A 57,671-nucleotide genomic window follows, 5' to 3' on the forward strand; every position below is an offset into this window, starting at 1 on the left:
GTCTCACCTGCCCACAGCCCATTACTTATTACCTCCCTTTCTTCAAGGGTTAAACGATGATATTTGTTTTTCATAGCAAAACCTTAAATGATTTTAAAGTTTTGCGCTAGTCCTTTGAACCCAGTAGATTATGTTTTGACTTTTGCTCTGATTTTAGATAAAATATAGATAAGTTCAAAGTTTAAAGTTTAAAGTTTAAAGTTACAGTTTAAAATCAAAAATTTTGGATTTTATATTGTAATTTTGTATTTTGCATTTTAAATTTTAAATTTCATTACATATGACCTTAGATGAACGCAAAATCCGTCTAGAAAAATTAGAAAAAATCAGAGAACAGGGAATAGATCCCTATCCTTCTAAATTTGATAAAAAAAATACTTTAAAACAAGCCTTTGAATCAAAAATAGGCACTAAGGTTAAAACAGCCGGCCGTTTGATGACAATTCGTGACATGGGCAAGCTTTGCTTTTGCCACTTAATGGATGAATCTCAGAAAATGCAAATTGCTTTGCAGGCAGATAAAATTGGCAAAGAAGAATATGACTGGTTTGTTAAAAATCTGGATATAGGTGATTTTATAGGCATAGAAGGCGAAGTTTTTAAAACCCATAAAGGTGAGATTTCAATTTTAGTTTCAAAATATACATTGTTAGCAAAGGCCTTAAGGCCTTTGCCGGAAAAATGGCATGGCCTAGTTGATGAGGAATTAAGGTTAAGAAAAAGATATCTGGATTTTATAACCCATCCGGAATTAAAAGAATTATTTTACCGCAAAGCAAAATTCTGGCAGACGATGCGTAATTTTATGCTAGGCGAAGGATTTTTGGAAGTTGAAACTCCTGTTCTGGAAACTACAGCAGGCGGTGCAGATGCCGAGCCATTTGTTACTCATCATAACGCTTTAGATATGGATGTTTATTTAAGAATTTCCATGGGTGAGCTTTGGCAAAAAAGACTGATGGTGGCTGGTTTTGAAAAAACTTTTGAAATCGGCCGACAATTTCGTAATGAAGGCATGAGCCGCGAGCATTTGCAGGATTATACCCAAATGGAATGTTATATGGCCTATGCTGATTACAAAGATATGATGGTTTTGATGGAAAAAATGTATAAAAAAATTGTTAAAGAAGTTTATAATACCATGGAATTTGAAATTAATGGTTTTATGGTTGATTTTAGTAAAAAATGGGATTCTATTGATTATGTGGAAAAAATAAAAGCAGATTTTGATTTGGATGTAACTAAAGCAACTAGAGAGGCATTGGTTAAAAAATTAAAAGATTTAAAAGTTGATTTTGATGCAAATTTATCAAAGGCACGTTTAATTGATGTTCTATGGAAACAAGTCAGAAAAACTATTGCCGGCCCGGCTTTTTTGATTAATCATCCGGTTGAAGTTGCGCCATTGGCTAAACGCGATCTCAAAAATTCTGGCAGAGTCCAAGAATTTCAGATAATTTTAGGTGGTTCAGAAATGGGCAAGGGATATTCAGAGCTTAATGATCCAATTGACCAGGCTGAGCGCTTTAATGAACAGGCCAAAATGCGGGCAGCAGGGGATAAGGAAGCACAAATGCCTGATCAGGATTTTGTTGAGGCTCTAGAGTATTGTATGCCTCCGACAGCGGGCTTTGGCGTGTCAGAGCGTTTCTTTTCATTTTTAGAAAATAAAACAGCACGAGAATGCCAGATTTTTCCGTTGATGAGGCCGGAGAAATGATTTAGTGAGAAGACGGAGCTAAGCTCCGACGCTTCGGAGCTTAGCTTCGTAGCGAAGTTATTAGGATTAGATATAATTTTATGAAAGAAAAATTATCTAACGAAAAACCAAGTTTAAAAAAATTTGAATCAAAAGAAGAAGCTTATGTTTTTGAGCAGTTTCATGATGTTGGTTTTCAAATTGAAAAAATCCCTGCTTTGTATGAACGTTTAGTTGAACTAAATAGCATGCCAGATTCTCATTTTGAAGACGCTGTCAGTATGGCGAAAATTGTTGATTATTTATGGGCTGAAATAAAAGGTGAAAAAGATATTACATTTAGCAAGGATAAATTAAAATTAGCTTGTCTTTTCCATGATATTGGCAAATCCGGACCGGCCAAGGCAAGCCATAGGCAGCGTTATTTAATTGAGACATTGTTTAACCCAAAATTATTCAATCCCAAATCAGAAAAATTTAAAGGCAAGAGACCCAGGAATTTATCAATTGATGAAGCCTTAGATTCGGAAGATTTACCAGAGAAAGAAGAAATTAAGAAATATTTAGAAACATTGACTCTTCATATCTATGACCATAAATTGAAAAAGGCACAAGCAGAAAAGCTTGATTTAAAAAAACACGCCATGATTGATTTGTGGCGCGAACATGATTATTGGACAAGGGAGCTTTTGCAAGAATATATTGATGATCAGATTGATGAATCACTGGCCAAAGTTGCCAGCACCCATCATGCTTTAGACGGGCATGACCCCTGGGATATTGATGGACTGATAGCTGACGAATCCGTGGCCATTGAGGTCATTGATAGATATTTAATTTTAACATTAGTTGATAAATATCAAGCCTGGGTGGACAGATCCGGCTTGTCACATGATGAAGCAATTAAGAAAATTCATGATGAAATTAAGGACAGCAAGGATAAAGAAATAATAAATCATAACGGCGAAGTCTTTAACAAATTCAAAAAGTATCTGCAGATAATAAAAAAACATCCGGAAATTGCAGAACTAAGCCAAAAGAAACAATAAACAAAAGGCACAAAGCGCAAAAGGAGGAACTAATGTGCTTGGGAGCAGAAAAAACTGATTCATTATTTTTCGCTGGTACGGAACATCAAGTAGTTGATCTTTTGCTGGAGGACAAACAATCGATACGTGAGGTTAATGCTCTTGTTGAAACACGAGGCATTGCCTTTACTGCAAGAGTTTTAAGAATGGCCTTAAAGAAGGCGGGAAAAAGTGATGCTGAAAGAGCGATTGAAAAATTGAGATTGGCAATTAATCTTCAATTCACTCAAAAAATTGACAATCTGACAGCAGAACAATTGGGTGAATTTTCAAATTGCGCCCCAAACCTTTTTGGCATTTTAGACGCCAAAAAAGAAGAAGCTTCCCCATAAAGGAAGTTTCTTTTAAAAAGCAGAAGTTTTACGCAATCTTGGCAAAAAAGTCAATTTTTGCTAGAATTATATTATAATCCAAACCAAAAATTTATAATCTAAAATCAATAATCTATAATCTAAATTTTATGCTAGACATAAATTTTATCATAGAAAATTTAAAAATTCTTGAAAAAGTCACTAAAGACAAAGGACTTAGAATTGATTATAAGGAACTTCTAAAATTGGATGATAAACGAAGAAGTTTAATTCAGGAAATAGATGATTTGCGTCAAAAAAGAAATGCCAATGCTGATTTGCTTAAAGATCAGTCCAAGCGTTCTGCTGAATTAATAAATGAAGGCAAAGCTTTGAAAGATAAGATTGCAGCTTTAGAATCTGAATATATTAAGGTTTTAGACGAATATGACGAGATTATGCTTTTAGTGCCAAATGTAATCTCTAAAGACACGCCAATTGGCAAAGATGATAGAGATAATAAAGAAATTTCCAAGTGGGGTAAAATTCCCAAATTTAAATTTAAAATTAAAGATCATTTGCAATTAGGCAATAACTTAGACCTTTTAGATCTTGATAGGGGAGTGAAGGTTTCTGGCTTTCGCGGTTATTATTTAAAAAATGAGGGCGCGCAAATGCAGATGGCACTGTTGCTGTATACGTTTAATAAATTAATGGCAAAGGGCTTTACACCTTTTATTACCCCAACCTTAGTCAGGGAAATGGCTTTAATCGGCAGTGGACATTTCCCCTTTGGGAAAGAAGAAGTTTATCAAATTGGCAATCCAGGCAAATTAGATAGTGGCGAAGATATTAAGGAACCTTTATTTTTGGCTGGCACATCAGAGCCATCTTTAATGGCTTATCATGCCAATGAGACCCTTAAAGAAGGAGATTTGCCCAAAAAATATTGCGGTTTTTCAACCTGTTATCGTTCAGAAGTCGGCAGTTATGGCAAAGATACAAAAGGTATTTATCGCTTGCATGAATTTATGAAAATTGAACAAGTAATAATCTGCCAGGCTGACATTGATGAAGGCTTGAAATATTTCGAAGAGTTAAGAAGTATTGCCGAAGAAATTTTACAGGATTTAAAATTGCCATACCATGTAATTGCGGTTTGTACCGGCGATATGGGCGCTGGAAAATATAAAATGTATGATATTGAAACCTGGATGCCTTCAAGAAATGCCTATTCTGAAACCCATTCTGATTCATTTTTAACAGATTGGCAGGCGCGCAGGATGAATATAAAATATAAAGCGAAAGATGGAGAAACTAAATACGTTTTTTCATTAAATAATACTGCTATTGCTTCGCCAAGAATATTAATCGCACTCTGGGAAAATTATCAAAATGAAGATGGCTCAGTGACAATTCCTGCAGCCATTAGGCCGTATATGGGTAATAAAGAAATAATTTTACCCAAAGATAACTAAAGAGAGAAGGGTATCTTTTGTTCAAATGTTTAGTTTTAAAAAAAGAAAAAATTTTTTGGTCCATAAAAAATATAAGATTGAACGCCAGTCTGTTAAATATCGCAATCCCTGGAGTTTAAGAAAAGGATTATTGGGATCAAAATTATTCAAAGTCATTAATTTATTTTTAATTATAGGCATTTTGGGTTGCTTATATTTTTTTATTTTTTCCAATTTTTATAATATTACCAATATAGAAATTTCCGGCAACCAGATAATTTCCACTGATGACATGCTTGATTTGACTGGTAGTTACTTGTCAGTTAATAAATTATTTATTTTTAAGAATCGCAACATCTTTTTGTTTAACAAAAATGAATTTAAAAATAAAGTTGAAGAAGTTATTCTCTTGTCAGACTTGAAAATAGAAAAAGTTTTGCCAAATACTATTAGGCTGACTTTAAAAGAAAAAAATGCGGCAATTAAATGGATTACTAATAATCAGGAATATCTGGCTGATAATAATGGCCAGATTATAAAACGATATTATAAATTAACCATGCCGAAAATTTTTTCTATTATAGAACAAGCGCCAATAGAAAGTCAGGCAACTAATGATAATTTTATTAAAGTGACCAATTCAGCCAATGACGAGGTGAATTTGGGTGACAAAGTCTTAAGGCCAGAGGATGTCCTGTTTATCTTAGATTTACAAAAGGCTTTAAGCGCTAAAGATTATTTGCAGCCGCAAAGCTTAACCGTACCCAATAATTGGCCGAAATATATAAGCGTGGGATTAAATAACGGAACTAAAATATATTTTAATTTAACTGATTCATTGGAAACGCAAATAAACCGTTTGAATTTGATTATAGACCAGAAAATTAAAAAAAGTAATTTAAGCGGAGTGGATTACATAGATTTAAGATTGGGTGAAAGCGTTTATTATAAGATGAAATAATGGTTGGGGATAAGCCTTTTGCAGGATTTATGCCTAAATGATATAGTTAAGTCATCTTCGCATAATATACCTTAATCAAAGAGCTAGAAGAGTTAAAACTGTGTTTTATGCAAAAAACAAACAAATCGCTGATTAGCTTTATAACCAGTTTTTTGGAATATTTGGAAGTAGAAAAAGGATTGGCTGTTTTGAGTGTGGTTAATTACGCTCGCTTTATAAATAAATTTAAAAATTGGCTGAATAAGAATTATCCTGATTTAAAGCCTCATAATTTAACTGCGGATATTATCTATCAATTCCGCCTTTATTTATCCCGCCAAGGCGTTAATGCCACTACCAAACAAAATCTAAAAAAATCAACGCAAAATTACTACTTGATTGCATTGCGCAATTTTTTGGCATATTTAATTGAAAAAGACATTGACACGTTACCGCCTGGTAAAATTAAACTAGCCAAAGATAATATGAGAGAAAGAGTCGTGAAATTTTTAAATCTTGAGCAATTAGAACGATTGTTATTATCTCCCAAAACTGAAGAAATTTCTGGATTAAGAGACAAGGCAATAATGGAAACTTTGTTTTCAACGGGTTTGCGCGTGGCGGAATTGGTAAATTTGAACCGAGATCAATTTAATCTGAAAATAATCAAGAATGCTAATTATGATTCTTTGGAATTGTCAATAGTCGGCAAAGGCAGCCATCCCCGACCCATTTATTTTTCCAGGCGCAGTTTGGACTGGATAATTAGATATTTAGAGGCCAGGAAGGATATGGAACGTCCGCTTTTTATAAACCATCAGAATTTTAAAAACGATAAATCAGAACATCGCTTGACTACACGTTCAATTGAAAATATTTTAACTAAATACAGTAAGATCGCAGGCTTGCCTTTTATAGCCACACCTCATACATTGAGGCATACTTATGCCACTGATTTATTAAATAAGGGCGCTGATTTAAGGATAGTCCAAGAGTTTTTAGGCCATAAAAATATTATGACCACTCAAATATATACGCATGTAACTAATAAAAGGCTTAAGGATTTACATCAAAAATTTCATAGCGGTAAAAATTTAAAGAATGAATAATACTTCCTCAAACAAGTTAATTGATATTTTTTACTCAAATTCAAGATTAAATGTTGATTATCAGGCTCTTGAAGAGCTCAATTTTTTAATAGATGAAGAAATTATTAAATTTAAGGAAAAAGAATTTAATTCCATTGAGGAGTTTCATGAAATAATTGAGCAATTAATAAAAAAAGAAATTAAAATTTTTGATTATCAAGGCGGTGAAACTCGCCATATGGCTTTAAAATATCTAGGTGAAAAATTTTTACTGGGTGAGAATAAAAAGGTTAAAATTGAAAGTCTTTTCCATGGGCGCTATCCCGACCTTATTTCTGAAGACCAAGAATTTATTATTGAATGTGGCGATACTGACCCAAATAAAATAATTGAATATTTTTTGCTAGGTGTCGTAAAATTATATTTAATACCTTACCCCGATGATGATTCTGATCATTTAAAGCTCTATGAATTTAGTTGTGAATTAGATGAACTAATGGAATATAAAAAGTTTAGAGACAATATTAATCATAATAAAATAAAAGAAATTATAAAAAAGAGGCCTTAAAACCTCTTTTATTGTCAGGTAATAAATTTAAATCATTTTAAGTAAAATAAAGGCCTAATACAGGGTCTTTCTTAAATTTAGCTACATTCTTATTAACCTGCTTATAAAACCCCGGATAATGGCTCCTGGTGATAAAATGGCCCCTATAAAGCTGCCTAAAGGGTTTTTTCTGATGATGGCCTATCTCATGTGCAATAACCCTTAAAATAGAATTAATACTTTTAGGTTCTCTTTTTTTAGGTGTAAAAATATCAATCGCCACCAGCTTTGTTTTTAAATTAGTATAAGCAACTTTAAAACTTCTGGCCGTGTTAACAGGCGCCTGCCGATTCATAACTCTAAAAGTAAAGCCTGTAACTTTTAGGCATTTACAGGCTTTTTGAAATATCTCCTCTACCCTATTTTGATGATAATATATCATGTGTCGTAAAATAAAAACCTAATTTTTATTTGCATTTAGGTAAAGAGCTAAGTGTTTTTGTAGGGTCTATCAGGCCAGCGGGTTGAGGAGCATCTGCTGGCTTCCATTGAATATTTGTGCTTCTCCTTCCTTGATAAAGTTCAAAGTGCAACATTCTGCATGGTCCAAATATACCGATAACTTGTCCTGCTTTTACTTGCTGTCCTACTTTGACCAATTGTCTAGATACATCATTCTCCCCATAATTTACAGTTACATTTAAACTTGGAAAATAAATGTAAATTGAACCAGCATCGCCGGAGCCGCCATTCTGGCTTATCCACCAATTAGGAGTTGCAGTACATTTATTCGCGCCAGCTTTAAAGGTTGTGCTAATTCTTAAAACAACGCCATCTGCTATGGCTATTCCTTCTCCTGGAGGGTTAGTATAAATATCCACCCCAGCATGTTTTCTTGCACCCTGGGCCCTACTTGCCGCAAAATTATTGTGAGTACTTTTTAAACTCGCTGAAGGCACGGGAAAACATTGTCCGCCAACACTTTGATATGTTCCCCCCGGAGTTACGCCTTCATTGGTTGGAAACATTAAAGCATCATCTGGTATGTCAATAGTTTCAATATATTCCGCACTGGGGGGAATTAATTGTGTTATACCCACAAAAGACAATAAGACATAACTGAATAAGGCAATACCCAAACCAATTAAGGCCAATTGTATCCTGTGTTTAGCCTTGCCAATCAATTGCTTATCCCCTCCTGCGATTATCCAAAGAATTCCAGATGCAATAATCATTATTATTATGAAAGGGATAATTATATAGAGCAAAGCCTGATAAATATTTTTAATATATTCAGCCATATCAGTTGCCTTTGCATATCCTAAAAGAGGCACTTGTAATGTTATATCGGGTTGAGTAGCAGTTTGAGCAAATGAAAGAATTGGATAAAAAAAACTTAGTGCAAAAATTATTATAAGGAATATTTGTATTATTTTTGTTTTTTGCTTTTCCATTTTAACAAGAAAGTTTATAATTAAATTTTTAAAAATTTATTCCCATCTTCTGACACAGGCTTTCTTCCCCACCCAGTCATGTTCAATCAAATTAGTCACTCTTATTCCTCTCCCTGATATTCTTCCACTTTCAGGATTTTCTGCACCATTACTACCATGACTTTCCAAAACTTTTCCATTACTAATGTAAATATAAACATGACCGAATTGACCTTTACTGCATTTTGGATAACCTACAAGATCACCTGGCTTTAATTCCTTGCCGTTAAGCGCAGTTGCAGTAGCTGGTTTGGTAATTTTTTCACTAGTTGAGCAATTGGGAGAACAACCAAACTGACCTTTTGTCCCGCTATCTATATATTTATGACCCGAGCAAGCTAAAATTAAATTGGCCATGCCTGAGCAATCAAGACAGAGTTGGCCTTTCGGACAGAATGTTTTGCAGGGAACATTGTTTTCACATTTATACGTATCATCTTTGTACTGCGGTGGACCTCCTTTTCCGCCCATGCGGTAAGTTACTTTACCATTAAAATATTGAGCTAATTGTTGAATGGTGGGATTTTTTAATTCTTTAGGGCAGTTTATATTATAATTAGCCGGAGTTGCAGCCTCTGCAGCAGCTATAAATGCCTTTCTGATTAAATCAACTGAAGAGTCATTATTTTCAGTTAAAGTTTGTTCAAAATTACTAGTAGTTGGGTTCGGACCATTCCATAAAGGATCTTCAGTATCATCAGCTTCTTCCTCGGGAATATATTCTATACTTGGCGTGTTTAATGATGTTATACCTACAAAAGACAGTAAAACATAGCTAAATAAAACAATTCCCAGGCCGATTAGGCCATGAAAAATTCTGGTTTTAGCTTTATTCATGCCTTCTGGATCTCTCCCGGCAGCTGTTAACCATTCAATGCCTCCCAAAATAATTATGATAATAACAAATGGCACCACAATGTAGGAGGCTGCCTGGTAAAGGGCTTTGATGTATACGGCAATATTTTGAGCTTGAGTAAAGCCTAAAATTGGAATTTGCAGTTCAATATTTGGTTCAGCTGCTGTTGAAGCCAAAATAACAGTGGGTAAGATTATAAAAAATAGAATAAAGAAAAGTAAAACTGCTGGTAAAATCCTTGAAATTTTTCTAAATATTAGGTTATTCATATTAATAATAAAATATTAGGTACCGTATCTTCTGATACAGCTTCCAATAAATTTATGGCTCATAACTTGAGATTTTTTTGATGCCTTACCACCTGGGTCATCCCAACCACTGCCTCCTGCGCTTTCAAAGAGAATTCCATTGCCTACATAAATACGTACATGTTGACTTGGTTTGCCCAATGCATCCCCTGGTTTTAAAGGTATGCCATTCACTGAAGTATTATCAATAGATGTTATTCTTTCACCTCTGCTGCATCCGCTGCCAAAAATACTTGCTGTTCCTCCACCAAAAGGTTTAAGGCCAGCGCAATTCAAAAGATAATTTGTATAGCCAGAGCAATCTAAACATATTGTTCCAGGAGGACAATATGTAATTTTTTGTTTACGCTCTTCATAACGTGAGCCTGCAATATTCGGAGATTGAACTGTATAGGGAGGTTTTCCTCCTTTTGCTCCCCAGCGATAGGTAACTTTGCCCAGAGAAGATTGTCCAATTTGGGCTAAAATCGCTTGTCCTCCGCTTTTAGGACAATAAATAAGACCTTTGAAATTAACATCAACACCATTTATGCCGCTTGTATTTAATGGGACATCAGTATCTCCTTCTTCACCCGCTGATAAGCATTCATCCATATCTTTTATGGTTCCTTCCTTACTGGCACAGTCTGCTTTAGTCAAAAGGAAATAATTATCTCCGGGATATGAACAACACTCAAGACTTGCTATATATTCAAGATCTAGATTTTTGAATTCAGTAATGCCGACAAGAGATAACATTACATAGCTTAACAAGCCAATAATTAAGCCAGTTAAAGCGCCGGTAATATATTTTTTTGCCTGTTTTATATTAGCAAGATTTCCACCAGATAAAATCCACATAATACCAGCAGTTATAATAATAACAATAGCTATTGGTACTAAAATATATAAGCCATATTTATAAAGATTTTTTATGTAATCAGCAAAAGTAGTTGCTTGCGTAAAACCAAAAATTGGGACTTCTAGCGGATAATTAGGTGGAGCTACATTATTGGTTTGTGCCAATATTTTGGTTGGATTAAATAAAAAAGATAGGAGTGTAAGATTTAAGAAAATAAAAATTTTAAGTTTTAGACTTTTTAACATTTGGGGATTTTTTTATAAAAAATTTGTTTCAGCCAGTTGGCAAAAACAAAAAATAACAGGGCATGTATTAAATCAATTGTGTCCACTCCATTTTCTTTGGCAAAAAAAGACACAACAAGCATAGCCAGGGCGCCAAAATAAATTAATAAATCAACCAGATAAAAATCAGTTTTAGTAAGCGTTATGTCATATTGGGTTATCCCGGTAGTTTCATCACTTTTTGTTCTCCAATGGATGCCAGCCAAGGCAATAATTAACCCAAAGATTAAAACAATTGATGGGGTGGAAAATAATATTGTCTGGCCAAGATTTTGGGTAAAATCAGGATAAAAATACCAGATAAAAACAACAAATGCCACAATTAGCCAGACTATATAATGGGAAAAAAGTTCTAAAATCATGGCCCAAATTTTTCCTCTGCTTGTGCGTTCCATAATTAATTAGGTTAATTTAGATCAAGGCAAATATTCAAGTGGATTTACAGGAATGCCATTTAACCTGACTTCAAAATGCAAATGAGGACCTGTAGTAAAAGGACCGGCGCCTCTGGTGCCTGGCATTGCGCCTGACAGTCCGATAACATCGCCTGCTTTGACAAAATCATCATTTTTAACGTAAATGGCGCTGACATGGCCGTAAACAGTAGATAAGCCGTTGTCATGAATTAAAATAATATAACTATAGCCATAGCCAGAATCTTGAGCGCGTGCCACATAACCATCAGCCGGCGCAATGACTGGCGAGCCTTGCTTAGCTCTGATATCAATGGCAGGATGTTCAAATATATAGCGGAAAGGATAGTCTGGATCGTGAAAATAGGCAGTGATTACATGCGTACCCCCTACCGGCCAATAAATAAAAGTATTTTGCGCAGTAGTCCCCTCTTTTTTAATGCGATTTATCTTATCTTTGATTTTTTCCTGCAAATTATAAATATCCGAATTAATCGCATCTTGTTGCTGTTTGGCCTGGGTTAAAAGGTTTTGGAATTGTAATTCTGATGATCTGGTTTCATAAACCAGATTTTCTTTAGCTTGTTGGTCGTTTTGGAGCTTGTCTTCTTGCTCTTGCAGCTGGCTCTGAAAATTTTCCAGTTCTTGCTTTTGCCGCTCTAGATCTGCTTTTTGAGTATCTAATGAGGATTTGAGGAATTTTAATCTATCAATAGTATTTTTTATATCAGCTTGTACACCTTCCAAATAGCTTATCTGGTTGAAAAATTCAGAGAACGAATTATTTAAAATCAATATTTCCAGATATGATTTTTGATCAGCTTTGTCAATCTGCTTGATATATTCCATTAAATTTTCTTTTTGCAGATCAATTTCAGTCTGTTCTTTTTCAGTCTGATAATTTAAGGCGTCAATTTCCAGCTTAGTTTTATCTATTTGCAATTGCGATGTTTTGATGTCTAATTGGATTTTAAGTATTTGATTGTCCAAAAGCCCCAGCTGGTTTTTTAAAGTAGCTGCCTTGCCTTTGTATTCTTCAATCTTTTGTGCATATTCAGCCGTGGCTTTTTTGAGATTATCAATTTTATCTTTATTTGCTTCAATTCGTTTATTAAGTTCAATAATGTCAGAATTACTGCCATAAATGCTATTGTAATCAGGCGAATCAAAATTTGCAGCCAAGACAAAAGCAAAGCCAGTGCTTAAAACCATTAAGCACGAAAAAATTAAGAAAATAATGATATTTCTCTTTTTCATCTTGGTTGTATTATAGCACATTTTGGGTAAGAATTGGATAAAGTAGGTTACACAAAACACCGAAGGAGCCCCGCGACGCGGGGCTCCTTCGGTTATCTTTTTTTGGAATAAAAAACCGCTAAGCTTTATGCTTAACGGTTTGGTGTTCGCAGGGAGTTGTGTTTTTCGCAAGGAGGGTTTTGTTGCATTAGCAAAATAGGAAGATAAATAGCCATTATTACCCAAATCATATGAGAGATGAGTCCGAATTTATCCAGGCAAATGAATCCTATTATGCAATGCAGAATGATTATTAGGTACACTATTATAAACAAAAATTTTCTCCTTTCCTTAATTTTTTGGGATGTGTTTTCTGACCAAATAGACTATGTAAACTGCAAAATTACCTGCAAAGTACAGCGAAGCGAACAGGGCGAAAAGATCTCTATTGTTTTGGGATGGGATGCCGTACACTAAAAAATTTAGAATCCCAAGTAAAATGATAGCAAGCCCAATTGCTTGAATTACATACAATCCGAAGTATAAAATAGCCGAAACTATTTCTCTTGTTTGTTTCGTCATTTTCTTCTCCTTTTTTTCAATGTACATTTTTATTCTCAATCAAAGATTGAGAATTCCCTAAAACCCACCATTGTCCGCCGTAGCTCCGCAGAGCGAAGGCAGACCATGTTTGATGAGCTTTAGAAATAAGGGGATGTGTCATCCCCTGGACTAGATTAAAGTTTTGTTTAGGATACTTATGCAATGTCAGGAACGCCAGCAAAAGTTTTTTATGTTTATTGCCGATGCTGCAGAAGTTTTTTTATTTCATTTCCCAATCCATTCTTCATCTCATCTAAGGCTTTTTGGCTAGGTTTTGTACCTTCAGCCTTTCTGATTTTTTCATCTATGACCCAAATGGGTTTTGACGGATTTGGATCATTTGCGTATCTTGGGAAAACATGCCAATGCAAATGATTAGCAGTATTTCCTAGCATTTCAATATTCAGTTTTTCTGGGTTAAAGGTTTTCCAGACAGCTTCTGCCACCAAGCTCATCTCCTGATTCGAATTTCAGTACGTTCATTGGTTTCAAGTTCGAGGTAACTTTTAATAATTAGAGAAATCCACTCACTATGTCCAACAGTAACATATAAATTTATATCTGTTTTTTTAGAAATAAATTCAATATCTGTTGGTTCCAACCATGGATGGGAATCAATAACCGATTCAGTAATTGATTTTACTGTTATAAATTCCCCAAAATCTGTTTTGACAATATCATCTTTATTCATGATTTCCCTTTCTTGTTTTGTTTTTCAAAGTTCGTTTTTATTCTCAATCAAAGATTGAGAATTCCCTAAAGCCCACTAACTCATAATGAGCTTTAGAAATAAGGGGATGAGAGACATCCCCTGAATTGAAAAATTATCCACCAAAGAAATTTATCCAAGTTATTCGCATTTTGGGTTAAGTTTTTTGTGAGCTTGGATCCAATGATAAGAAGCCAGAAATAGCGGGATAAGTATTCGCTAGATCATTTTTTGTAAAGCATCCCAGGTCTAAACGATCGTGTATACTGTTCCGGTAAAAGATGAGGTAGTCATCAAAATTAGCATTAGCAGAAGCTCCTTTGTACTCACAACCTAAGCAGCCAATTTGGATTTGAATGGACTTAATGATACGATTCGGATGTGTAAGAAGTAGAATTGCTATTTCGTAAGGTCCCAGTCCGAATTCATTGTTTTCAAAACATACCATATGGTAACTGTGTTTAGACCATCGTTTGCCGAACTGGAATGGGAATACCCATAAATCTCCTGGTTGCGCATTTAGTTTGGAATGGCATTGCTTAGTTTTATCGAACAGAGAAATATTTTGTTCTAACAGCTCATCCTCTAGCCAAATTTTGAAAACCCGATTTTCAGCAATCAGCTGGAGGGCTTTTGTAAATGCCTCGTAATAAGTTCCGATCCTGTCAGGTTTAGGTATTACTGCCCAGCCCTCTGCTCCTTTTGGTAAATTTCCTTTGGCCAGTTCGTTAACATGGCTGGCATTTAAATTTGGGAAATACTTAAGTAAACTATGTACCTGTTCATCAACTGGAAGGATTCGAAATCCTAAAGGGTAGCGATATAATTCATCCCTTAGTTCTTCCTCGTAGGACAGAAGCTCTGTTTGATCATCGGTTAATAGATTAATAATTCTCTTCATACTTTCCGTCGTCTCGATGGCAAATTGAAGCAATTCAGTATTGCCTTTTGCCTGAATAAAAGCACGCATGAAGTCATGGGCCTGGACGAGCGGAATATCATATAACTTCGATCCCCGATCTGACATCTTACACCTCCTCCTTCTCTTTTTTCAATGTACATTTTTTGCCTTGAAAAATATTTTCAAGACTCTCTAAAACCCACTAACATGTAATGAGTTTTAGAAATAAGGGGATATGCCCCTTAAACTGAATGCTTTAATTTCTTAGTTTCTATCTCCTTTTCCAAATATGCTGAGAGTGTAATAAGAAGTACAGCTAATGAAAAATGTAGAAAAAAACATTTATCAAGATGCTCACAGAATATTTGAAGTAAGAAAGCAGAGTGATCTATTCGTAGCTCCACTTGTGCTAGCCAGAGTAAAAAAAGAATTAGTGGCAAAGCCATAAGAGCAAAAAAATAAAAAATGCTGAATATTTTTAGCGCTCTTATTGATGTTGTAAGAATCTTTACACATTTTTTCGTCATTTTCTTCTCCTTTTTTTCAAAGTTCGTTTTTATCCTCAATCAAAGATTGAGGATTCCCTAAAACCCGCCAACCATTGATGGGCTTTAGAAATAAGGGGATGTGAATCCCCTTAAATGGCGTTATACGGCTTTGATTGCGGCCTTAACAAAAGGCATCCATGTTAAATCAACTTTTATCTCAGCAACTGGTTGGTATTCGGGTTCACCTTTTTTAAGAGTCAAGGGTAACCATATCTCTATGTTTTCCCCAGCCATAGTCCGAAATCTAGCAATGTCTATAATGGGATATTTTCCATTGCAGTATTTAAAATCAACGGGATCTATGCCGAGACATACAGCGCATAGAAGCTTGATGTTGTTTGGTAATTCAGAGTAATCTATTGATTGACTACTTTCATTCCTGTGGGTTAGGGGGCGGGTTGAAAATTTCACTCTCATCTCCTTCATTCTTTAGACGAACAGCTAAAAAGTAGTTATTACCTATGTACGTATTGGCATGTACTTCTGACCAGTGTAGGTCTTCATCTTTTACGGTATAGAGATAACTACCATCAATGCATGCTTTTTCAAAAGTACATACTGGGTAATGTATTCCTTTTGAGTTAACTACTTTTGAACCAAGGGCATAGATTGGTTCACATCCTATATCACATTTAAGTTGTCCATGGATGTGCCCCAAAAAAGTATGCTCTAAATGTTCAAAACATGCAGCATGAAGACCTTTGCTTTTTAGCAAATTTAATATATCTTCTATTGTTCTTTTGAATACTTCTATGTAGACCTTCACCAATTCAGCTTTGCAGGGAGTTTTTAAAATTGGGAACTGATTTTCCATAATAAACTTTTCACTAGAAGATTCTTGTTCATAATATTTTCTGATTCTAGTTTCTTCCTCCTTTGGCAAATTTTTATCAATTAGTATCTGGCACACAACTTCAATTCCTCCATGCAAATCAATTATATCTTTAGCTACCTTGCTAGTTAAATAAGGATCGTTTAATAGATGGTGAAGATCTCTTTCGTTCCCACCTTGTTCCTTTATTGATTTTAAGATTGCATCTATAATTTTTGGATCATTCATTTCTTTCTCCTCCTTGTTTTCTTTTCGTTTCAAAGTACGAGTTAATGACTAATCATAGTAAATACCAGGATATAGTCAAGATAAATGACTATAAAATGGTATTTATTTGACTAAAATTAGCCAAATATAAATAGTAAAATAGTATCTGTTGACTAAAATGTTGACTAAAATTTGAGTATATGTTATATTTGGATATAATATTTCATAATTTCCGCCAAAGGCGGATCAGCCTATGGCTGACGTAATTCAAAACATATGAACTTAGAACAAATTTTACATTCAGTTGGCTTAAATAAAAAACAGGCCAGTGTTTATTTGGCCAGTTTAAAATTGGGTTCAGATACTGCTTATAATATTGCCAAGCAAAGCGGGCTTAAACGCACTACTGTTTATTTTATTTTAGAACAGCTTAAAGAAATGGCTTTTGTCAGCATTCGCAAAACACAAAAGGCCACTTTTTACAAAGCCATTAGCCCAAAAGTATTATTAAAACGTCTGCAAAATCAAACAGTTAATTTGGCTGACGCATTGCCAGATTTAGAAAAATTATATCAAACCCAGCCACAAAAGCCGCAAATAGAAGTTTTTGAGGGCAAACAAGGCGTGAGGCAGGTTTATTTAGAATCTGAAAGATCTTTAGCCAAGGGAGAGGAAGTTTTATATTGGGGCTCATTAGCGCATTTTATGCAAGAAGAATATAAAGATACTTTGGTTTGGTGGATTAAGCTTATGAAAAATAAACGATTTAAAGCCAGGGAAATTTTGGTGGCTAAAGAAGCTGAATCTTCTGACTATTTAGATAAAATAAAAGCCAATCAAAATCCCAATCATCAAATTGCTTTAGCGCCACGAGGCGTTAAATTTGAACATAATGATAATATGATATTTGGCAACAAATTAGCCATTTTCTCTTTGCGCAAAGAAGTTTTCGTGGTTGTGATTGAAAGCGAGGATGTGGCCAATTCTTATCGTAATTTTTTTGAATTGGCTTGGAAGCAGACCATGAAAGTTAAGAAATAAAAAATTATTATACAAAACACCGAAGCAGCGATTTGCAAATCGCTGCTTCGGTTGAGTATGAGAAAATAATTTTTATCTGAGTATATTTTGCGCTGAATTTATTCTTTTTAATGTTTCCTTTTTCCCCAAAACCCAGGCAATTTCAAAGGGACTGGGAGAATTTTGCAGGCCTGATAGAGCCACTCTCATTGGCCAAAGCATATCCCCTACCCCGTAATTTTCTTTTTTAATCCAGGTTATAACTTTATCTTCCAGATTTTTAATTGTTTTAAAGTCAGGGTCATTTAAAGTTAAAATAAAATCCTCAAGTTTAACCAAATTTTCCAAAGTTGCATCTTTATTTGATTTTTTCCAGATTAAAAGTTCGGCCTTGTATTCAGGTTCTTTTTGGAAGAATTCAATGTTTTGATTGATATCAGAAAGTTTTTTTAGCCGTTCCTGTTCAACTGCCACTATTTTTTCAGCTAATTTAGGATTAATGCCTTTAAGATATGGTAGGCATAATTTAGTTAATTCTTTGACTTTCATTTTGCGAATATATAAACCATTTATCCAATCAAGTTTTTCTGTGTCAAAAACTGCGCCTGATTTATTCACGTTTTTAAAGTCAAAAATTTTAATCAATTCTTGTAAATTGAATATTTCTTTGGTATTGCCTTCGCCAGGATTCCAGCCAAGCATTGCCACAAAGTTTATAAGCGCCTCAGGCAAATAACCTTTTTGCAAATAATCTTCAGCAGCAACGTCGCCTTGCCTTTTACTAAGTTTTGATTTGTCAGAGTTTAAAAGCAAAGGTAAATGTGCAAAATAAGGAGGAATCCAGCCAAATGCTTCATAAAGCAGCAAATGTTTAGGTGTTGAAGAAAGCCACTCTTCACCGCGAATAACATGGGTAATTTCCATTTCGTGATCGTCAATCACACTAGCTAAATGATAAGTTGGAAAGCCATCTGATTTGATTAAGACTTGATCATCAATTGTAGTTGTCATAAATCCAACATGTCCTCTTATTAAATCATTAAAAGTAATAGCTGGTTTTTCTGTAAGTCTTGGGACTTTAAGTCTCACAACATGGGGTATTTTGGCTAATATTTTTTGTTCTATATCTTTTTCCGTTAATTGCCTACAAAGACCATCATACATTGGCGGTTTACCATTTTTAAGTTGCTCCTGCCTCATTTTCTCCAAACGTTCCGGCGTGCAGAAACAATAATAGGCCTTCCCTTCCTTAACCAGTTGAGCGGCAAATTTTTGATAAATTTCTAGTCGTTGGGACTGATAAACTGGTTTATTGTCATATTTTAAACCAAATTCATCTAAGATTTTAAAGATTTCCTTATCTGCACCTTTAACTAATCTGGCCTGGTCAGTGTCTTCAATTCTTAACAAAAATTTACCATGATTATGTTTGGCAAATAAAAAATTATATAAAGCAGTCCTTAAACCGCCTACATGCAAATAGCCCGTGGGACTCGGAGCAAATCGTGTAATAACCTTTTGCATATTATTAATATTAGTAGATTCGTAGCTGATTCGTAAATTAGTATCGTTATAAATATTCTTTAAATTTATCAAGGCCGATTTGAACTAATTTTTTTCTTCTGGGCGAGACTTTTTCCAGAATTTTATTTTTATCAATCCATTGCCATTCTGTGTGTTCATGTAAATCCAATTTTATATCTGTGTCTTGGCCAGTGAATTTAAGTAAGAATAAAGTTTGCTTTTGTCCTTTAAACTTATCAATATCAATATAATTTTTATCTTTTTGCCATTTGTACTTATAGCAGTTTTTAAGCATTTTTACAATCTGGAATTTATCCGTGCCAAGTTCTTCTTTCATTTCGCGTCTTACTGCTTCCTCTAGTTTGTCTTTTGTCTTAGCATTTTTTGCGCCCCCTTGAGGCAGTACCCACCCGCCATATTTAGAATGCTGGGTGATCAGTATTTGTTTGTTGTTATTTATAATGAAAGCAGCAACATTTTTACGGTAAATAAAAGTACTGCCGAATCTCCACCCCAAGCAAGCTAATGGAAATATTATAACAGCCTTGATGATTCTTTTCCAGCGCCAGGGTTCCTGGATTAAGCGCCAGAGCCATTCAATGCCCAGTTTGCGCCAAGATTCTGGCGCTCTATTGAGTCTGCCAGAAATAAAATCCAGACTGCCGCCTATACCAAGCATTAATTTTGTGTCTATTTTTTCAATATTTTTACTGATAAAATATTCCTGTTTGGGCGGTCCAAAATTAACAAGAATAATATCTGGGTGGAATTCATTAATTTGCTTGATTAAATTTGGATTTTCAAAATTACCTTGTTTATCAACCTTGCCCGGATCAAGGAATTTAATTTTTAAATTCGGATATTTTTGGCTGATCACATTTAGTGCTCTATCTCCAATTTGGGGCCTGCCTTCAAAAAATAGGATTGAATAATTTTTGTGTTCAGCCAGTTTTAATACTTCCCAGCATAGATCTGCTCCCGTTGTAATATTGAATAATTTTTGTCCAAAAATTCTGGCGCCAAGCTTTAAGCCAAAGCCGTCGGGAATGGAAATAAAAGAGTTTTGGATTATCCTTCGAAATTGTTTATCTTTATAACCGACCAGACAAATTTCAGGATTAGGTGTGACAAGATAACTTTTTTTTCCAGTTAATAAAAAATTAGCAATCTCCCCGATTGCTTCATTTAAAGAAATATCATTAATTTTTGAACCTAGGATGTAAACCTCTTCCATTATTTTGAAGCATAAATATTAACAGGCGTACCTATTGGAGTCCAGTCATAAAGCCATTTGGCGTCAGGTAATTTTAAATTTACGCAGCCATGACTTACTCTGGTGCCAAAATTCCAGTGCCAATAAGCTCCATGTATGGCATAATCACGGTAAAAATACATAACATTCGGCACATTTGGCAGGTTATAATTATCAGGGTTATTTGGTCCGTAATTCCGAGCCATGGTAGTTTTTGGAACTTTGGTGTTAATTTTAAAATCTCCCAGCGGAGTTGGATATTTCCATTTACCGCTGGAAATTATAAATTCTTTTAGTAAAACCCCATTGCTATAGGCATAAAGTTTTTGTTTGCTTAAATCAATTTCAATAATTTTTTGTGAGGGAACGGTTTGAGTGGCGGCTAATATTTCTTTTTGTCCAATACTATTAAAATTGCTATCCGCAATCAAGATGCCTCCGCGAAAATTTTCATAAACAAAAACCCTGGGGCCAATTTTTAGTTTTCCCTCAGCTGAAAATGCCCTTAAATGCGCGCCGCCGCCATAGCCAGGACCTGTTAGAATTTCATTTTTACCATCACTATCAATGTCGCTGGAAGCCAAATTTACGCCACCCAAAAAATTTTTATCATAAGCCAGAAATTCATTAAGCAATTTTGCCTGATCAGTAAAAATTTTTACCCTTGGTTCTTTATTTACTGCTGGCGCTGTTATGATTTCAGCTTTTTTATCATTATTTATATCAACAGCTAAAACATTTACTCCGCCTTTAAAACTTTTTTCATAGGCAGAAAAATAACTCAAATAATTGCTGTAATTGCTAAAAATTTTAACAACCGGTTCTTGCCCATAGCCGGCGCCGACAATTATTTCCTTTTGGCCATCTAGGTTTACATCACCGGCTGAAATGCTGACACCACCTGTTAATTTTTTGTCAAAAGCAAAGAATCCGAAAAGTCGGTTGCCAAAGCGGTCAAAGACTCTGATTTCAGAATTGCCTCCTTCATTTTGAGCCGTGATTATTTCTGAGGTGCTATCATTGAATAAATCAGTGGCAATAGCCTTAATCCCGCCAGTATAATTTTCTTCATATGCTAAAAATTCAAATTTAAAGCTGCCTTGGCTGTCAAAAATTTTAATCAAAGGTTTTTCATTCCTGCCAGCTGCCACAATGATTTCAGGCTTTTTATCATTTTCCAAATCAGCCACTGCGATATTTAAGCCTTCAACCGTGGAATTTTCAGGAAATGGGAAAATATCCTTTTCAGCTTGTAATGTTTCTACATTAAAAATTCTGATTGTCGGCCTAATCTTAACAATCTGATCTGCAGGTAAGGTTTCTGCCTTGATGTTTGTGGCAAATAATAAGCCTAATAAGGTGATAATAATGATTTTTTTCATAATTTAATTATATCTATTTATAATCATCTTGACAATGAATCTGGCAGATTTATAATTAAGACATAAGTGTCTTGTGGAAATTTTAGGGCCAAGCCACAAACACTCTTTTTCTCTATTAAAGAGATTCTGGAACCCATTTGGGGACATGCGCTGTCCCCTTTTTTTTGTTATAATTAGGTTACTAATGTACTAATAATCTACTAATCTACAAATTTGTCCAGTAGGATTCCTTGAAATATTAGTAGTATTAGCCTGCCTGCCCTGCCTACCGGCAGGCAGGCGGCAGGCAGGTAAAAATTAGTAAATTAGTATCCTTATGAAATTAGCGCAATTCTGGGTAAAAAAAGACAATAAAATTCAGTGCCAGCTTTGCAACCATTATTGCTTAATAGCTGATGGCAATCGTGGTATTTGCGCTGTGAGGAAAAATATTGAAAATAAGCTTTATGCCCTGGATTATGGCAAAGTGATTACGGCTAATATTGATCCAATTGAGAAAAAGCCGCTATTCCATTTTTTGCCAGGCAGTTTAAGTTATTCAATAGCCACTGTTGGCTGTAATTTCCACTGCCTTCACTGCCAAAATGCTGATATTTCCCAATATGCTGAGAAAGGCCTGGAGGCTGATTTTGTGCCAGGGCAAGACACTAAACCAGAGGAAATTATCCAAAAGGCTAAAGAAAGCGGCTGTCTTTCAATATCTTACACTTATACTGAACCTACGATCTATGCTGAATTTGCCTTGGATTGCATGAAGCTGGCCAAAGAAGCCGGGCTTAAAAATGTCTGGGTGTCTAATGGTTATACTGCGCCCGAGGCTTGGCCGGAGATACTTCCCTATTTGGATGCGATAAATGTTGATTTGAAATTTTTTACTAATGAAACATATTTAAAAATCTGTGGGGCAAAATTACAGCCGGTTTTGGAAAATTTAAAATTATTAAATCATCATAAAATCTGGCTGGAAATAACTACTTTGATTATTCCGGGCCTAAATGATTCTGATAAAGAGCTGGAAGAAATTGCTAAATTTATAAAAAATTATTTAGGCTCGGAAACTCCCTGGCATATTTCTCGATTTTTCCCTCAATATAAACTGCAAGATCAAGATCCCACAGAAGAAGATTTAATTTATAAGGCCTATAAAATTGGCAAAGAGATTGGTTTAAAATATGTTTATGGGGGCAATGTCACTTCTGATACAATGGAAAATACCTATTGTCCAAAATGCGGAGAACTGGTGATTAAGCGGTTTGGCTATGAAATAAAGCGCTTTGATCAAAATGGCTATTGCCCTAAATGTAATGAAAAAATTGAGTTGGTTTTAAAGTAAAAACGGACAAATTTATATCATAGGCCACTTTAGTGGCCGTGCGTGAATTCTATAATATTTCTAGGCCGTTTTTTTGCTCAGCTATTGACAATATTTTAATTATATGCTATCATGTCCTTGAGATGCCTAGATGGATTTAATAGGCTTACCCTAGATAAAACTTACTATCCTAAGAAAATTTAGGGGAAAAATCTCTCTATTTAAAAGTAGCAAATTGGATAGAATTTGCGAAATATGACCGGGTTGGACTCAAGAGTGGAGATTGAGTCTATTAAAAAAACCCAATAAACCATGCCTTGCATAGCGAGGCGTCCGGACGTAGGAATAATCCGCCTATAAAGGACAGAATATACCACTCATATTCTGTGGTTTTTATAAAAATTACGGCCTGCAATCAAGCGGGCCTTTTTTAATTGAAATAGAAAAAGACGGCTTTTTAGGGCCGTCTTATTGTTTTAGTATTGTGGCCGATAAAGGCCAACATTTCCAGGTTCATGAAGTTGGGTGACTGAATCATCTTCAATTGTTTGTCTGATGGCTTCGGCTAATAGTCCGGCTATAGAAAGGATTTTGAACTTTGGTTCACCGCTGACTTTGTCTTCAACCGGTATAGTATCGGTTATGACAAATTCATCTATCGGTGAATTTTTTAAAGCCGCGATAACCTCGGCTGTTGATTTTCCTTCCTTGGCTAGGGGCGCATGCGGCGCATACATAATGATTTTTTTAGCGCCATTGTCTTTCAGGGCTTGAGCATCTTTGATCGCTGTTCCCCCAGAGCAGATTTCGTCGTCAATCATGATGCAGATTTTGCCTTTAGTGGCAATTTCGCGTTTTATTTCCACGACTTTGCCATCACGAACCTTGTCAATATAATCGTGAGGCAGCTTAGTAATTTCGGTAAGCTTGGCCGAGCGTTTAGCGGCACTGCTGTCAGAAAAGCAGATTAGCACGTCATCTTTTTTTCCACCTAAAACCGTTTGAATGTAGTTGTTGAGATAATCCGCAAACATGTAAATAGTGGAAATTTCATCAGCTGAGGGCCTGAAATAATGCTTGACGTGAGTGTCATGTGGGTCTAGTAAAAGCACTCTTTCAACGCCCAGAGTTTTATTGATAATTTGGGCTAAAACGCTGCTCATTACAGAAATTCTGGGCTTGTCCTTACGGTCACTGCGAGCGTAAGGCATGTATGGAAAAGTTAGCAGCAAGTCAGCAGCATTAGAATTGTAAATAGCGTCAAGTAAACACATCAGTTCAACCAAGCGTTGATTTACAGGCGGAGTTTGAGTGTGTATTACTACGACAAAATAACCGCGAACATTATCTATTTGCAATTCCACGTTTTCATTGTCAAAATATGACACTTTTGGCCGAGATAAGATTAAGCCCTCCTCAGGTTTAAATATCTTTGGCAGGCGTTTGTATAGTTCTTTACAGACCTTCTCTGCCAGAATATCCGAACCAGGCAAAGCCATTACTTTTACTCCGCGAAACTTCATTTTTCCTCCTCTGTAAAAAGTTTTTGTTTACCAATTTAAGGCACATTAACCTTAACATTTTTTACTAAAAAGTCAAGCTTGACATTCACTTTTTTATTTATTATACTAAACTTAGCACTCTTGAAGCTGGAGTGCTAAATTTCATAATTCAGCATTCATAATTCATAATTATTCAAAATATGTTTAACCCCAATAAATTAACCACTAAATCCCAGGAAGCTTTGAGAAATGCCCAGGAAATTGCCATTGACCATCAAAACCAGCAGGTTGATGCTTTGCATTTGCTCGCTTCCCTGCTTACTCAAGACGAAAGTTTAGTTAATACAATTTTAAAAAAATTGGAAGTTGACCCTGCTCAATTAAAAAATCAGATTTTTCAGGCTATTGAAGCATTCCCAAAAACCAAAGGCGATATAAGCCTGACTCAGATGTTTTTAACCGAAGATTTAGCCCGAGTTTTAGCTGGCTCAGAAAAAGAAGCTAAAGAATTCAAGGATGAGTATATCTCAACTGAACACATTTTTTTATCAATGTTAAATACCAAAAGCAAGGTCAAAATTCTTTTGGATTCTTTTGGTATTCAATATGATGCTGTTTTAAAATTATTGGCGCAGCTGCGTGGCTCTACCAGAATTACAGATCCGGAACCAGAATCAAAATTCCAGGTTTTGGAAAAGTACGCCCAGAATTTAACAGAAATGGCCAGGCAAGAGAAATTAGATCCGGTCATTGGGCGTGATTCTGAAATTCGCCGCGTGATGCAGGTTTTATCCCGCAGAACAAAAAATAATCCGGTTTTGATCGGTGAAGCCGGAGTTGGCAAAACAGCCATTGCCGAAGGTTTAGCGCAAAGAATTGTGGCTGGTGATGTGCCGGAAACTTTAAAAAATAAAGAAGTAATTGCTTTGGATTTGGGTTCTTTAATTGCCGGGACCAAATTCCGCGGTGAATTTGAGGATCGCTTAAAAGCAGTTTTAAAGGAAGTTGAAAATTCCAATGGCCAGATAATTTTATTTATTGATGAACTGCATACTGTTGTCGGCGCTGGCGCGATTGAAGGTTCAATGGATGCATCCAATATGTTAAAGCCAGCTTTAGCTCGCGGTAAATTGCATGCCATTGGCGCTACAACTTTGAAAGAATATCACAAATATATTGAAAAAGATCCTGCTTTAGAAAGACGCTTTCAGCCAGTCATGGTCTTGGAACCTTCTATTGAAGATACGATCGCAATTTTGCGCGGTATTAAAGATAAATATGAAGTCCATCATGGCGTAAGAATTACTGACTCAGCGATTTTAGCTGCGGCTGAATTTTCTCAAAGATATATTACTGACCGTTTTTTGCCTGATAAAGCAGTTGATTTAATAGATGAAGCAACTTCTGCTCTGCGTATGGAAATTGATTCAATGCCTGAGGAGCTTGATAAAATGAAGCGCAAAACGAAACAGCTGGAAATTGAAAAAGCAGCGCTAAAAAAAGAATCTGATAAAGGCTCAAAGGACAATTTGAAAATTTTAGATAAAGAATTGCATGATTTAAAAGAAAAATCCAACCAATTGGAATTGCACTGGAAAAGCGAGAAAGATATTATTACCCAGATTCGCGAAGCCAAAAAGAAAATTGATTCTTTGAAACAAGAGGCTGATATCTTGGAAAGAAAGGCTGAACTGCAAAAAGTGGCGGAAATTCGTTATGGCCAGATCCCAGCGATTGAAAAGAAAATCAAAGAATTTGAAAAAAAATTAGCTAATGTGCAAAAAGACCATAAAATTCTGAAAGAAGAAGTAACTGAAGAAGATATTGCCCATGTTGTTTCACGCTGGACAGGCATCCCGGTTTCCAAAATGCTTGAGTCAGAAATGGCCAAATTAGCCCATGCTGAGGATGAACTGAGAAAACGCGTGGTTGGCCAGCAAGAAGCGATTTCTGCAGTGGCTAATGCCATCAGGCGCTCACGAGCTGGCGTGTCAGAAGAAAACAGGCCAATTGGCTCATTTATCTTTTTAGGCCCAACTGGCGTGGGTAAAACAGAATTAGCCAAAGCTCTGGCTGAATTTATGTTCAATGATGAAAATGCCATGATTCGCGTGGACATGTCTGAATATATGGAAAAGCATTCTGTTTCCAAATTCATTGGTTCTCCCCCAGGCTATATCGGCTATGAAGAAGGCGGACAATTAACTGAACAAGTGCGTAGACGCCCCTACTCTGTAGTTTTATTTGATGAAATTGAAAAAGCCCACCCGGAAGTATTTAATGTTTTATTACAGCTTTTAGATGATGGCCGTTTGACTGATGCCAAAGGACGAGTTGTTAATTTCAAAAATACAATTATTATCATGACTTCAAATTTGGGCAATCAGCTTTTGAAAGATGTTTCGCTTGGCTTTGAAGATAAGACACTTAAAAAAGAGAATACAATGGATGAGGAAAAAATGAAAGAAAAAGTTTATGAAGCCTTAAAAGCCCAGTTTAAACCAGAATTTATTAATCGTCTTGATGAAATAATTATTTTCCATCCTTTAGGTAAAAAAGAAATTGAAAAAATTATTGAATTACAGCTGGAAATAGTCACCAAGCGTTTGGCTGATAAGAAAATCAAATTAGAGTTTACCAAAGCTTTGGAAGAATATCTGGCCAACAAAGGCTTTGATCCCCAATTTGGCGCGCGTCCGCTTAAACGCGTGATTCAAAGTCAAATCCTTGATGATCTGGCTTTGCAGATAATTGAAGGCAAAATTAAAGAAGGACAGAAAGTTAAGGTTGATGTGGAGAAGGATAAAGTAGTGTTTAAATAAACTGAAATAAAAAAAGAGGCGGTTTATATCTCCTCTTTTTTAATATAAAATTATTTAACTACTTCGATCTTAAATATAAAATTTTGATGTTTAACGTTTTCACCTTTTATGAAAGCAGTAATTTGGTGAATTCCATCTTTTAAGAATGTTATATTAATATTCCCCTGATGATTATCTTCGCTACATTGTATCATCTCTTGTTTAAAACGCACTATTTGTTTTTCTTCTCCTTTATATATAGAAGAGATGTTGGGGGTATCTTCTACTAGAAAATCTAGAGGGAAAACAAGTCCGATTTGTATATTTTTAGCCATTTCTGATGATGAATTTAAAATTGATATGGGTATCTCCTGCTTTTTATTAGATGCAAATCTTAATTCCTTGTTAGGCTCAAGTTTTTGATCACCAAATTTTATAAATATTTGTTCAAGTAAGATTTTTTGGCCTGACCCAGTTTTATCAATTAAAGTCGACAATAATTCTATTATTTTGTTATCAGAAGTATTTTTTTCATCGTTTAGTATTTTCGAAATTTCCATCACGATTTCTAATAATTTTATGATTACATATACGAAATATCCCAATAAAAGTATACTAATCGGAATTATTATAAAATATTTATAAATAATTTCCAGATAAAAAGATAATAATGTAATTACAAATAGTAATAAGAGGGGGATGGAAAGTCTAAGTATTTGGTATTTAGGGTTCAAATATGAAAGTTTATTCTCTGCGTTTTTTTTATTTTTCTTTAAACTCTTTATGGTTTTTTCAATCAATGCTAAATCTATACCACCCTCCCTTTTTTTAATTTCAGCATCTAGATTTTTTTCATTTGATGATTTTTCGTTCTCATAATTTTGTTCAAGTTTTTTTATCCCTTCTGGAAAGAGTGAAATTAAGATGCCAACAAGTGGCAATATGAAGGCCAGCGCTGCTAAAACTAAATTAGTAAGGGCATTCATTATTATATTGATCGGATTATTGTATGTGACAACCAGATTAGCTTTAATATTTGGAAGGGCTAATAAAAGTGTAGATACAAAAATTGTTAGAACTATTAAAATTAATAGAATTAGTTCAATTCTTTTCTTGAATCTATTTATAAAATCAGCAATTATTTTTTTCATAATATTGAGGTTATTTTTTATACTTTAAGTATAAACATATGTGTGTTAAAGTCAAATGTTTTTGGTGAATTTTTTGACAATAAAAAAAGCCGCCCTGAACTCAAAGTTCTAGGGCGGTTTTGTTTTTGCAAGTATTTATTATCCCCTTTTGACAAAAATTGTCACTATTTTGTGGAAATTTGTCTGGCGGAATTTGGTGCTCATGCCGAGCAAAACAAGGGTTTTTTCTGGACGATAATCTTCTTTGATTAATTCCTTTGTCTTGTCAGCAGCTTTCTTGTTTTCCATGCGAACGGCCTGGATACCGACAATATTTTTCGGGTTTTCCAATTCAATTAGGAGCGGCACGCCTTCAATCCCAGCTTTCTTTTTTTTGCCTTCCATTTTTTACCTCCTTAATGGATTTTAGTTAAAGTTATCAGAAATGATAGTTTTTGTCCACGCAGCTCTTCACAATAGCTATATAAAATTCAAAGGCCCCGTTAAAAATGCATTCAAGCATTTTGTAACGGGGCCGAGTGTGGAGAGAAAACCTTCTTTGTCGTAGCCGCCAGCGTATAAAAAGGCGTCCTCATCTACATGCAATAGCATGTTCGCCTAAGATTCTCTGGTAGCTTTTTTGCGGGCATGCAGATTATGACGTTCCGGTACCGTATGAACATCTCGTTTCGGCGCTCCTAGGTTGCGCCATAGTCACGGGCCGGATTGAAGCGTGATTGTGCTTGAACGCCCATTAGAACATCGGATTTTTTAGACGTTCGGCACATTTTCGACGGTCGCCCATGGTGCGTCCGTTTGAATCTCAAACTTTCGATCATCAGGATTCGGCCTTCCATGATAGGCCTTTCAATCGTATTTTTCGAGAATTTCGAAGTCAATTGGCCGGATCGCGGCAGTTTTTACAAATCCCGCGTTCCGGAAGTTTTTTCCCGCATAAAATCGGAAGGTTTTAAGAACTCGATTCTCCACACTTTATGATTAACATCATAGCATATCTATAAGATTTTGTCAAGACTATGGCGGTTTTTGATTTGAAATAAATGATTTTATATGCTATTATTAGAATATGACAAAATCTAAAATTTGCACAATTTTATTATTTTTAAGTTTACTTTTATCCCCTATTTTAGCCGTAAACCCAGCTTTAGCTTTTGATTTTGATCCTAATGATATTATTTCTGATGGGGATTTACAGGATTATAGCACCATGGATATGAATGCGATCCAGGATTTTTTAAATAATCAAAAAGGTATTTTAAAAACATACAACACAAATGATAATTTTGGCATTACCAGATCAGCAGCTGAAATTATTTATAATGCAGCCCAGACATATAAAATTAATCCTAAATGGATTTTAGCTACCTTGCAAAAAGAACAAAGCTTAGTAACTAACCCAACGCCTAAGCAGCGCGATTTAGATTGGGCCATGGGCTATGCGGTTTGTGATTCCTGCTCAACCGATGATCCCCAGATTGCTATGTTTAAAGGCTTTGGCACGCAGGTTGATCGCGCTACCTATCGCATCAGATATTATTATGATCATCCCAATGAATTTAATTATAAGATTGGGCAGCAATGCACAATAGATGGCCAAAATGTTTCTCCTTATAGCCAGGCCACTGCCAATTTGTATATTTACACTCCTCATTTGAAAGGCAATTATAATTTTTGGAATATCTGGAATCGCTGGTTTTCTAAAATTTATCCGGATGGCACATTAATTCAGCAAACAGGCAGTGATAAAGTTTGGTTAATTGCCGGTGGCAAGCGCCGTGAATTTTGGTCAAAATCTGCGTTAGCAAGCCGTTTCGGCACTAATAGAATTACTGAGGTTTCTAAAAATGATTTGCAAAGATATGAAATCGGCTATCCGATTAAATATGCCAATTATTCGCTGTTGAAATCACCGGCTGGCAAAATCTACCTGATTGTTAATAATGAAAAAAAGGAAATTGAATCAGCTGAAGTTTTTCGCGAAATTGGTTATAATGAAGATGAGGTGATTGAGGTGACAGATGAAGAATTGTCATATTATGCTGATGGCCGCCAAATTACTTTAAATAGCCTTTATCCGCAAGGCGCATTGCTTCAAGATAAAAATACAGGCGGAGTTTATTATGTTGAAGACGGCATTAAATATCCGATCTGGTCAAAAGAAATTTTAGCTATAAATTATAATAAGAGTTATAAGGTCACTAAAGTCAGTCCTGAAGAACTGGATAAATATGTGACAGCAGCAAATGGCGTTAAATTGAGAGACGGCACGCTTGTAAAATTACCCGCAGAAAATAAAGTTTATGTGATTTCCAATGGCCAGCGACGCTGGATTAGCAATGAAAATACTTTTAATCAATTGGGTTATACCTGGTCAGAAGTTATAACAGTCAATGACAAAGTCTTTAGCTTGCATCCACAGGGAGAAGATCTTGATCTCTTGGTAGGCAATACCAAAATAGCAACTAATTAATAACCAACCTTTGTTGGCCATAGCCAACTACGGTTGGCGAAGGCCAATAATCAAATCCCAAATACCAAATAAATTGCAAAATTACAAATCGCAAATTGTTAAGATTTTGGTATTTAGCGCTTGAGATTTATTTGTAATTTGATATTTGGCATTTGTAATTTTAAAAGTATGATTGTTTTTAGCGCGATTTGTCCCCATCCGCCAATTCTCATTCCTAATATCGGCAAGGACAATTTGGATAAAATTAAAGATACGGCCAAGGCCTTAAAAGATTTGGAAAAAGATTTATATGCTGCCAAGCCTGATGTTATTTTGATTATCTCGCCTCATGGAGAAATAATTCCTGATGCCTTTTCCATAAATTTAAATTCAAGTTATTACCTTGATTTTGAGGAGTTCGGTGATTTTACCACTAAGGCAGAATTTAAAAGCAGCCCGAGGCTAGTTTTACAATTAAAAGAAAGGGTTGAAAATCAATTTCCTCTGATATTATCAAGTATGAATAAATTAGATCATGGCGCAGGCGTGCCGCTTTTTTATCTGACTAAGCATCTTAAAAATATTGAAATTATCCCCTTATCTTATAGCCTGCTTGATTATGACAAGCATTTCCAATTTGGCCAGCTTTTGAAAAAAGAGCTTGTCAAAAGCGACAAACGCGTGGCAATTATTGCTTCCGGTGATATGTCCCATGTTTTAACCAAAGACGCTCCTGCCGGCTATTCACCCAAAGGAGCTGAATTTGATGCCAAGCTTGTTAACCTGTTGAAACGCAAGGATATGCGCGGTATTTTAAATCTTGACCATAAATTGATTGAGGAGGCGGCAGAATGCGGTCTGCGTTCATTTTTAATCTTATTGGGAATTATTGAAGAATATAAATATGATGTTGAAGTCTTGTCTTATGAAGGGCCTTTTGGCGTGGGTTATCTAGTGGCAAATTTTAAGTTGGTGTAATTTATAAAAAATAATTTTGTCTTCACGACCGAAGGAGCGATTGGCCAATCGCTCCTTCGTTTATTTGGGAGTAAAAAAAGAACTCTCTGCGGAGAGTTCTGTAAGTTTTAAGATGACGAATAAATCGCTTTGCACTTGGGTTTGAGTTTATCGGCTATGACCGAAAGCTCAAGCATTTCTTCAAGCGAAAATTTTTTAGGATTCAGATCAGAAAGCATGTATTCGATGGACTTGGCAAATTGCTCTCGAAAAAATGTTTTCAGGTTTTCAATCGCGTCTGGTGGTTTGGAGGCAAACTTTGTTTCTGCTAGGACCACATAAACACTCGCCGTGATTTGATATCCAAGTTTATTAATTATTAATTCTATCGCTTGTTTGCAATAGAAATAATAAGCATTTCTTTGATTGCCGATATCCCGGTCTATCTTATTAAAAATTTCCAGGATACCCCGCATTAGCGCTAGCGGATCTTTGCTGGCAATCAAAGGCCTCATTATCTGTCTGACTTTTGCTTGCTTTTCTTGCTGGTTTTTCTCCCTGGTTGCTAATTCCTCTAAATGTTCCTTGGTGTAGGTGGTGGTGCCCTCTCTTCCATCTGGGCTTATTAATTTTACTTTACCTATTACTTTTTGATCAGATCCAGCCATTTTTTCCTCCTTTGGCTATTTATTTTTTTTAACTTTATCTTAGCTTAACACGGTAATTTTGTCTCGTCAATTTCAATTGAATTTTAAAGATTTTAATGATAAAATTTGATTATGGATCCCTATATTCAATTAGCGCAACAAACTATTTTTAATCATTTTGGCGTAAAGCAAGCCGATTTAGAATCTTTGAATTTGCCTAAAGAAATGTTAACCAAAAAAGCAGGAGTTTTTGTGACTTTATACCGCCATGGCAAATTGCGCGGTTGTATTGGCACATTAGAGCCAACTAAAAAAAATATTGCAGAGGAAATTAAACAAAACGCAATTTGGTCAGCTACAGAAGATCCCCGCTTTGAACCTGTAATAGCCAAAGAATTAGAGGATTTAAATATTTCTGTTGATGTTTTAAATCCCTCGGTTGCAATTAAGGATATAAAAGAATTAAACCCTAAAAAATATGGCGTTATTGTGGAAGCAGGCAGAAAAAAAGGGTTGCTTTTGCCTGATTTGGAAGGAGTTGAAACAGTTGACGAGCAAATAAGTATTGCTTGCGAAAAAGCCGGCATTGATCCTGCAAAAGAAAATTTTTTAGTATATAAATTTACAGTTACCAGACATGAAGCCTAAAATAGCTCAAATAATACCATTTGTCCGCTTAACAAGAAGCTTGAATTTTTTTGACTATATTATCCCGGAGGAGCTACGGTCAGAAATAAAAGTCGGACAATTAGTAGAAATCCCCTTTAGAAACAAGATGGTTAAAGGGGTTATTTTAGGTTTAGCAGAAAGTTCAAAGTATGAAAGTATAAAGTTAAAACAGATTTCTAAAATAGTTGAACCTATTCCCCTTTTGGCCACTTGGCAAATTACTTTAATTAAAGATTTATCGCAATATTATTTTGTTTCCATGGCTACTATTTTGAAAATGCTGATTCCTGAAATTCCTAAAAAAGTAAGATTAAGTCGTAAGAAAATTTTACAAGAATTAAATTTTTTATCTGCGCCAAAATCAGAAATTGCGCTTGAACAATTTTATAATTCTGCCAAACCAATTTTGTTACGCTGTTATAAATTTGAGGATAAAATTGGAGCTTATCTTGCTTTGATTAAAAAGGTTTTAAAACAAGATAAGCAGATTGTAATTATTGCGCCGACCCTAAACGAACTAAATAAAATTTATCAATATTTGGGTGATTTTAAAGAAGAAGTTTCCGTGTTTTTAAATGATTTGCCAAAAAACAAATATTATTATGAATGGCTGAGGATTAAAAATAGCCAGGCAAAAATTATTTTAGGCACGCGCAGCGCAATTTTTGCGCCATTTAAAAATTTAGACTTAATTATTATTGACGAAGAAGATAATGAAAATCACAAGCAGGAAGAGCCTAATCCGCGTTATAATGTAAAAACAATTGCCTTAAAATTACAGAAACTAATTATAGCAAAAGTCATTTTTACTGCCAGAACCCCATCAATGGCTAGTTTGCATAACGTCGCTCTTAAAGAATGGCAATTTTATGAAATCAATAAGCCAAAAGACTGGCCAAAAATAAAAATAATAGACCGACAGATTGAATTTAAAAAAGGTAATTATTCTATATTTAGCGAGGAACTTTTAAAATGCATTGAGTATAATCTAAAGCGCGCTCAAAGAATATTTTTATTTTTAAATCGTAAAGGTTTAGCCACGGTTTTGTCCTGCAAAGATTGCGGATATTTGGCAAACTGCCCCACATGCAAACTGCCTTTGACTTGCCAGGTTAGCAAAGAATTAGTCTGCCATCACTGCAATTATAAACAAGATATTTTTCTATTTTGTCCGCAGTGCAAAAGCCCAAATATAAAAATTACTGGGACTGGCACAGCCAAGGTGGAATTAGAGATAAGTAAATTGTTTCCCCAAGCCAGAGTTTTAAAACTAGACATTGACAGCCCTTTGAATAATAAAAAGATTGCTGATTATGATATTATTATTGGCACCCAATATGCCTTTGATTATTTAAATTGGAAGGAAATAAATTTAGCCTGCGCTTTAAATGCAGATACGTTGCTTTATTTGCCAGATTATCGCAGTGCTGAAAAAACATTTAATCTTTTAGCTGGACTGGCAATATCTATGGCAGATCCCAAAAAAGAATTTTTGGTTCAGACTTTCTCAGCAGATAATTATATTTTTTATGACTTGCCTGCGCTTGATTATAAAACATTTTATAAAAAAGAAATTACTGAACGCCAAGATTTACATTATCCGCCTGTGGCAAAGCTAGTAAAATTAATTTACCAAAGCATTGAATTTAACGGCGGCCAAGCAGAAATAAATAAAGTCTATAGAGAATTAGTTTCAAAAGTTGATATAAATAAAGTTATTATTAATCCCCCGCTTTTAGCTTATACTCAGCAGGTTCGCGGCCGTTTTCGCTGGCAAATTATTATTAAGCTATTAGAGCTGGATCTGAAATTAGATTTTTTGAATGATTTGCCTGAGGATGTGATAATTGATGTTGAACCGGAAAATCTGCTATAAAAAAAACCCGTTTTGGAAAACGGGTTTTGGCTGTATTTTTTTAGGCAGCGTTTTTTTGATGTTTTTGCTTGATGTGCATATGTTTGTGATCTTCAAAAAAATGTATTTCTGCAATTCTCTTGATGTCATTGGCCATGGTAAATTTTGTAGCCCAAACCTCAACCGTTTTGCCTTCTCCCAGACAGGCGCGTACAAGAGGTTCATAATCAGAGTCGCCCGAGACCAAGATTAAATGATCAAATTCATTCTTGTATAAATGCCCGGCCATTTTTACAGAAATATAATTGTCAGTCCTGCTTTTGCCGGTTTTTTCAATCGGGCAAGCAGGCGCGTAACTTTTATACGGTGTAAAAATTATTTCAAAGTTTAATTCCTCCTCCAAAAAATGAAGGAAATCGTTTTTTTGAGGAGCATTACGCGGTGCATCGTAAAAAACATAGGCCATGACAATTTCCTTTTTATTGCCTTTGCCATGTGAAATATGCTTTAAAAATGCTTTTAAATCAATATTATGGCCAATGGCTCTGGTCATGCCAGAAAAATTAGGCATGTCAATCGCTATTGCTAGCCTCATCTTCGTCTCCTTTCACCCTTGAAATTTTCTCCTATCTATGCTAGAATAGAGAATATTCAATCTTACTATATTTTTTTATTTATGTCAAGCCTTAAGCTAATCAAAGTGCCGAATCCAATTTTACGGCAAAAAGCCCAAGAAATTAATAAAATTACACCTGCAATCAAGCAGCTTATTTTAGATATGGGGCAATCAATGAAAGAAAATAAGGGTGTTGGCTTGGCTGCGCCACAAATCGGCCAAAGCATACGTTTATGTGTAATTAGCACAGAACAAGGGCCATTAGCTCTAATTAATCCACAAATAACCCGGAAATCTTTGAGAAAAGAAGCTGAAGAAGAAGGTTGTTTAAGTTGTCCGGGTGTCTGGGGCTTGGTTAAACGCTCTAAGGTTATTTATGTTAAAGCTTTAAACCAAGACGGCAAGGACATTAAATTCAGGGCTGAAGGCTTATTTGCCCGTGTTATTCAACATGAAGTTGATCATTTGGCTGGTGTTTTGATAATTGATAAATTTGAAAATAAAAAAAAGAGGTAATCAAATACGATCACCTCATTGTTTAAACTCCTTTTAGCCAAACATCATGTCGTGCCATTCTTTTTTTGCTTTGTAGCGCCAGAGGACTAAAAGTCCAATAATAATAAATGCTACGGCTAAGATTCCCAAAATCATTTTACCCTCCTTTTTAAAGCTATTTTAAACTTAGCATAATATTTAAATAAATGTCAATAGATTTAAAGAAAATTAAAGTAATTTTTATGGGTACGCCGGAGTTTAGCGCGCCTATTTTAAATGTTTTAATTGAAAATTATAATGTTATGGCTGTCGTAACACAGCCTGATAAAAAAGTCGGGCGTAAACAAATTTTAACAGCTTCTCCGATAAAACAAATTGCTTTGGCAAATCAGATTGATGTTTTACAACCAGATAAAATAAAGGGTAATACAGGATTTATTCAAAAAGTAAAAGCATTAGAGCCTGATTTAATTATTATTGCTGCCTATGGTTTAATTTTGCCAAAAGAAATTTTAGACATGCCTAAATATAAAGTAATTAATGTCCATGCTTCGCTTTTACCAAAATATCGCGGTGCTTCCCCTATTCAAGCAGCGATTTTAAATGGTGACAAAGAAACTGGCGTGACTATTATGTTGGTTAATGAAAAAATGGATGAAGGCGACATTTTAACTCAGGAAAAGGTCAAAATAATGCCTGAGGAAACTTCCGAATCTTTACATGCTAAACTTTCAGTCTTGGGTACAAAATTATTAATGGAAACTTTGCCTAAATGGTTAGATAAGGAAATTAGACCTCAAAAACAAGATGACAGCCAGGCAACTTATTGTAAATTAATTTCTAAAGAAGATGGCCAGATTAATTGGCAAAAATCTGCGCTTGAAATTGAGCGTCAGGTGCGGGCTTTAAATCCTTGGCCGGGAACCTGGGCTAATTGGAATTCTAAAAAATTGAAGATTTTAAAGTCAAAAATTTATGAAGTTGATAAGGCTGGCGAGGTTGGCGAGGTTTTTAAACTTAATAATGGTCTGGGAGTTTATTGCGGTCAAAATGCTTTAGAAATTTTAGAACTTCAGCTGGAAGGTAAAAAGCCCATGACAGCCAAGGAATTTTTAAATGGGTACCCGGGTATTATTGGCGCCACTTTAATTTAACATTTTAATTAATATAAAACCGACTTCTGAAAGTCGGTTTTTATAGCGCAAATTTTCTCAATTTTAGCGAGAAATATTTTTGCAGCTCTGGCATTTGTAAACATCACGTTTACCTTGTTTTGTGTCAATGGTTATTTTGCTTTTGACACGAGTAATTTGCCCACAGTGTGGGCATGACCAGCCATAACCGCCTTCATACGCAGAAGGAATCTCATAATAATCAGGCAAATTCAATTGAACACTTATTCGGCTATTTGCCAAACCCTTGCTTCCAGCTTCTTTTCCTGTGGTACGGTAGAAAGTTTTGCATTTTTTGCAACGCCTGATTTTTTTGCTGCCCTGAATAGTTTTTTTAATAAAAGGGTGGGAATCTTCAAAACTAGATTGGCAAGTTGGGCAGTTTACAGATAATGGAAAGTCATAAAAATCTGGCCGATAATTTTTTCCAGGCTTGCCAGCTTTCCTGTCAGCTGCCTTTTGACGGCGAATGTGGCGGCGCATTCCTTTGCTTAATGGGCTTTCAACAAACGGCATTTTTTCCTCCTTATAGAATTTTTAGGAGGCCCGGGGGACTTTTAGACCTTATTAAGGGAGCTAAATTACTCCAGGCCTCCTCTGCCGATGATACATTGGTATCTTAAATAGATTTTATAAAATTGTCAAGGCACGTCGTTCGCAAAACGACGTGCCAAGGAAATCAAAAACACCCCAACGTATGTTAGAGTGTTTTTGGTATCGTATAGATGATTAAAATCTGCGAAAACTTTTGCGTCTGTTTCTATTGCAATCTCTGCAATAAACTGGTCGGTCTGGAGATGGTTTGAATGGAAGTGAAGTAATATCAACACCACATTCAGCGCATTTCAAACCCATATCAGTTACATCAAACATTGGTCTAGGAGCTTGGTTATCATCACGAAAATTAGAATAAGCCATATTTAGTTTAAGTCCCTTGTAAACAAGGTCGTTTAATTAATTATTTGGTTTTTGCCTAGTCGACTTATCCGCGGTGCGGATCCAAGGACTTAACTTTCTGACTTATCTCTAATTTAATTGATCTAAGTTTTTGAAGTTAAACTAACCAAAGTTTTAATAGTTCTAGTATACTCTATTTTAAAGTTTCTGTCAAGAAGCGCTATTCTGTTTCATAATGGGTAAGCTCTGGTTTATCCTGCATAGCTACTGATTTTCTAAAGCCTATTCTATCATGCGCTTGATCACCCAACCCCCACATTCGGCCACAAAAGACCGTATATTCGCCAAATTTATCATTTATTCGGTCTAGTGCTATGCTTAGATTTTTATCTTTTGCCTTGTAGAATAAGTTTAATTGGCCAGTTAGCGACTGGAGGCGGGTAACTGACACAGCCAGCATGTAGACCTTGGTTTTGGGCGGATTTTGCAAAATAAGGCTGTAAGCAGCCTGAAATATTTCTTCAGTGGTAAATAAGGTTTCCGCTGTTTTATGGCTTTTAAAAAAGCCACCGCCGTATTTTAAACTATAGCCGCTGCAAATGCCCCGGGCTTCTAAGCCAGATTCTCTTAAACGCCGGCCGGTTTTTTCACAGAGTTTCATTAAAACAGCGCTAAGATATTTTAAATCATTGGTTTGTTTGGGAATACAGTATGAATGGCCAATTGATTTTGGTAAAATTTCCTCCTCTGTTCTCACTCCTTCAATTTCCACTCCATTAGCATTGGCCCAGAGATAATAACCTGGTTTGCCCAGAGCCTGCATTATATTAGCAACTGGGAAATTTTTTAAATCCAGCAAAGTATAAATGCCCAGCTGGTTTAAACGTCTTTCCATTCTTTGTTTAATGCCCCAGGCTTCAGTTATTTTAACCTGGGAAAATATTAGCTCCATTTTTTTAATAGAATCAATCAGCAAGTAATTATCTTTCTCGCAAATATCAGAACCAAATTTGGCCAAAAAGCGCGTCCAGGAAATTCCGATTGAGCAAGTTAGCCAATCTCCTACTTCTTTTTTAATCCTATTTTTAATTTCTGTGGCGATTTTTTCTACTTGCTGCCAATTTTTAATATAGCCTGTTAAATCCAAAAAAGCTTCGTCAATGCTATAAGGTTCAATCCGTTCAGTATAGTCGCTTAAGATTTTAAATATCTTTTCAGTAGTTGATCTATATTTGGCTGGTTCGTTTTCAACTAAAATAACTTTGGTATAAAGCTTTTTGGCTTCTGAAACCAGACAGCCGGTTTTAATGCCCACTTTTTTGGCTTCTTTGGATGAGGCAATAATACAGCCCTTGGGACTCAAATACGCGCAGACACCAACAGGCTTTCCGCGATAAAAAGGATTGGCCTGCTGTTCAACAGAGGCAAAATAGGAATTCATATCAATGTGGAGGATGAAATTGGCCATGATTATATTTTATTTTTTTAATAATTAAATTTCGTTTTAATTTTAAATTTTTAATGACTAATTATTAATTAATTTTTTTAATGTTTTAATGCCTAAATTAAATCATTATAACATTTAGTCATTGATTAAAAATTAGAAATTAATCATTTGTCATTCACTGTAAACCTCCTCCAAATGCCAGGTTAAATTATTAGTATCAAAAACCAGCTTGAAAAAGTTGTTTTGGCTAGTGACTGAAAAATAAACCAGTTTGCCATCCCCTGTCCTTTTTTCATAAACCAGATTAATTTTCTCAATAATATATTTCTTTTTGGTCCACTTTAAAGCATAGGGTTTAGGACCCCTTTTAGTAAAGATAACTATAACCTCAATCGGGTCGTTTAACTTAAGTAAGGGCATAAGGATTGAATAACAAATGACAAATACCAAATATCAAAAAAATAACAAAATACTAAATTTAAATGATAAAACGTTTTAAAATTAATTATTTGAGTTTTGAATTTATTTTGTTATTATTTATTGGGTATTTGTCATTTTAAGTTATTATACCCCGAACAGAAACCGAAGGCAATAAAAAATCAAGGTTATTGGCCTTGATAGTATTATCAATACAAATAGAATTTTATTTATCGGCTAATTTTTTTGTCTAAATATGGCTGCACAGAGCATTAAATAGCCTATTCCCAAGGGATGGTTTAAATACGGGCTGAACATGTTTACAGTCATCAAGACAATTAAGCCAATCAGGAAGCCAATTCGTATAAGGCTCGGCCTTGAATTAATTTCATTTATATTTGAATTTATGACAGTTTGTTTAAGGCCGAGCCTTGAATGAATGCCCAAATAAAGTATTTGTCCTATTAAAAACAAATAAACAAACAAACCAATAAACCCAATTTCCGTTACCGTATCCAAATACCCCCATTCAAAAGTGTAAGTTGTGTACCAGCCCTCGGGATTTGAATCATTTTTAATGCGCGGATCATCTGATTTGTATGTTAAACTAGTGCCAAAGCCAGTGCCTAAAAGAGGCGCTTTTTTAATTTGTTCAATTAAAACCGGCAATTGGTTCCAACGGCTAGATACTCCTGCTTCACCAAAAAAGGCAGTAAAGCGTGTTTTAAGTAAAGAAAATGCTAATTCTGAGGAAGGTTTGGGGATTGGGAAATTGGCGATAGAGAAAAACAACAAGATGTTGATAATCAGGGAAGAAAGAATAATTCCCATAATTTGTGCCAATTTTTTGAGCCGTAATTTTTCTTTAAAAATCAAATAAGCAAAGAGAGCAATAAATCCGACAATGGCACTGAGCCAAAAGGTGCGGGAAAAAGAGATTAAGATTGAGGTTTCAAGTATGATTATCATAATAATGGACCAGACAAATTGTTTTCTCGGAACCGAAGAAGCGATTGGCCCCGAAGGGGTAAACGAATCGCTTCTTCGGTGGAGGAGTAATAAAATTAGGGAAAAAATAATAAAAATTCCAATCAAGCTCCATATCTGCGACTGGAAAAATATTCTAAAAAAATTAGCCCCGGCATAAGTAATCTCCCCTACCCTGGTATCGCGAATCCAGTGGTAAAGCAGATCCGATGTATTTAGAAATCCATGAGAAAAGAAGTATAAGGTTACAAATACTTTTAAGGAGACATAAGTTATTGAGGCGATTAAAATTTTTAGAAAATTAATAACTTGCTTTTCATTTTTAAAAACTTCCAGGAAAACAAAAAAGAGACCGAAATACAGATAACCGTTAAAATCAAAAAAAGTGTTTGCCAGACCATTATGGTGTAATAGTCCATTGATAAACCCAATCCCGAGGAAGGCAATTAATAAAATAAAGTTTTGGATTAGGCGATCCTTTTTTATCTTATTTATACCCCACTTTCTTGTCCGCCATAGCGTAAGCGACGGCGGAAGTGGGCAAGTTTTAGGCCTGCTAAAGCAGGGTATAAAACAATATTTTAATAACCAGACCAAAAAGACAATTAAGAATATTGCTAGACGAATCGGCGCTTTAAAGCCAGGTAATTGCAAGTAGAACAAATACCCATAAGAACCTATCATTAGTTCAATTAAAGCAATATAAAGACCATATTCTAGCTTATACAAGGTAAATAAAAGAACTGCGATTGAGATAAGAATTAAGAATATAGAAGATAGAAATGCTGATTTAAAGCTGATTAAGGAAAGTAATTCAATGAAAAAAATGGCTAAAATTAGCTTTATAATATTTATATTTAAGATTTTTTCAGGTGTATCTATTGACATTTTTATTGAAATGTGTTATTATAACTGCATTAGTCTAGGTTCATTTCGGAACCTGGCAGATATAATCTTTGAAAGGAAAGAAAATGAAAAAGTTAATTTGTTTGGTATTGGGCATGATCGTCCTTTTGCTAACCACCACCGCTTGCGCAAGCATGAACAAAAGCGTTTTCGAACCTGGCATCAGCATTGCTGCAACACCTGCTTTTCCTCAAGACGTTTCTTCTCCGACCTGGGCAGAACAAGCCGGCAAGGTAGTGACCACAAATCACTCCCCCAAAATAGTAGAAGTGGAAATTCGCTTCTATCCATTTGGCCTTTCACAAAGAGGTCTTGTAATTGATAGATACTTTCTGCATTCTAACTGTTTCGGTGCTTATTTTGGTACAGATGGCGATTATTCCGCCACAATCATCGAAGTGAATGGGTCTGTGACTCCGTTCGTCAAGAATTTTCGCCTCATAAAAGGTGAAAAGATTGAAATAACTTATGGTCAATAAGACCAACTTGTACACAAAAATTGTGTTACACCCTGTCAATTCTGGCGGGGTGTTTTTTTGTGTATGTATTGACATTTTTTTAAATATATGATAGTGTAATAATGCGGTTGGGAGGGCTGTATATACAGTTCGTTGAAGCGCATAACGCTAATATCCTACTCCAATCCATTTCAAATTGGTTTGGAAAAGTCTGCAATCACGCAGTCTTAAGATATAAGCGTGCATCACCTGGCTGCATTAAAATTTTTTTCCCAGAAACTCGAAGGTTTGCGGCTTTTCCTGAGAGTACTTATTGGGGAAAAGGCATCAATTCTGTAAAGAAAGAAGATGTCAAAGAGCCGATTTATTTATCATTTAACCTTGCTATTCTGGCAGGGTTTTTTATTTTTAAATTTTTGACTGGGGTTTGGGTTTGATTTTGAAAATTTAATTAAACTATTGACAAATTAATTATATTTTGTTAAGATATTTTTATGAGATTAAGGTAGAGCAACGAAAGAATTCCTAAATAAGGATCCAGTTTAGGAATTGTTTCAAATAATGGTGCCTTAACTATGGGCTCAGCTCTTTGCTGAGTGCAAACTGGTTAGCACACTCGATGTTCCTTGACCTTATCAAGTTCTGCATTGCATTATTATGCCTTAATCTCTGGCGAATATTCCACCCTGTCAATTCTGGCAGGGTGTTTTCTTTTTTAAATTTTTAGGTACGATACTTGACATTTTTATAATTTTTGTTAAGCTATATTTGTGTTAGGGAAGAGAGTCCTAAGTAAAAGGAAAACAGTATCGCCGAAAGTATGCTGCTGAATGGATTTTTGGGGGTGATGGCAAAAGTCCCTCACAATTCAGGTAGGAAAGAACACGAAATCTTACAACTAGAAAGTAATGTTATTCTCGGCAAAGGGTACCCTTTGTTATCCTACCTTCCCTAACCGCTAATAGTCAGTTGAGGTGGAGAATGCCTTTGACACGGAGTGTGGAGGCGAGGGACGCCCATTCCTCAAGTAAGGGCTCAATCTCGGCTGGAAGTCCAGTTGCCTTACTCATCTCAACTGATTTGCTAATTACCCAGTCAACTGACCGGGTTTTTTATTTAAAGTAATTCATAACTGCTTTTTATAATAGCAATATTTTAGGTAATTTAAAAGGGTATTCTGAAGCGAATACCCTTATTTATTAAATAGCCATTTGGAATAATTCCTGATATTTTTTCAGGAATTCCTTGGCATGATTGCTGGCTCTGGCTGAACTTTCTCTGAGCATTTGGCGCAGGTCTTTTTCAGTCAGCTTGAATTCCCTTTCCTTTTCTCGGTATGGAGTGAAATATTGCCAAAGTGAAGTAGTCAGGATTTCTTTGCATTGTGTGCAGCTTAATGTTCCGGCCTGGCACTGCTGGTGGATTTTTTCCTGGCTGGCCATGTCCTTAATTTTGGGCAAAACATAATAAGCGTAAACGCAGCACTTTTTTGGATTGCCAGGATAATTAAGGCCCAATCGCGTGTCATCTGTCGGCATTTTGAAAACTTTTTTTCTGATCAATTCAAGACCATCAGTTGGACAGATAAAATTTTGGCGCTGACTGCTGGTTCTTTTCCCATCAAAGCCAGGTATGGGCGGGACTGGCGGAATGATCACCTGAGGAAAAATAAACTCGCTCACATCCAGCTTTAAATTATGGCACAGATTACGGATAATCTTGTGCGTTAATTCCACATTGCCAGGAATACTTGAGGTTACAAATGGCGCCTCAAAAATGAGTACGTCTGCAAGTTCCTGGAGCGGATAGCTTAGAATTCCGGCATTGATTATTTCTTTGTCCTGCTTTTTCCTTTTGGATACAATGGCTTTTTGCAAAATGTGAACAGGTGTTGCCTGTAAAAGCATTTGAAACATTTGGGCATGCTCAGGCACCATGGATTGGGCAAAGATTGTGCTTTGCTCATAGTTTAAACCAGCGCACAGCCAGGATTTGAATATTGTTAATGTATCCTGGATTAAATTATCTGCTTTGGCAGTCGTCAGGGCTAAACTATTGTAGATGCCGAAAAAACAATCGTATCTTTTTTCCAGCCCAAGCCATTGGTCTATGACCATTAAATGTTTCAAATGGATAAAGCCAGTTGGCCTCATGCCAGAGAGAAATCTGAATTTTTCGCTCATGATTGCCTCCTTGTCAAATAACCAATTTAATATCTAAATTTAGCGCATAATATTGATTTTGTCAAGCTAAACCAATTTGTCGCATCAGGTAAATAACCACTTGACTTTTTACTAAACTATGCTATAGTTTAGTATTCGCTCATTGAAAATTTGAAAGGAGAAAAATAATGGAAAGAAAAGTCATTAAACTTGATTTTAATGTTACTAATAGGTGCAATTTTCGTTGCAAACACTGCTGTTTTCGTTCTGGCGAAGTTAATTTGACAGAACTGCCTTTTGCCATGATTCAATCTGTTTTGACTGAATTCAAGGAATTGGGCGGTCGCAGAATTGACATCACTGGCGGTGAAGCCACAATGCGCCAAGATTGTTTTCAGATCGTTGAGCTCTGCAAATATCTGGGGTTTAAAACTGAATTAGTGACAAATGGCTCTCTGCTTGATGAAGAAAAATTGAAGCGCTACAAAGACCTCGGTCTTGATGGCATAGCGATCAGCTTGGATGGATCCAAGTACAAATTCTACAGCCAAATCCGGCCTGTGGCAGAAAAGATTTACAAAAAAATCCTTAAAAACATTGAACTGGCCGCGAGGTCTGGCTTTTACACCAAAGTCAATACGGTTGTCTTTGATTCCAATCTGCATGATCTGACGGCAATCACCCGTTTGGCCGTTGTCTTGGGCGCGCGCGAACAGGGCTTCTATTATTTCAGTCCCATTGGCCGAGGTGATTGTTTCACTGCCAATATCGCTGATCCGCTCAAATGGATGCAGGTGATCAGGCAACTACTGATTGAATTTTACAATAAGATCGAAATCTCCATGGAGACGCCGATCATTGAGTCAGAATTCACCAGAAAAATCGATACTCATTGCTACATGGAAAGACCATGGCATTTGCAGATTTTGCCTGATGGCAATGTCTTCCCTTGCGCCATTATGTGCGCGCATCAAAAACCATTGGCCAATCTCCATGAGCAAAGTTTGCGGCAAATCTGGGAAAACGAGACACAACTCCAGAAATATTTTGAGCAACAAACTCAGCCCTTATTTAAGGACTGGGGTGGCTGCGTCAATTATCCGCAACTGCGAGGTAAAATTGCGAGCAACAAATATTCATTTGTCTGCTTGTGCAAAAAATTCAATCTCAAGGAATTAACCAGATGAAAAGAACAAGAGGAAAACTAATTATTTTTGAAGGCATAAATGCTGCCGGCAAGACGTCTCTGATTCGACTTATTTTAAAGTTACAGCCCGATTGGCTTTATTGCAAAGGGCAAGGTGACAAAAATACTTCGTGGGGACGTTTTGCCCGGCGTCATCCTTCAAGCCCCCTGCTTTTAATGGAATTGTTAATCACCAATCTGTTAATTGTCAGGCCAGCTTTGAAAACCGGCAAGATTGTCCTGCATGATCGTTATTTTTTTTCAATCATGGCTTTTTATACCGCGCAAAAATGGTATAACCGGCTATTGGGAAAAATATTCCTGAAATTACTGGTTTTTCCTGACCAGATTTTCCTCGTGGACGTAAACACTGAGGAAGCGCTCAGGCGCTTAAGAAATGAAGAGCCGAATCAATTCCATCAGCTCTATCTGGCCAATCCCCAAATGATTAATCAGGAAAGAGGTTATTTGTATCAATCCCTGGAAAATTATCAAAACGTAATTAACATCTCTGGGAAAGATTCAAATAATTTGGCCTTAACAATTTCCGAGAAGATTGGAGGACCAATCAATGACAGCTGAAAATCAAGAAATTAAGCTTAAAAATATCGGCTGGGGTTTTGGCATCTGCAATATGAAATGTCGCACCTGTTATTCCGCGGCTTGTAAAAAAGCCAGAGAATACAGTTTTCTTGAATTAAAGATCGCCGCTGACAAACTTTGTCATGTGATACGATCTATTAATTACGGCACTGGCGAATTCATATTTAATCCTCATGTCACAAATCTCGCCGAGTATATTGCCTCATGCTATCCCCGCATTGAACAGGCCGTGACCAGCAATGGCACAACCATTATTCTGCTGGGACATGAGCGGCTCAAGCGCTTGTTTCATGACATAGACATTTCCATTGATTTTCCCAATCCGGAAAAACACAATGAAATGAGGCGCCATCCCAAGGCCTGGCAATGGTCCATGCAGTCCCTGCAAATTTGCCGGGAGGCCCGCATTGAGACCTCAATCGTCACCTGCATTACCAGCAAAACAAGAGACGAAGATATTATGGATTTTCTGGAGCTGGCCAGTAAATATGGCACTTCTTGGCGCTGTAGCTGGTTTAGGCAAAAAGGTCGTGGCAAATCCGATCTGCGCATTTTGGCGCCAAGATTCTGGCAGATTATAAAACTGCTGAGTAAGCATGCGATCTTTGAAGATTTGTCTGAACCAATACTGCAAGGTATGTTTGGCCAAGAAATTGAACGCCCGGGCTGTAATTGCGGTCGGGCTTCCTGCCGCATTCAGTCCAATGGTCTGGTCGCGCCTTGTACCTTTTTGGGCGGCCCTGAATGGTCAGCTGGTTCTTTGCTGGAACAATCAGTGGAAGAAATTTACCAGAGTCAGCCCTTTGCCAAGTTAAGAGCAAGGGATGTGCCCTTTTGCCATGATTGCCGCTACTATCCCAAATGCCAAGGCGGCTGTGCTTCCAGAGCTGTTTTACATTCTGGCGGACTAGATCTCCCTGATGATTTTTGCCCGATTTACAACAAGGTTGAAGTCGACATCAATCCAGGAGATATAAAAGTGATTAAGACAAATAAAGTTCACAGTGAATATTTGTGTACGACAATCGTACACCCTAAATAAAAGAAAAAAGAGTCCCTCGTGGGACTCTTTTATAATTGTATTATTTATTTTACTTGTTCACTTTTACGCTGCGTAGCCATAATTATCAGTCGACAGCGCACATGCGGTGAATTTTTTATCAGGTTGTCAAAATCCTTACGGTTTAATTTCAGGGTTCTGACTCGATCAATGGCAACGACATTGGCTGTTCTAATGCCATCTTGTAAAAGTGCCATTTCCCCAAAGTATTGTCCCGGGAAAAGAGTGGCTATTTCGCGAACGCCGCCGTTTTCCTCTAACATGACTTTGGCTTTGCCTTCGGTAATGATGTAAAAATCATCGCCTCTTTCGCCCTGAGTTACGATATAAGTGTCTGGTTCATGAAGTTCTTCCTGAATCTCCTGGGAGATTTGAATATAGGATGGGGCATCCAGACCCCTGAAAAGGGCAATGTCCATGATAATGGGCCGATACTTATGTGTTTTTGCCAATCTCTTAGCCAAAAGTGGTTCTTTGAGTATCCGGTTGGAAATTTCCTTGGGAATTGCTAAGACCCGTAAAGGACTTCTGGCTTTAATAGTGGCTGTGCAAGGGCAATTTTTTGTGACGGAAAGTTCTCCAAAGAAATCGCCGCTAGACAGCTGGGTGAATTCTTCATTGTCAATGATGACCAAGGCAGTTCCACCTAAAATGACATAAAACTCTTTGCCCGGGCTACCTTGTTCCAAAATTACGCTGCCAGCTGGGAATTCTTCGATCTTTCCGCTAGACAAAAGCACGGAAATCCATTGCGGTTCTATGCCGTAGAACAATGGCACTCGAAATAGCGTATTCATGGCTTCCAAGGCCGTGTCCTGGGGGATAAGTTCCCAAATTTGACCTGTCTTGGGCGTGCAAAATTGCTGGCTGAGCTCAGGTGTTAATTTGGCGCTGTGAGTCAGGACAAGCCGTTTTTTTACCTCGCTGGGTAATTGAGCAAGTTCGTCTGTCAGCGGATGGATTGTGCCTCCACCGCCATCAAGAAACATCAGATCGCAATCTATTGTGGGAATGCCTTGGACGCAAGCCCTAGTTTGTTCATCGATGATTCCCTTTTCTGCCAGTTCCTGAATTTTCTTGCCCCAGGCAGTATCGCCTGAATAGACAATGCTTTTACCTTTGACTGTGACTTTGAAGCCGATCGTTGGAATCGGGTGTACCGTATTCCAGAAATCGAATTCGGCGCCGTACCAACTGAAAGGTTCATTGACTTTTACTTCAATCAGCTTAACGAATTGCTGAACCACATCAACCGGCAGATCGAGAATGTAAGCGGTTTTCAGGAGAAAGCCAGCGAAAACGGTTTTGGTTGTCATAATGCTGGCCATTTTGGAATTGACCACCATATCCAGGATGGAATTGTGGTCGTCGTGAATGTGGGTAATCAGGAATGCCTCGATTTCGTGAGGATTAATGCCAAATTCCCTGCAATGCTCTTTCAGCCAGCTTACACCATCAACAATGATGGGCAGGCCATTTATCCAGATAATCACCCCAGAAGTGTAGTCGCTGGGATCAAAACCCGACGTGCATTGGCTCAGGGCCATGGCGCCCAGGATTGATCTCTTGGGCAAATTTTCCGGAGTGATAAGCGGTAAAGGCGGTGTTTGAGGATTGTTCAGGTTGATGTCAGCGAAATATCCTTCGTCCTGATCTGTGATCTGGAAAACATTTTCCGCGCGCTTGGTAACTAGCATACCGTCAATTTCCACTTTGCCTTTTGCATCAAACGGTATGAAATTAATCATGTCGTCGAGCGTGGCAATTGAACTGTTTTTGTTATGAAGCGCCAGATAATCAGATATCTTGGAAATGCGCTCATATTCTTCATCGCTGATACCGAACTGATCAGCCTCCTGCTTATTGATTCCCAGCAAGGTCAGGCGCAAAATGTTCTTGATCCTTTCCAGCTGTTTTTTTTCGCCGATCACGGCCAGTTTTTCACCTTTGAAAAATCCGCCGTAGACGAAAAGAAAATCATAAAGTGGAAATTCCAGTGCTGCCTGGTTGATTCCATGCCGGAAAAAAGTCGAGGGCAGGACAATCCTGTTTGGGACTGTTTTTCCCATCTTTTTGAGAAGTTTGACCACCTCTGAAGGGCAGCCAAGCATAATTCTCCAGTCATAAATCTGACAACCGGGCATTAATTCAAACAATTTTTGTTCCATTTTCTTCCTCCTCTCTTAAATTTAAGGAACATTTTAGCTTAACATTTTTCGATATTTTTGTCAATATTTTATTAAAAAAGGAGCTAATCTCTTAGCTCCCTATAGGTTAAATTTTTGACTGCGGTTTGGGTTTGATTTTGAATATTTGTGATAACCAGGCTAAGCTTAAACTGAAGCAACTTAACAACTTTACAACCAAACAACTTAATAATCCCACATGTTTTTTAAAATAAATTGCCATTCCCCTATTAAATCGTTTCTGTTTTTCTAAGCTCATTTGCTGGGCAAAACTTTTAGCTTCGTGATGAATAATTTTTGTTTTTGGCGTATAAATAATTTTCAAGCCTAAATCCTGAATTTTCATGCATAAATCCAGATCCTCCCACCAGATAAAATAATCAGGATCAAACCCGCCAATTTCTTTAATTACTCCTGTTCTGGCAAACATAAAAGCTCCCATGATCTGTTTAACTTCCTGTTCTTTTTCATAAATAAAATTTTTGGCTAAATATCTATTTAAACATTTGGTTTGAAAAAAATGATGGAGTTTTAAAAGAATTAAAAGTTGGTCGCAGAGATTAGGATTATTTTTAATATTTTTTTGTAATGTGCCATCAGGATAAATTAACTGGCAAGTTGAGAGAGCAATTTTTTCATCCTGTGCCATGAGATCAAACATTACTTTAAAACTATTTTCTATTAATTCAGTATCTGGATTTAAAAATAATACATATTTTCCTTGGGTGTGTTCTAAGGCCAAATTATTTGCATTGGCAAAACCCAGGTTTTCGTTGGAGGCAATTAAATTAACTTGAGGAAATTGTGATGCCACCATTAACGCTGAGGCATCTTTGGAAGCATTATCAACCACAAAAACCTCAAATTCTAAACCTTGTGTTTTATCAATGATTGATTGTAAACACTTTCTGAGCAAGTCCTTAACATTCCAAGAGACGATGATGATTGATAGTTGCATAGTATAAAAATTTTGTGTAGTTAAGGATTCTTCGCTATTAAAGTGGTTGTGTAGGAAATGATTTTTTGTTGCTAGTCCGCTCTGAATGACGGGGGGGGCGAGCCGAACGCCCTTTGTCATTCAGAGACCCCAACAGGCCGAAGAAAAGGCAAGGATTTATGGATTCAAGGATTCTTCGCTTGCCCCTTCGGGGCTGACGCTCTGAATGACAGTGGGGGTAAGTTTTTCATTAATTAACTCCAACATTTCCCCTACCCTAATTTGCCAAGTATTATTCTTTAACATTTCAAATTTTTCCGGCGCTAATCCCTTTTCCTCTTTTAAGGCTTGGTTAACAAAATTATTAAATTCTTCTGGCGATTTGGCGACTTTAATCAAATTGCCAAAGCGTTCAATCCCTGGTATATAAGTTGAAACTATTGGTAAGCCAGCAGCTAGATATTCATAAAACTTCATGGGATCAGTTGATTTGATAAAATCATTAATTTTATAAGGAATAATGCCCACATCAAAGCCATTATAAAGCGCTGGAATATCTTCATATTTTATTGGTCCTAAGAAATGAATATTTTTATACTCTTCAAATTTATCCTTGGGAAAGTTTGGCCAAACTGGACCAGCTAAGACAATGGATTTATCTTGATTATTTTTCGCTAAATTTAGCAAAATTTCAGTATCAATTCTGTCTTGCAATATTCCGAGAAATCCAATAATTTGTTTTGGGATATTAATTAATTTGGGCGAAACTTCGGATACACTTTGAAAATATTCTAAATCAACTCCATTGGGTAGCCAAGATACATTGGCCTGATTATTAAATAAATCCTTTTTTAAATTGGCTGAAACAGTGAAAATTAAGTCAGATTTTTCTTGGATTGTTTGATAATTTTGTTTTAATTTTGATTTGTACGCCTCATAACTTGAATGTTCTGACCAATTATCAACTGCATCAAAGATATTTAATTTTTGGTTAAAATTGTCAAAATAATCAATGTACATTGGATTATAATTCCAGGCAATTAGATTATTTTGCATGTTTTCCTTGGCAATAATTTTATTTAGTTCTGTAATGATTCTACTTTTATTTAAAACAGAATCAATTGTGGAATAAACTAAAATTTTGCTGGAAATTTGCCAGCATTGTGAAGTCAAATCTCCATAAATAATTGTTCCTCTTGTATCCTTTAATATCTGATCTGAAAAGTAAGTTTTAATTGCTTTTTTAATGTTAAAAGGCAGAAAATCTACAGTAATGACTTTATTTATTTCATCTCGTTTAACTAAATTATGTAAAACATGGAAATTGCGATTGACAACTCCTTTTTGCCAGTCGCTGTATTTGGACATGTTGAACATTATTATATTCAGTTTGGGTGGGTTGATTATGCTCATTATTTTAACTGTGCGTATTTTAGTAAATTTGGAATAAAACGATTGTAAGATATTGTAAGACAATTGTTTTACAGCAATATTACAATTGTCTTACTAAATCGTCTAAATAATATTCTTGAGCTTGTCGATTTGCTGATACCAATTAAATTCAGATAAAACGCGTTGTCTGCCCTGAACACCTAATTTGTTCGCTAGCTCCGGGTCGTTAAAGAGCTTTAAAATTGCCTGGTTAATTTCCTGGACACTTTCTGGGTTCACTAAAATTCCGGTTTGGTTATCTATGACTGCGTCTTCCGCTCCCCCGCTTTTGCCAGCAATCACTGGTTTGCCAAATAAATTAGCTTCCAGATAAACAATACCAAAGCCCTCTATGTCTTCGCCTATTTGGCGCGCTGGCATGATAAAGATATTGGCTAAACTATAAAAGGCAGGGAGATTTGAATTGGGTATGTCTTCAGCAATTATTAAATTCCCTCTGACTTTTAAATCCTCGGCTAGTTTTTCTAATCTTTCTCTGTCAGGGCCATTGCCAACAATTATATAGATTAAGTTGGGTATTTGCTTAGTTAATTCTGGTAATGCTTCAATAACTTTATCAAAACCTTTTCTGGGCACTAAACGACCTACAGAAAGCAGTATTTTTTTATGATGTAAATCCAGCTCATTTTTAATAATTTGCATTTCATGTTCGTTGAATTGTTCAAGTTGTAAATTTGGACAAGGATAGACAATTGTTATTTTATTTTGTTTAATCCCCAAATTCAATACTTGATTTTCTGTATTATGGCTATTAACAATAATATGTTTGGCCTGAGTTAATATTTTTACTGCCCAGTATTTTTTCCAGCTTGATTTTTGGGCATTCATTATGTCATAGCCGTGCAAAATAACAATGTATGGCAATTTAAGCATTAACGCAATATAGCCCATTGGTAAAATATGGCTAATTACAATTTGTTCAATTTTAGATTTTTTGATTATAGGTTTAGCCGCCAAATATGTTTTTAACCAGCGTGGCCAAAAATATTTAGATAATAATTGTGCCCTGATAATTTTATAAGGCTGCTTGTTATCAAAATGCTGGCTTTGCTCGTGATTATTAGCTAAAACTAAAAGATTGCCTGGTGGAAAATTTTTGCTTAAATTAGCCAAATAATTTGCTACGCCTCCAATTTGCGGTGGGAAATCAATTGTTATTAATAATGATTTTTTCATACATTTTCTTCTAAAGTTTCTTCCGGGGGTAAAATTACATTCTTTTTAAAAATAGCTTGCCACAAATATTTTAGATCGTCTTTGCCAAAGCCTTTAAGCAGATAAAGAATTATTGTGTAAATAAAAGCGCTTATAATAATTAGGATTATAAAATTTATATGCTCTTTGGTGTAAATTATAAATATTGCCATAAATACTGATGCCAGAAGAGCTTTGATTGATTTAATAGTAAGAAATTTAAAGTCATACTTAATTATTTTTGGAACCCAAATTAAATTCAAAATAAACAGCAGGCTCAGGCTGATTAAGGTAGCGATTGAAGCGCCGATTTGCTGGTATTTGGGAATTAAAATCAGATGAAGAATTATATCTATAACCATGATAATTCCCATGTTGGTCGTATTTACAGTTTGTTTATCACAGGCATTTAATAATGAGCCGACCGGATAAGATAGGAATAAGGCAATGATTGCAAAAATCAAAATTTTTAAGGTTAAAATAGATGGTTGATAACCAGAGCCATACAGGCCTAAAATTATTTTGTCAGCTAATGATCCCAGGCCAAAAGCAATCGGTAAAGCGATAATAATTAAGAAAAACATTGATTTTTCAAAAATTATTTTTAGCTTTGACTGATCATTGGCAAAGGCAGCGCTCATGGCCGGATAAATAGCTGCAGCAAAAGAGGCCGGTAAAAAGATAAAAGCATAAGTTATTTTATAGGCCACTGAATACCAGCCTACTGCTTGATCGCTGATTAAAATAGACAGTAAAACTTGGTCTATAAATGTGTAGACTCTGGTAAAAATCGCGGCCAGGGCAAAAGGAAAAGCAATTTTTAATAATAACTTTACAATGCTTTTATTCCACTGGAAACTAAATTTAAAATGTAATTTAACCTTTAATAAAATGAAAGAATATATAAAGCTGAAAGAACTGCCGGCCAAAAGCGCAAAAACTAAGATGTAGAGGGGAAATTTTAAAAAAACACCAATTAAGCCAACCAAGACAATTAAAAGTTGGTTTATAGTAATGCTTATCGCCTCGTATTTTAAATTTTGATAAGCGCGGAAAATTGCCCAAAAGCTAAGGGTAAAAGAATCAATAATCATAATCACGCCTGCCAAATAAACCATTGTTAAGGTAATTTGTGACTTATTTAAGAGGTTAATTATTACAATTGCGGCTAAATATGTCAGGACTGCTAATAAAATTTTAATTGATAATACATTATTTAAATATTCATTTGCCTTATTTTTGTCTTTGGCAGATTCCCTGATTAAGACCTGAGTTAAACCGAAATCAATAAAAACAGACAAAATAGTAGTAAAGGATATGGCAAAAACATATAGCCCGATATTATCGGCGCCAAGAAATCTGGCGATTAAGGTAAAATAAATAAAAGCAAATATTTTCTGGAAAATATAGGCGCTAGTTAATAAAGTTGTATTTTTGGCAATATTTTGTTGCATTTATTTTCTATTTATTGCGCTAATAAACGTTTATAATGATACTAATATACTAATATTTTACTAATGATACTAATTAGTATTAAAATTAGTAAATTCGTAACTTGTGCTTATTTTAGCATAAAATCTTTAATTTTAAAAGATAACAAAACACCCCATAAAATGGAGTGTTTTGTTTTGTAAAAATATAGAATTTTGTGAGGTTTAACGCTTGGCCCACTGTGGGCTTTTTCTAGCTCTTTTTAAGCCAGGCTTCTTTCTTTCTTTAATCCGAGCATCTCTTTTGAGATATCCTGCGACTTTAAGCGTTTTATGAGTGTCTTCATTGTATATTTGAATAGTTCTGGCGATACCATGCCTGATTGCTTCAGCCTGACCCTTTTTACCGCCGCCTCTGACAATTACTGAAATATCTACTTTTTTATCCAAATCAACTAATCTTAAAGGCGCCAGGATAATTTCCTGCAATTCATAGTCAGGCAAATATTGTTCTGACTTTTTATTATTAATCATGATTTCACCTTTGCCCTTAGGAATCAACCTAATCTGGGCAATAGCGCGTTTGCGCTTGCCTACCGCATAAATATATTTTTCTTTAGTTTTTGGAATGATTTTTTCTGGCATATTTATTTAATAGTCAATCTTTTAATCATCGCTTCTCTAAGTCTGGTTTTGGGCAGCATTTTATAAACTGCGTTTCGCAGTATTTTACCCGGATTGTCTTTTAGCCACTTTTTAATGGGGATTTTTTTTATGCCGCCTGGATACTGGGAATGTCTATAATATGTCTTTTGTTCTTTTTTCTTGCCTGTAAATTTTAAGTTATTAATATTTGTAACATTTACAAAATCTCCATTATCAATTTGAGGGCTAAAATTAACCTTACCCTTGCCTCTCAAGAGCAGGGCAATCTTTGTCGCTAAACGGCCGACTGATTGATTTGAAGCATCAAGAGGAATGGTTTTTCTTTCAATTTTAATGTTTACATTTGTAGTTTTCATAAAATTAGACAAATTCAATTTGCACCATTTTGGCAGCATCGCCTTGGCGTGAATTAAGCCTGATTATCCTGGTATAGCCGCCTTTTCTGTCTTTGTAGCGCGGACTTAAATCTTCCAAGACTTTCTTAACAGCATTGGCTAAATATAAATATTTATGTAGTTCACGGCGGCTTGTTAAGTCATTCTTTTTTCCCTTTGTTATTAGTTTTTCAACAATTGGTTTTAGAGTTTTTGCCTTGCCTTCTGTGGTTTTGATTTTTTCGTACAAAACTAAACTCGTAGCTAAGCCGCGAAGCAGCGCTTTACGAGGAGCTTTTTTCCGATCTAAAATTTTACCTTTATTTCTATGTCTCATATTACTTTATTTTTTAGCTTTTTTACTAGTCTTAACGGCTTTTTTGGCTTTAGGCTTTTTAATCTTGGCTTTATTTTCTTCTTCTTTTTCTTCCGGAGCTTCTGGCGTTTCGGAAATTAAAAGATTAAAATGATCTATAAGCATTTTTGCGCAAAAATTAATTGCTTCCCGCGGGCTGATTGTGCCATCTGTTTCCAAAGTTAATGTTAACTTGTCAAAATTAGTAATTTGTCCGACACGGGTATTTTCAACTTTAAAGCCGACATCTTTTATTGGCGTGAAGATTGAATCAATGGCAATAGTCCCGACAGATAAATTCTCCTTAGATCGATTTTCTGTTGGTTCAAAACCACGTCCTTTTTCCACAATAATCTCCATATTAAATTCAGTCCCCTTGTCAGTAATAGTGGCAATTTTCAAATCAGGATTTATAATTTCAACATTGGCATCTTTAGCAATATCTCCGGCCAAAACATCTCCCATGCCCTTTTTCACCACTTTCAAAACAACCGGTTCATCGCTATATAATTTAAGTCTTAGTAATTTTACATTTAGCACAATCTGCAATATATCTTCATAGATTCCTGTTAAGGCGGAAAATTCATGCGGTGCGCCTTTTATTTTTATAGCAGTAGCAGCGGCGCCTGGCAAAGATGATAATAATACCCGTCTTAAGGCATTGCCCAGGGTTGTGCCATAACCATGATATAGCGGTTCCACTGTTAGAATTGCGAGATTAGAATTTTTCTCTTCCTTTAATTCTATTTTTGACGGTAAGAAAATATTTTCCATATTTTTTAGTCGAAGGTTCCCCCTCGGAATTATTATTTAAAATATTTTATTTAGAATAGAATTCAACTACCAGTTTTGGATCAAATTCACCTTTGGCTTCTTCAAGCTTTGGCTTATCTACTACTTTAGCTTCAAGCTTTGAATAATCTAAAATAAGCCAGGAAGATGGTTCTGCTTTTTTCAAGGATTCTTTCAGATTGCTAAATATTTTTAAATCCTTGCTTTTATTTTTAATAGTTATAATATCTCCGATTTTTAACTGATATGATGGAATATTAACGCTTTTAGAATTAATTAAAAAATGTTTATGCGATATCAGCTGTCTGGCTAAATCGCGCGAAGGCGCAATGCCTAAACGATAAACAATATTATCAAAACGCATTTCCAGGAGTTCTAATAATACGCCCTCGGTATTACCTTTAGATTTGCTGGCTTTTTGAAAGTAATTTTTAAATTGAGTTTCCATTAGATGATAAATTTTTTTCGCTTTTTGTTTTTCCATCAGCTGTTTGCCATAATCTGTCAGTCGTGGATAACCATTGCTGCCATGCGCTCCTGGAGGAAAATTTCTTTTAACCATGGCGCATTTTGGTGAATTACAACGTTCACCCTTTAAAAAGAGCTTTTGACCTGTGCGTCTGCATTGTTTACATTTTGGATTTAAATTTCTTCCCATATATATTTGAATTATGAATGCTGAATACTGAAATCTAAGATTATGAATTAGACGCGTCTTGGTTTGCGGTGGCGGCAGCCATTATGCGGTATCGGAGTAACATCATTGATTGTTAAAACATTCAAACCATAGGTGTTTAAGGCTCTAACTGCCGCTTCCCTGCCAGTCCCGACTCCTTTAACATAAACATTTACGTTTTTCAGGCCATAAGCTTTGGCTTTATCTATCGCATTTTTAACAATTACACTTGCCGCATAAGGAGTGGATTTTTTAGGGCCTTTAAAATTATTCTGGCCAGCGCTTGACCACGATAAAACATTACCATTTAAATCGGTTAGAGTTACTATAGTATTATTGTAT

Annotated in this window: 58 protein-coding genes (1 of these 58 running past the window's edge); 21 read left to right on the forward strand and 37 right to left on the reverse strand. The window is 35.8% G+C overall.

Annotation, left to right across the window (positions count from 1 at the left end; genetic code table 11):
* The first annotated feature begins 280 nt into the window (after positions 1–280).
* The 7 genes from lysS to WC460_03050 all read left to right on the forward strand — a co-directional run bounded on the left by lysS (position 281) and on the right by WC460_03050 (position 7,130).
* The gene (gene lysS / locus WC460_03020) at positions 281–1,720 is read left to right on the forward strand and encodes a lysine--tRNA ligase (GenBank protein MFA5188306.1); all 1,440 of its coding nucleotides are present in this window, start codon (positions 281–283) and stop codon (positions 1,718–1,720) included.
* An 80-nt stretch (positions 1,721–1,800) separates the two neighbouring features.
* Positions 1,801–2,748, forward strand: coding sequence for a hypothetical protein (locus tag WC460_03025; GenBank protein MFA5188307.1), 948 nt, complete (start codon positions 1,801–1,803; stop codon positions 2,746–2,748).
* Positions 2,749–2,780: 32 nt separating this feature from the next.
* Complete coding sequence (locus WC460_03030; GenBank protein MFA5188308.1) at positions 2,781–3,119, forward strand: hypothetical protein; 339 nt, start codon at positions 2,781–2,783, stop codon at positions 3,117–3,119.
* Between the two features lie 128 nt (positions 3,120–3,247).
* Positions 3,248–4,555: a serine--tRNA ligase gene (gene serS / locus WC460_03035; protein ID MFA5188309.1), complete on the forward strand. Its 1,308-nt coding sequence runs from the start codon at positions 3,248–3,250 to the stop codon at positions 4,553–4,555.
* 25 nt (positions 4,556–4,580) lie between these two features.
* Positions 4,581–5,495 carry an FtsQ-type POTRA domain-containing protein gene (locus WC460_03040; protein MFA5188310.1) on the forward strand — a complete coding sequence of 305 codons (915 nt, stop codon included), beginning with the start codon at positions 4,581–4,583 and terminating at the stop codon, positions 5,493–5,495.
* A 107-nt stretch (positions 5,496–5,602) separates the two neighbouring features.
* Positions 5,603–6,583 carry a tyrosine-type recombinase/integrase gene (locus tag WC460_03045; protein MFA5188311.1) on the forward strand — a complete coding sequence of 327 codons (981 nt, stop codon included), beginning with the start codon at positions 5,603–5,605 and terminating at the stop codon, positions 6,581–6,583.
* A complete protein-coding gene (locus WC460_03050) occupies positions 6,576–7,130 on the forward strand; it encodes a hypothetical protein (protein MFA5188312.1) in 555 nt (184 codons plus the stop codon). The genes WC460_03045 and WC460_03050 overlap by 8 nt, the downstream gene beginning before the upstream one ends.
* Before the next feature lie 37 nt (positions 7,131–7,167).
* Here WC460_03050 and WC460_03055 read toward each other — a convergent pair whose 3' ends face one another.
* The 10 genes from WC460_03055 to WC460_03100 all read right to left on the reverse strand — a co-directional run bounded on the left by WC460_03055 (position 7,168) and on the right by WC460_03100 (position 14,879).
* Positions 7,168–7,551: a hypothetical protein gene (locus tag WC460_03055; protein ID MFA5188313.1), complete on the reverse strand. Its 384-nt coding sequence runs from the start codon at positions 7,549–7,551 to the stop codon at positions 7,168–7,170.
* A gap of 25 nt (positions 7,552–7,576) precedes the next feature.
* The gene (locus tag WC460_03060; GenBank protein MFA5188314.1) at positions 7,577–8,563 is read right to left on the reverse strand and encodes a M23 family metallopeptidase; all 987 of its coding nucleotides are present in this window, start codon (positions 8,561–8,563) and stop codon (positions 7,577–7,579) included.
* A gap of 36 nt (positions 8,564–8,599) precedes the next feature.
* Positions 8,600–9,727, reverse strand: coding sequence for an NlpC/P60 family protein (locus WC460_03065; protein MFA5188315.1), 1,128 nt, complete (start codon positions 9,725–9,727; stop codon positions 8,600–8,602).
* Positions 9,728–9,742: 15 nt separating this feature from the next.
* Positions 9,743–10,852, reverse strand: coding sequence for a hypothetical protein (locus WC460_03070; protein MFA5188316.1), 1,110 nt, complete (start codon positions 10,850–10,852; stop codon positions 9,743–9,745).
* The gene (locus tag WC460_03075; protein ID MFA5188317.1) at positions 10,846–11,286 is read right to left on the reverse strand and encodes a hypothetical protein; all 441 of its coding nucleotides are present in this window, start codon (positions 11,284–11,286) and stop codon (positions 10,846–10,848) included. The genes WC460_03070 and WC460_03075 overlap by 7 nt, the downstream gene beginning before the upstream one ends.
* A gap of 21 nt (positions 11,287–11,307) precedes the next feature.
* Positions 11,308–12,561, reverse strand: coding sequence for a peptidoglycan DD-metalloendopeptidase family protein (locus tag WC460_03080; GenBank protein MFA5188318.1), 1,254 nt, complete (start codon positions 12,559–12,561; stop codon positions 11,308–11,310).
* Between the two features lie 330 nt (positions 12,562–12,891).
* A complete protein-coding gene (locus WC460_03085) occupies positions 12,892–13,122 on the reverse strand; it encodes a hypothetical protein (GenBank protein MFA5188319.1) in 231 nt (76 codons plus the stop codon).
* Positions 13,123–13,337: 215 nt separating this feature from the next.
* The gene (locus WC460_03090) at positions 13,338–13,589 is read right to left on the reverse strand and encodes an HIT domain-containing protein (GenBank protein MFA5188320.1); all 252 of its coding nucleotides are present in this window, start codon (positions 13,587–13,589) and stop codon (positions 13,338–13,340) included.
* A gap of 5 nt (positions 13,590–13,594) precedes the next feature.
* Positions 13,595–13,834: a hypothetical protein gene (locus WC460_03095; protein ID MFA5188321.1), complete on the reverse strand. Its 240-nt coding sequence runs from the start codon at positions 13,832–13,834 to the stop codon at positions 13,595–13,597.
* A 175-nt stretch (positions 13,835–14,009) separates the two neighbouring features.
* Positions 14,010–14,879, reverse strand: coding sequence for a hypothetical protein (locus WC460_03100; protein ID MFA5188322.1), 870 nt, complete (start codon positions 14,877–14,879; stop codon positions 14,010–14,012).
* Between the two features lie 193 nt (positions 14,880–15,072).
* Between WC460_03100 and WC460_03105 the strand changes: the two genes are divergently transcribed.
* Complete coding sequence (locus WC460_03105) at positions 15,073–15,201, forward strand: hypothetical protein (GenBank protein ID MFA5188323.1); 129 nt, start codon at positions 15,073–15,075, stop codon at positions 15,199–15,201.
* 199 nt (positions 15,202–15,400) lie between these two features.
* Here WC460_03105 and WC460_03110 read toward each other — a convergent pair whose 3' ends face one another.
* Both WC460_03110 and WC460_03115 read right to left on the reverse strand, forming a co-directional pair.
* Positions 15,401–15,712, reverse strand: coding sequence for a hypothetical protein (locus WC460_03110; GenBank protein MFA5188324.1), 312 nt, complete (start codon positions 15,710–15,712; stop codon positions 15,401–15,403).
* Positions 15,675–16,361, reverse strand: a complete 687-nt coding sequence (locus tag WC460_03115) for a hypothetical protein (GenBank protein ID MFA5188325.1) — start codon at positions 16,359–16,361, stop codon at positions 15,675–15,677. Before WC460_03115 ends, WC460_03110 begins: the two co-directional genes overlap by 38 nt.
* Before the next feature lie 255 nt (positions 16,362–16,616).
* Between WC460_03115 and WC460_03120 the strand changes: the two genes are divergently transcribed.
* Complete coding sequence (locus WC460_03120; GenBank protein ID MFA5188326.1) at positions 16,617–17,381, forward strand: helix-turn-helix domain-containing protein; 765 nt, start codon at positions 16,617–16,619, stop codon at positions 17,379–17,381.
* Between the two features lie 72 nt (positions 17,382–17,453).
* On the opposite strand, the gene gltX is transcribed toward WC460_03120, so the two are convergent.
* Genes gltX through WC460_03135 form a run of 3 tightly spaced genes read right to left on the reverse strand, consistent with a single transcriptional unit; the run spans position 17,454 to position 21,518 of the window.
* A complete protein-coding gene (gene gltX / locus WC460_03125) occupies positions 17,454–18,884 on the reverse strand; it encodes a glutamate--tRNA ligase (protein MFA5188327.1) in 1,431 nt (476 codons plus the stop codon).
* A gap of 46 nt (positions 18,885–18,930) precedes the next feature.
* Positions 18,931–20,118 (reverse strand): WecB/TagA/CpsF family glycosyltransferase, encoded by a 1,188-nt coding sequence (locus tag WC460_03130; GenBank protein MFA5188328.1) that lies wholly within the window; start codon positions 20,116–20,118, stop codon positions 18,931–18,933.
* Positions 20,118–21,518 (reverse strand): L,D-transpeptidase, encoded by a 1,401-nt coding sequence (locus WC460_03135; GenBank protein MFA5188329.1) that lies wholly within the window; start codon positions 21,516–21,518, stop codon positions 20,118–20,120. The genes WC460_03130 and WC460_03135 overlap by 1 nt, the downstream gene beginning before the upstream one ends.
* A gap of 316 nt (positions 21,519–21,834) precedes the next feature.
* On the opposite strand from WC460_03135, the gene amrS reads away from it, so the two are divergent.
* Positions 21,835–22,851: an AmmeMemoRadiSam system radical SAM enzyme gene (gene amrS / locus WC460_03140; protein MFA5188330.1), complete on the forward strand. Its 1,017-nt coding sequence runs from the start codon at positions 21,835–21,837 to the stop codon at positions 22,849–22,851.
* Between the two features lie 455 nt (positions 22,852–23,306).
* Here the strand turns inward: amrS and prs are convergent, their stop codons facing one another.
* Positions 23,307–24,353 (reverse strand): ribose-phosphate diphosphokinase, encoded by a 1,047-nt coding sequence (gene prs / locus WC460_03145; GenBank protein MFA5188331.1) that lies wholly within the window; start codon positions 24,351–24,353, stop codon positions 23,307–23,309.
* 179 nt (positions 24,354–24,532) lie between these two features.
* On the opposite strand from prs, the gene clpB reads away from it, so the two are divergent.
* Entirely contained in the window at positions 24,533–27,154 is a 2,622-nt protein-coding gene (gene clpB / locus WC460_03150; GenBank protein MFA5188332.1) for an ATP-dependent chaperone ClpB, read from the forward strand.
* Between the two features lie 50 nt (positions 27,155–27,204).
* Here clpB and WC460_03155 read toward each other — a convergent pair whose 3' ends face one another.
* A complete protein-coding gene (locus WC460_03155; GenBank protein ID MFA5188333.1) occupies positions 27,205–28,284 on the reverse strand; it encodes a hypothetical protein in 1,080 nt (359 codons plus the stop codon).
* A 138-nt stretch (positions 28,285–28,422) separates the two neighbouring features.
* Positions 28,423–28,668, reverse strand: a complete 246-nt coding sequence (locus tag WC460_03160) for a hypothetical protein (GenBank protein ID MFA5188334.1) — start codon at positions 28,666–28,668, stop codon at positions 28,423–28,425.
* Between the two features lie 682 nt (positions 28,669–29,350).
* Between WC460_03160 and WC460_03165 the strand changes: the two genes are divergently transcribed.
* Together WC460_03165 and amrB are read left to right on the forward strand one after the other, a co-directional pair.
* The gene (locus tag WC460_03165; GenBank protein MFA5188335.1) at positions 29,351–30,754 is read left to right on the forward strand and encodes a hypothetical protein; all 1,404 of its coding nucleotides are present in this window, start codon (positions 29,351–29,353) and stop codon (positions 30,752–30,754) included.
* Between the two features lie 168 nt (positions 30,755–30,922).
* Complete coding sequence (amrB, locus tag WC460_03170) at positions 30,923–31,711, forward strand: AmmeMemoRadiSam system protein B (protein MFA5188336.1); 789 nt, start codon at positions 30,923–30,925, stop codon at positions 31,709–31,711.
* Between the two features lie 107 nt (positions 31,712–31,818).
* Here amrB and WC460_03175 read toward each other — a convergent pair whose 3' ends face one another.
* Positions 31,819–32,358: a hypothetical protein gene (locus WC460_03175; protein MFA5188337.1), complete on the reverse strand. Its 540-nt coding sequence runs from the start codon at positions 32,356–32,358 to the stop codon at positions 31,819–31,821.
* A gap of 111 nt (positions 32,359–32,469) precedes the next feature.
* Between WC460_03175 and amrA the strand changes: the two genes are divergently transcribed.
* On the forward strand, positions 32,470–32,985 hold the full coding sequence (amrA, locus tag WC460_03180) for an AmmeMemoRadiSam system protein A (GenBank protein MFA5188338.1): 516 nt from the start codon (positions 32,470–32,472) through the stop codon (positions 32,983–32,985).
* The gene (gene priA, locus WC460_03185) at positions 32,975–34,882 is read left to right on the forward strand and encodes a primosomal protein N' (GenBank protein MFA5188339.1); all 1,908 of its coding nucleotides are present in this window, start codon (positions 32,975–32,977) and stop codon (positions 34,880–34,882) included. Before amrA ends, priA begins: the two co-directional genes overlap by 11 nt.
* Before the next feature lie 40 nt (positions 34,883–34,922).
* Here the strand turns inward: priA and WC460_03190 are convergent, their stop codons facing one another.
* Positions 34,923–35,456, reverse strand: a complete 534-nt coding sequence (locus tag WC460_03190) for an NYN domain-containing protein (GenBank protein MFA5188340.1) — start codon at positions 35,454–35,456, stop codon at positions 34,923–34,925.
* 81 nt (positions 35,457–35,537) lie between these two features.
* Here WC460_03190 and def point away from each other — a divergent pair, with 81 nt between their 5' ends.
* A complete protein-coding gene (gene def, locus WC460_03195; protein MFA5188341.1) occupies positions 35,538–35,993 on the forward strand; it encodes a peptide deformylase in 456 nt (151 codons plus the stop codon).
* A 185-nt stretch (positions 35,994–36,178) separates the two neighbouring features.
* Positions 36,179–37,126 carry a methionyl-tRNA formyltransferase gene (fmt, locus tag WC460_03200; protein ID MFA5188342.1) on the forward strand — a complete coding sequence of 316 codons (948 nt, stop codon included), beginning with the start codon at positions 36,179–36,181 and terminating at the stop codon, positions 37,124–37,126.
* A 63-nt stretch (positions 37,127–37,189) separates the two neighbouring features.
* On the opposite strand, the gene WC460_03205 is transcribed toward fmt, so the two are convergent.
* The 5 genes from WC460_03205 to WC460_03225 form a co-directional block, all read right to left on the reverse strand.
* Positions 37,190–37,660: a hypothetical protein gene (locus WC460_03205; GenBank protein MFA5188343.1), complete on the reverse strand. Its 471-nt coding sequence runs from the start codon at positions 37,658–37,660 to the stop codon at positions 37,190–37,192.
* Positions 37,661–37,873: 213 nt separating this feature from the next.
* On the reverse strand, positions 37,874–38,062 hold the full coding sequence (locus tag WC460_03210) for a CxxC-x17-CxxC domain-containing protein (GenBank protein ID MFA5188344.1): 189 nt from the start codon (positions 38,060–38,062) through the stop codon (positions 37,874–37,876).
* Positions 38,063–38,261: 199 nt separating this feature from the next.
* Positions 38,262–39,509, reverse strand: a complete 1,248-nt coding sequence (locus tag WC460_03215; protein ID MFA5188345.1) for a DNA polymerase IV — start codon at positions 39,507–39,509, stop codon at positions 38,262–38,264.
* Between the two features lie 150 nt (positions 39,510–39,659).
* Complete coding sequence (locus tag WC460_03220; GenBank protein ID MFA5188346.1) at positions 39,660–39,908, reverse strand: hypothetical protein; 249 nt, start codon at positions 39,906–39,908, stop codon at positions 39,660–39,662.
* A 234-nt stretch (positions 39,909–40,142) separates the two neighbouring features.
* On the reverse strand, positions 40,143–41,780 hold the full coding sequence (locus WC460_03225) for an O-antigen ligase family protein (GenBank protein MFA5188347.1): 1,638 nt from the start codon (positions 41,778–41,780) through the stop codon (positions 40,143–40,145).
* A gap of 83 nt (positions 41,781–41,863) precedes the next feature.
* Here WC460_03225 and WC460_03230 point away from each other — a divergent pair, with 83 nt between their 5' ends.
* On the forward strand, positions 41,864–42,277 hold the full coding sequence (locus WC460_03230; protein ID MFA5188348.1) for a hypothetical protein: 414 nt from the start codon (positions 41,864–41,866) through the stop codon (positions 42,275–42,277).
* A gap of 1,178 nt (positions 42,278–43,455) precedes the next feature.
* Here the strand turns inward: WC460_03230 and WC460_03235 are convergent.
* Positions 43,456–44,439: a hypothetical protein gene (locus tag WC460_03235; GenBank protein ID MFA5188349.1), complete on the reverse strand. Its 984-nt coding sequence runs from the start codon at positions 44,437–44,439 to the stop codon at positions 43,456–43,458.
* Positions 44,440–44,606: 167 nt separating this feature from the next.
* Here WC460_03235 and WC460_03240 point away from each other — a divergent pair, with 167 nt between their 5' ends.
* The 3 genes from WC460_03240 to WC460_03250 are packed head-to-tail and all read left to right on the forward strand — an operon-like array spanning position 44,607 to position 47,249.
* Entirely contained in the window at positions 44,607–45,605 is a 999-nt protein-coding gene (locus WC460_03240) for a radical SAM/SPASM domain-containing protein (GenBank protein ID MFA5188350.1), read from the forward strand.
* Positions 45,602–46,186, forward strand: a complete 585-nt coding sequence (locus tag WC460_03245) for a hypothetical protein (GenBank protein ID MFA5188351.1) — start codon at positions 45,602–45,604, stop codon at positions 46,184–46,186. The genes WC460_03240 and WC460_03245 overlap by 4 nt, the downstream gene beginning before the upstream one ends.
* A complete protein-coding gene (locus WC460_03250) occupies positions 46,176–47,249 on the forward strand; it encodes a radical SAM protein (GenBank protein ID MFA5188352.1) in 1,074 nt (357 codons plus the stop codon). Before WC460_03245 ends, WC460_03250 begins: the two co-directional genes overlap by 11 nt.
* 44 nt (positions 47,250–47,293) lie before the next feature.
* Here the strand turns inward: WC460_03250 and WC460_03255 are convergent, their stop codons facing one another.
* From WC460_03255 to rpsK, 11 genes are all read right to left on the reverse strand, one after another.
* Complete coding sequence (locus tag WC460_03255; GenBank protein ID MFA5188353.1) at positions 47,294–49,435, reverse strand: cyclic nucleotide-binding domain-containing protein; 2,142 nt, start codon at positions 49,433–49,435, stop codon at positions 47,294–47,296.
* A 106-nt stretch (positions 49,436–49,541) separates the two neighbouring features.
* On the reverse strand, positions 49,542–50,411 hold the full coding sequence (locus WC460_03260) for a glycosyltransferase family 2 protein (GenBank protein MFA5188354.1): 870 nt from the start codon (positions 50,409–50,411) through the stop codon (positions 49,542–49,544).
* A gap of 156 nt (positions 50,412–50,567) precedes the next feature.
* Positions 50,568–51,758, reverse strand: coding sequence for a glycosyltransferase (locus WC460_03265; GenBank protein ID MFA5188355.1), 1,191 nt, complete (start codon positions 51,756–51,758; stop codon positions 50,568–50,570).
* Between the two features lie 147 nt (positions 51,759–51,905).
* Entirely contained in the window at positions 51,906–53,018 is a 1,113-nt protein-coding gene (locus WC460_03270; protein ID MFA5188356.1) for a glycosyltransferase family 4 protein, read from the reverse strand.
* A complete protein-coding gene (locus tag WC460_03275; protein ID MFA5188357.1) occupies positions 53,015–54,490 on the reverse strand; it encodes a flippase in 1,476 nt (491 codons plus the stop codon). The genes WC460_03270 and WC460_03275 overlap by 4 nt, the downstream gene beginning before the upstream one ends.
* Before the next feature lie 201 nt (positions 54,491–54,691).
* Positions 54,692–55,111: a 30S ribosomal protein S9 gene (rpsI, locus tag WC460_03280; GenBank protein MFA5188358.1), complete on the reverse strand. Its 420-nt coding sequence runs from the start codon at positions 55,109–55,111 to the stop codon at positions 54,692–54,694.
* Positions 55,112–55,113: 2 nt separating this feature from the next.
* Positions 55,114–55,488 (reverse strand): 50S ribosomal protein L13, encoded by a 375-nt coding sequence (rplM, locus tag WC460_03285; protein MFA5188359.1) that lies wholly within the window; start codon positions 55,486–55,488, stop codon positions 55,114–55,116.
* Positions 55,489–55,492: 4 nt separating this feature from the next.
* The gene (gene rplQ / locus WC460_03290; protein MFA5188360.1) at positions 55,493–55,843 is read right to left on the reverse strand and encodes a 50S ribosomal protein L17; all 351 of its coding nucleotides are present in this window, start codon (positions 55,841–55,843) and stop codon (positions 55,493–55,495) included.
* Positions 55,844–55,849: 6 nt separating this feature from the next.
* Positions 55,850–56,635: a DNA-directed RNA polymerase subunit alpha gene (locus tag WC460_03295; protein ID MFA5188361.1), complete on the reverse strand. Its 786-nt coding sequence runs from the start codon at positions 56,633–56,635 to the stop codon at positions 55,850–55,852.
* Positions 56,636–56,681: 46 nt separating this feature from the next.
* A complete protein-coding gene (gene rpsD, locus WC460_03300; GenBank protein MFA5188362.1) occupies positions 56,682–57,311 on the reverse strand; it encodes a 30S ribosomal protein S4 in 630 nt (209 codons plus the stop codon).
* A gap of 47 nt (positions 57,312–57,358) precedes the next feature.
* A protein-coding gene (gene rpsK / locus WC460_03305; protein ID MFA5188363.1) for a 30S ribosomal protein S11 crosses the window boundary here: on the reverse strand, positions 57,359–57,671 show its 3' portion. 134 nt of this gene lie beyond the right edge of the window; 313 of the gene's 447 nt are visible here — the last part of the coding sequence; its start codon lies off the right edge, out of view — the gene reads right to left on this strand; the stop codon is at positions 57,359–57,361.

This window comes from Patescibacteria group bacterium (assembly GCA_041651155.1).
Classification (GTDB): Bacteria; Patescibacteriota; Patescibacteriia; order CAIXNZ01; family CAIXNZ01; genus JAPLYF01.

What these genes read in the sequence shown, in the direction of transcription:
- lysS (MFA5188306.1), top strand. Translation starts at nt 281, where the DNA reads ATGACCTTAGATGAACGCAAAATCCGTCTAGAAAAATTAGAAAAAATC.
- WC460_03025 (MFA5188307.1), top strand. Translation starts at nt 1,801, where the DNA reads ATGAAAGAAAAATTATCTAACGAAAAACCAAGTTTAAAAAAATTTGAA.
- WC460_03030 (MFA5188308.1), top strand. Translation starts at nt 2,781, where the DNA reads ATGTGCTTGGGAGCAGAAAAAACTGATTCATTATTTTTCGCTGGTACG.
- serS (MFA5188309.1), top strand. Translation starts at nt 3,248, where the DNA reads ATGCTAGACATAAATTTTATCATAGAAAATTTAAAAATTCTTGAAAAA.
- WC460_03040 (MFA5188310.1), top strand. Translation starts at nt 4,581, where the DNA reads ATGTTTAGTTTTAAAAAAAGAAAAAATTTTTTGGTCCATAAAAAATAT.
- WC460_03045 (MFA5188311.1), top strand. Translation starts at nt 5,603, where the DNA reads ATGCAAAAAACAAACAAATCGCTGATTAGCTTTATAACCAGTTTTTTG.
- WC460_03050 (MFA5188312.1), top strand. Translation starts at nt 6,576, where the DNA reads ATGAATAATACTTCCTCAAACAAGTTAATTGATATTTTTTACTCAAAT.
- WC460_03055 (MFA5188313.1), bottom strand. Translation starts at nt 7,551, where the DNA reads ATGATATATTATCATCAAAATAGGGTAGAGGAGATATTTCAAAAAGCC.
- WC460_03060 (MFA5188314.1), bottom strand. Translation starts at nt 8,563, where the DNA reads ATGGAAAAGCAAAAAACAAAAATAATACAAATATTCCTTATAATAATT.
- WC460_03065 (MFA5188315.1), bottom strand. Translation starts at nt 9,727, where the DNA reads ATGAATAACCTAATATTTAGAAAAATTTCAAGGATTTTACCAGCAGTT.
- WC460_03070 (MFA5188316.1), bottom strand. Translation starts at nt 10,852, where the DNA reads ATGTTAAAAAGTCTAAAACTTAAAATTTTTATTTTCTTAAATCTTACA.
- WC460_03075 (MFA5188317.1), bottom strand. Translation starts at nt 11,286, where the DNA reads ATGGAACGCACAAGCAGAGGAAAAATTTGGGCCATGATTTTAGAACTT.
- WC460_03080 (MFA5188318.1), bottom strand. Translation starts at nt 12,561, where the DNA reads ATGAAAAAGAGAAATATCATTATTTTCTTAATTTTTTCGTGCTTAATG.
- WC460_03085 (MFA5188319.1), bottom strand. Translation starts at nt 13,122, where the DNA reads ATGACGAAACAAACAAGAGAAATAGTTTCGGCTATTTTATACTTCGGA.
- WC460_03095 (MFA5188321.1), bottom strand. Translation starts at nt 13,834, where the DNA reads ATGAATAAAGATGATATTGTCAAAACAGATTTTGGGGAATTTATAACA.
- WC460_03100 (MFA5188322.1), bottom strand. Translation starts at nt 14,879, where the DNA reads ATGTCAGATCGGGGATCGAAGTTATATGATATTCCGCTCGTCCAGGCC.
- WC460_03105 (MFA5188323.1), top strand. Translation starts at nt 15,073, where the DNA reads ATGAAAAATGTAGAAAAAAACATTTATCAAGATGCTCACAGAATATTT.
- WC460_03115 (MFA5188325.1), bottom strand. Translation starts at nt 16,361, where the DNA reads ATGAATGATCCAAAAATTATAGATGCAATCTTAAAATCAATAAAGGAA.
- WC460_03120 (MFA5188326.1), top strand. Translation starts at nt 16,617, where the DNA reads ATGAACTTAGAACAAATTTTACATTCAGTTGGCTTAAATAAAAAACAG.
- gltX (MFA5188327.1), bottom strand. Translation starts at nt 18,884, where the DNA reads ATGCAAAAGGTTATTACACGATTTGCTCCGAGTCCCACGGGCTATTTG.
- WC460_03130 (MFA5188328.1), bottom strand. Translation starts at nt 20,118, where the DNA reads ATGGAAGAGGTTTACATCCTAGGTTCAAAAATTAATGATATTTCTTTA.
- WC460_03135 (MFA5188329.1), bottom strand. Translation starts at nt 21,518, where the DNA reads ATGAAAAAAATCATTATTATCACCTTATTAGGCTTATTATTTGCCACA.
- amrS (MFA5188330.1), top strand. Translation starts at nt 21,835, where the DNA reads ATGAAATTAGCGCAATTCTGGGTAAAAAAAGACAATAAAATTCAGTGC.
- prs (MFA5188331.1), bottom strand. Translation starts at nt 24,353, where the DNA reads ATGAAGTTTCGCGGAGTAAAAGTAATGGCTTTGCCTGGTTCGGATATT.
- clpB (MFA5188332.1), top strand. Translation starts at nt 24,533, where the DNA reads ATGTTTAACCCCAATAAATTAACCACTAAATCCCAGGAAGCTTTGAGA.
- WC460_03155 (MFA5188333.1), bottom strand. Translation starts at nt 28,284, where the DNA reads ATGAAAAAAATAATTGCTGATTTTATAAATAGATTCAAGAAAAGAATT.
- WC460_03160 (MFA5188334.1), bottom strand. Translation starts at nt 28,668, where the DNA reads ATGGAAGGCAAAAAAAAGAAAGCTGGGATTGAAGGCGTGCCGCTCCTA.
- WC460_03165 (MFA5188335.1), top strand. Translation starts at nt 29,351, where the DNA reads ATGACAAAATCTAAAATTTGCACAATTTTATTATTTTTAAGTTTACTT.
- amrB (MFA5188336.1), top strand. Translation starts at nt 30,923, where the DNA reads ATGATTGTTTTTAGCGCGATTTGTCCCCATCCGCCAATTCTCATTCCT.
- WC460_03175 (MFA5188337.1), bottom strand. Translation starts at nt 32,358, where the DNA reads ATGGCTGGATCTGATCAAAAAGTAATAGGTAAAGTAAAATTAATAAGC.
- amrA (MFA5188338.1), top strand. Translation starts at nt 32,470, where the DNA reads ATGGATCCCTATATTCAATTAGCGCAACAAACTATTTTTAATCATTTT.
- priA (MFA5188339.1), top strand. Translation starts at nt 32,975, where the DNA reads ATGAAGCCTAAAATAGCTCAAATAATACCATTTGTCCGCTTAACAAGA.
- WC460_03190 (MFA5188340.1), bottom strand. Translation starts at nt 35,456, where the DNA reads ATGAGGCTAGCAATAGCGATTGACATGCCTAATTTTTCTGGCATGACC.
- def (MFA5188341.1), top strand. Translation starts at nt 35,538, where the DNA reads ATGTCAAGCCTTAAGCTAATCAAAGTGCCGAATCCAATTTTACGGCAA.
- fmt (MFA5188342.1), top strand. Translation starts at nt 36,179, where the DNA reads ATGTCAATAGATTTAAAGAAAATTAAAGTAATTTTTATGGGTACGCCG.
- WC460_03205 (MFA5188343.1), bottom strand. Translation starts at nt 37,660, where the DNA reads ATGCCGTTTGTTGAAAGCCCATTAAGCAAAGGAATGCGCCGCCACATT.
- WC460_03210 (MFA5188344.1), bottom strand. Translation starts at nt 38,062, where the DNA reads ATGGCTTATTCTAATTTTCGTGATGATAACCAAGCTCCTAGACCAATG.
- WC460_03215 (MFA5188345.1), bottom strand. Translation starts at nt 39,509, where the DNA reads ATGGCCAATTTCATCCTCCACATTGATATGAATTCCTATTTTGCCTCT.
- WC460_03220 (MFA5188346.1), bottom strand. Translation starts at nt 39,908, where the DNA reads ATGCCCTTACTTAAGTTAAACGACCCGATTGAGGTTATAGTTATCTTT.
- WC460_03225 (MFA5188347.1), bottom strand. Translation starts at nt 41,780, where the DNA reads ATGTCAATAGATACACCTGAAAAAATCTTAAATATAAATATTATAAAG.
- WC460_03230 (MFA5188348.1), top strand. Translation starts at nt 41,864, where the DNA reads ATGAAAAAGTTAATTTGTTTGGTATTGGGCATGATCGTCCTTTTGCTA.
- WC460_03235 (MFA5188349.1), bottom strand. Translation starts at nt 44,439, where the DNA reads ATGAGCGAAAAATTCAGATTTCTCTCTGGCATGAGGCCAACTGGCTTT.
- WC460_03240 (MFA5188350.1), top strand. Translation starts at nt 44,607, where the DNA reads ATGGAAAGAAAAGTCATTAAACTTGATTTTAATGTTACTAATAGGTGC.
- WC460_03245 (MFA5188351.1), top strand. Translation starts at nt 45,602, where the DNA reads ATGAAAAGAACAAGAGGAAAACTAATTATTTTTGAAGGCATAAATGCT.
- WC460_03250 (MFA5188352.1), top strand. Translation starts at nt 46,176, where the DNA reads ATGACAGCTGAAAATCAAGAAATTAAGCTTAAAAATATCGGCTGGGGT.
- WC460_03255 (MFA5188353.1), bottom strand. Translation starts at nt 49,435, where the DNA reads ATGGAACAAAAATTGTTTGAATTAATGCCCGGTTGTCAGATTTATGAC.
- WC460_03260 (MFA5188354.1), bottom strand. Translation starts at nt 50,411, where the DNA reads ATGCAACTATCAATCATCATCGTCTCTTGGAATGTTAAGGACTTGCTC.
- WC460_03265 (MFA5188355.1), bottom strand. Translation starts at nt 51,758, where the DNA reads ATGTCCAAATACAGCGACTGGCAAAAAGGAGTTGTCAATCGCAATTTC.
- WC460_03270 (MFA5188356.1), bottom strand. Translation starts at nt 53,018, where the DNA reads ATGAAAAAATCATTATTAATAACAATTGATTTCCCACCGCAAATTGGA.
- WC460_03275 (MFA5188357.1), bottom strand. Translation starts at nt 54,490, where the DNA reads ATGCAACAAAATATTGCCAAAAATACAACTTTATTAACTAGCGCCTAT.
- rpsI (MFA5188358.1), bottom strand. Translation starts at nt 55,111, where the DNA reads ATGCCAGAAAAAATCATTCCAAAAACTAAAGAAAAATATATTTATGCG.
- rplM (MFA5188359.1), bottom strand. Translation starts at nt 55,488, where the DNA reads ATGAAAACTACAAATGTAAACATTAAAATTGAAAGAAAAACCATTCCT.
- rplQ (MFA5188360.1), bottom strand. Translation starts at nt 55,843, where the DNA reads ATGAGACATAGAAATAAAGGTAAAATTTTAGATCGGAAAAAAGCTCCT.
- WC460_03295 (MFA5188361.1), bottom strand. Translation starts at nt 56,635, where the DNA reads ATGGAAAATATTTTCTTACCGTCAAAAATAGAATTAAAGGAAGAGAAA.
- rpsD (MFA5188362.1), bottom strand. Translation starts at nt 57,311, where the DNA reads ATGGGAAGAAATTTAAATCCAAAATGTAAACAATGCAGACGCACAGGT.